General features: G+C 68.8%; 49 protein-coding genes and 1 tRNA gene (1 of these 50 cut by a window edge). 21 read left to right on the top strand and 29 right to left on the bottom strand.

The window, feature by feature from the left end; genetic code table 11:
- The first annotated feature begins 29 nt into the window (after window positions 1–29).
- Together AC1KAT_RS07375 and AC1KAT_RS07380 are read left to right on the top strand one after the other, a co-directional pair.
- Window positions 30–716 carry an RHS repeat-associated core domain-containing protein gene (locus AC1KAT_RS07375; protein ID WP_480326510.1) on the top strand — a complete coding sequence of 229 codons (687 nt, stop codon included), beginning with the start codon at window positions 30–32 and terminating at the stop codon, window positions 714–716.
- A 4-nt stretch (window positions 717–720) separates the two neighbouring features.
- Window positions 721–1161: a hypothetical protein gene (locus tag AC1KAT_RS07380; protein WP_480324344.1), complete on the top strand. Its 441-nt coding sequence runs from the start codon at window positions 721–723 to the stop codon at window positions 1159–1161.
- Window positions 1162–1346: 185 nt separating this feature from the next.
- Here the strand turns inward: AC1KAT_RS07380 and AC1KAT_RS07385 are convergent, their stop codons facing one another.
- The 7 genes from AC1KAT_RS07385 to tssJ all read right to left on the bottom strand — a co-directional run bounded on the left by AC1KAT_RS07385 (window position 1347) and on the right by tssJ (window position 11204).
- Window positions 1347–1589, bottom strand: a complete 243-nt coding sequence (locus tag AC1KAT_RS07385) for a cysteine-rich CWC family protein (protein ID WP_480324346.1) — start codon at window positions 1587–1589, stop codon at window positions 1347–1349.
- A gap of 24 nt (window positions 1590–1613) precedes the next feature.
- On the bottom strand, window positions 1614–3536 hold the full coding sequence (locus AC1KAT_RS07390) for a protein kinase domain-containing protein (protein ID WP_480324349.1): 1923 nt from the start codon (window positions 3534–3536) through the stop codon (window positions 1614–1616).
- Window positions 3537–3548: 12 nt separating this feature from the next.
- A complete protein-coding gene (tagF, locus tag AC1KAT_RS07395) occupies window positions 3549–4268 on the bottom strand; it encodes a type VI secretion system-associated protein TagF (RefSeq protein WP_480324351.1) in 720 nt (239 codons plus the stop codon).
- A gap of 16 nt (window positions 4269–4284) precedes the next feature.
- Window positions 4285–7878, bottom strand: a complete 3594-nt coding sequence (gene tssM, locus AC1KAT_RS07400) for a type VI secretion system membrane subunit TssM (RefSeq protein WP_480324353.1) — start codon at window positions 7876–7878, stop codon at window positions 4285–4287.
- 14 nt (window positions 7879–7892) lie between these two features.
- On the bottom strand, window positions 7893–9212 hold the full coding sequence (locus AC1KAT_RS07405; RefSeq protein ID WP_480324355.1) for a DotU family type VI secretion system protein: 1320 nt from the start codon (window positions 9210–9212) through the stop codon (window positions 7893–7895).
- A gap of 60 nt (window positions 9213–9272) precedes the next feature.
- Complete coding sequence (tssK, locus tag AC1KAT_RS07410; protein WP_480324357.1) at window positions 9273–10610, bottom strand: type VI secretion system baseplate subunit TssK; 1338 nt, start codon at window positions 10608–10610, stop codon at window positions 9273–9275.
- 75 nt (window positions 10611–10685) lie between these two features.
- The gene (gene tssJ / locus AC1KAT_RS07415) at window positions 10686–11204 is read right to left on the bottom strand and encodes a type VI secretion system lipoprotein TssJ (RefSeq protein WP_480324359.1); all 519 of its coding nucleotides are present in this window, start codon (window positions 11202–11204) and stop codon (window positions 10686–10688) included.
- A 226-nt stretch (window positions 11205–11430) separates the two neighbouring features.
- On the opposite strand from tssJ, the gene AC1KAT_RS07420 reads away from it, so the two are divergent.
- Window positions 11431–13200, top strand: a complete 1770-nt coding sequence (locus AC1KAT_RS07420; RefSeq protein ID WP_480324361.1) for an MltA domain-containing protein — start codon at window positions 11431–11433, stop codon at window positions 13198–13200.
- A gap of 19 nt (window positions 13201–13219) precedes the next feature.
- Here the strand turns inward: AC1KAT_RS07420 and AC1KAT_RS07425 are convergent, their stop codons facing one another.
- Entirely contained in the window at window positions 13220–15967 is a 2748-nt protein-coding gene (locus AC1KAT_RS07425; RefSeq protein WP_480324363.1) for an ATP-binding protein, read from the bottom strand.
- A 267-nt stretch (window positions 15968–16234) separates the two neighbouring features.
- On the opposite strand from AC1KAT_RS07425, the gene AC1KAT_RS07430 reads away from it, so the two are divergent.
- Genes AC1KAT_RS07430 through AC1KAT_RS07440 form a run of 3 tightly spaced genes read left to right on the top strand, consistent with a single transcriptional unit; the run spans window position 16235 to window position 18737 of the window.
- Window positions 16235–17236 (top strand): XdhC family protein, encoded by a 1002-nt coding sequence (locus AC1KAT_RS07430; RefSeq protein WP_480324365.1) that lies wholly within the window; start codon window positions 16235–16237, stop codon window positions 17234–17236.
- On the top strand, window positions 17233–18003 hold the full coding sequence (gene aat, locus AC1KAT_RS07435; RefSeq protein ID WP_480324367.1) for a leucyl/phenylalanyl-tRNA--protein transferase: 771 nt from the start codon (window positions 17233–17235) through the stop codon (window positions 18001–18003). Before AC1KAT_RS07430 ends, aat begins: the two co-directional genes overlap by 4 nt.
- Window positions 18000–18737 (top strand): arginyltransferase, encoded by a 738-nt coding sequence (locus AC1KAT_RS07440; RefSeq protein ID WP_480324370.1) that lies wholly within the window; start codon window positions 18000–18002, stop codon window positions 18735–18737. The genes aat and AC1KAT_RS07440 overlap by 4 nt, the downstream gene beginning before the upstream one ends.
- Here AC1KAT_RS07440 and AC1KAT_RS07445 read toward each other — a convergent pair.
- Genes AC1KAT_RS07445 through AC1KAT_RS07455 form a run of 3 tightly spaced genes read right to left on the bottom strand, consistent with a single transcriptional unit; the run spans window position 18723 to window position 21580 of the window.
- Window positions 18723–19844, bottom strand: a complete 1122-nt coding sequence (locus tag AC1KAT_RS07445; protein WP_480324372.1) for an NAD(P)/FAD-dependent oxidoreductase — start codon at window positions 19842–19844, stop codon at window positions 18723–18725. The genes AC1KAT_RS07440 and AC1KAT_RS07445 overlap by 15 nt on opposite strands.
- Window positions 19845–19878: 34 nt before the next feature.
- The gene (locus tag AC1KAT_RS07450; protein WP_480324374.1) at window positions 19879–20115 is read right to left on the bottom strand and encodes a thioredoxin family protein; all 237 of its coding nucleotides are present in this window, start codon (window positions 20113–20115) and stop codon (window positions 19879–19881) included.
- A 16-nt stretch (window positions 20116–20131) separates the two neighbouring features.
- Window positions 20132–21580, bottom strand: a complete 1449-nt coding sequence (locus AC1KAT_RS07455) for a permease (RefSeq protein WP_480324376.1) — start codon at window positions 21578–21580, stop codon at window positions 20132–20134.
- Window positions 21581–21820: 240 nt separating this feature from the next.
- Between AC1KAT_RS07455 and AC1KAT_RS07460 the strand changes: the two genes are divergently transcribed.
- The gene (locus tag AC1KAT_RS07460; protein ID WP_480324378.1) at window positions 21821–23455 is read left to right on the top strand and encodes a GMC oxidoreductase; all 1635 of its coding nucleotides are present in this window, start codon (window positions 21821–21823) and stop codon (window positions 23453–23455) included.
- Here the strand turns inward: AC1KAT_RS07460 and AC1KAT_RS07465 are convergent.
- The 8 genes from AC1KAT_RS07465 to AC1KAT_RS07500 form a co-directional block, all read right to left on the bottom strand.
- On the bottom strand, window positions 23446–24561 hold the full coding sequence (locus AC1KAT_RS07465) for a hypothetical protein (protein WP_480324380.1): 1116 nt from the start codon (window positions 24559–24561) through the stop codon (window positions 23446–23448). The two genes, AC1KAT_RS07460 and AC1KAT_RS07465, sit on opposite strands and share 10 nt — an antisense overlap.
- A 5-nt stretch (window positions 24562–24566) precedes the next feature.
- A complete protein-coding gene (locus AC1KAT_RS07470; RefSeq protein ID WP_480324382.1) occupies window positions 24567–24911 on the bottom strand; it encodes a metal-sulfur cluster assembly factor in 345 nt (114 codons plus the stop codon).
- Window positions 24908–25369, bottom strand: coding sequence for an Rrf2 family transcriptional regulator (locus AC1KAT_RS07475; protein WP_480324384.1), 462 nt, complete (start codon window positions 25367–25369; stop codon window positions 24908–24910). Before AC1KAT_RS07475 ends, AC1KAT_RS07470 begins: the two co-directional genes overlap by 4 nt.
- Before the next feature lie 57 nt (window positions 25370–25426).
- Window positions 25427–27694 (bottom strand): nitric-oxide reductase large subunit, encoded by a 2268-nt coding sequence (locus AC1KAT_RS07480; protein WP_480324386.1) that lies wholly within the window; start codon window positions 27692–27694, stop codon window positions 25427–25429.
- Between the two features lie 167 nt (window positions 27695–27861).
- Window positions 27862–27936 (bottom strand) — tRNA-Val (locus AC1KAT_RS07485).
- A 23-nt stretch (window positions 27937–27959) separates the two neighbouring features.
- Complete coding sequence (gene dnaQ, locus AC1KAT_RS07490; protein ID WP_480324388.1) at window positions 27960–28664, bottom strand: DNA polymerase III subunit epsilon; 705 nt, start codon at window positions 28662–28664, stop codon at window positions 27960–27962.
- The gene (gene lgt / locus AC1KAT_RS07495) at window positions 28661–29479 is read right to left on the bottom strand and encodes a prolipoprotein diacylglyceryl transferase (protein WP_480324390.1); all 819 of its coding nucleotides are present in this window, start codon (window positions 29477–29479) and stop codon (window positions 28661–28663) included. Before lgt ends, dnaQ begins: the two co-directional genes overlap by 4 nt.
- Before the next feature lie 58 nt (window positions 29480–29537).
- The gene (locus AC1KAT_RS07500) at window positions 29538–30482 is read right to left on the bottom strand and encodes a LysR family transcriptional regulator (protein ID WP_480324392.1); all 945 of its coding nucleotides are present in this window, start codon (window positions 30480–30482) and stop codon (window positions 29538–29540) included.
- Window positions 30483–30598: 116 nt separating this feature from the next.
- On the opposite strand from AC1KAT_RS07500, the gene ilvD reads away from it, so the two are divergent.
- Complete coding sequence (gene ilvD / locus AC1KAT_RS07505; protein ID WP_480324395.1) at window positions 30599–32284, top strand: dihydroxy-acid dehydratase; 1686 nt, start codon at window positions 30599–30601, stop codon at window positions 32282–32284.
- A gap of 142 nt (window positions 32285–32426) precedes the next feature.
- Here the strand turns inward: ilvD and AC1KAT_RS07510 are convergent, their stop codons facing one another.
- Window positions 32427–32681 (bottom strand): TIGR04438 family Trp-rich protein, encoded by a 255-nt coding sequence (locus tag AC1KAT_RS07510; protein ID WP_480324397.1) that lies wholly within the window; start codon window positions 32679–32681, stop codon window positions 32427–32429.
- A 127-nt stretch (window positions 32682–32808) separates the two neighbouring features.
- On the opposite strand from AC1KAT_RS07510, the gene AC1KAT_RS07515 reads away from it, so the two are divergent.
- Entirely contained in the window at window positions 32809–33120 is a 312-nt protein-coding gene (locus tag AC1KAT_RS07515; RefSeq protein ID WP_480324399.1) for a c-type cytochrome, read from the top strand.
- A 75-nt stretch (window positions 33121–33195) separates the two neighbouring features.
- Here AC1KAT_RS07515 and acs read toward each other — a convergent pair whose 3' ends face one another.
- Complete coding sequence (acs, locus tag AC1KAT_RS07520) at window positions 33196–35181, bottom strand: acetate--CoA ligase (RefSeq protein ID WP_480324401.1); 1986 nt, start codon at window positions 35179–35181, stop codon at window positions 33196–33198.
- A gap of 211 nt (window positions 35182–35392) precedes the next feature.
- Between acs and AC1KAT_RS07525 the strand changes: the two genes are divergently transcribed.
- Window positions 35393–35998 carry a TIGR00645 family protein gene (locus tag AC1KAT_RS07525; RefSeq protein WP_480324403.1) on the top strand — a complete coding sequence of 202 codons (606 nt, stop codon included), beginning with the start codon at window positions 35393–35395 and terminating at the stop codon, window positions 35996–35998.
- Between the two features lie 107 nt (window positions 35999–36105).
- Window positions 36106–37632, top strand: coding sequence for a fumarate hydratase (locus AC1KAT_RS07530; RefSeq protein WP_480324405.1), 1527 nt, complete (start codon window positions 36106–36108; stop codon window positions 37630–37632).
- A 74-nt stretch (window positions 37633–37706) separates the two neighbouring features.
- Here the strand turns inward: AC1KAT_RS07530 and AC1KAT_RS07535 are convergent, their stop codons facing one another.
- Window positions 37707–40379 (bottom strand): winged helix-turn-helix domain-containing protein, encoded by a 2673-nt coding sequence (locus tag AC1KAT_RS07535; protein WP_480324407.1) that lies wholly within the window; start codon window positions 40377–40379, stop codon window positions 37707–37709.
- A 239-nt stretch (window positions 40380–40618) separates the two neighbouring features.
- Between AC1KAT_RS07535 and AC1KAT_RS07540 the strand changes: the two genes are divergently transcribed.
- Window positions 40619–41356: a hemerythrin domain-containing protein gene (locus AC1KAT_RS07540; RefSeq protein ID WP_480324409.1), complete on the top strand. Its 738-nt coding sequence runs from the start codon at window positions 40619–40621 to the stop codon at window positions 41354–41356.
- A 30-nt stretch (window positions 41357–41386) separates the two neighbouring features.
- Window positions 41387–42301, top strand: coding sequence for a c-type cytochrome (locus AC1KAT_RS07545; protein ID WP_480324411.1), 915 nt, complete (start codon window positions 41387–41389; stop codon window positions 42299–42301).
- A 24-nt stretch (window positions 42302–42325) separates the two neighbouring features.
- Here AC1KAT_RS07545 and AC1KAT_RS07550 read toward each other — a convergent pair whose 3' ends face one another.
- Both AC1KAT_RS07550 and AC1KAT_RS07555 read right to left on the bottom strand, forming a co-directional pair.
- On the bottom strand, window positions 42326–43660 hold the full coding sequence (locus AC1KAT_RS07550) for a mechanosensitive ion channel family protein (RefSeq protein WP_480324413.1): 1335 nt from the start codon (window positions 43658–43660) through the stop codon (window positions 42326–42328).
- Window positions 43661–43786: 126 nt separating this feature from the next.
- The gene (locus AC1KAT_RS07555; RefSeq protein ID WP_480324415.1) at window positions 43787–44722 is read right to left on the bottom strand and encodes a histone deacetylase family protein; all 936 of its coding nucleotides are present in this window, start codon (window positions 44720–44722) and stop codon (window positions 43787–43789) included.
- A gap of 38 nt (window positions 44723–44760) precedes the next feature.
- On the opposite strand from AC1KAT_RS07555, the gene AC1KAT_RS07560 reads away from it, so the two are divergent.
- Both AC1KAT_RS07560 and AC1KAT_RS07565 read left to right on the top strand, forming a co-directional pair.
- Window positions 44761–45687, top strand: coding sequence for an AAA family ATPase (locus AC1KAT_RS07560; RefSeq protein WP_480324417.1), 927 nt, complete (start codon window positions 44761–44763; stop codon window positions 45685–45687).
- A gap of 152 nt (window positions 45688–45839) precedes the next feature.
- Entirely contained in the window at window positions 45840–46778 is a 939-nt protein-coding gene (locus AC1KAT_RS07565) for a recombination-associated protein RdgC (RefSeq protein WP_480324419.1), read from the top strand.
- Between the two features lie 20 nt (window positions 46779–46798).
- Here AC1KAT_RS07565 and AC1KAT_RS07570 read toward each other — a convergent pair whose 3' ends face one another.
- The 3 genes from AC1KAT_RS07570 to ppk2 all read right to left on the bottom strand — a co-directional run bounded on the left by AC1KAT_RS07570 (window position 46799) and on the right by ppk2 (window position 48497).
- Window positions 46799–47146 carry a cupin domain-containing protein gene (locus AC1KAT_RS07570; protein ID WP_480326512.1) on the bottom strand — a complete coding sequence of 116 codons (348 nt, stop codon included), beginning with the start codon at window positions 47144–47146 and terminating at the stop codon, window positions 46799–46801.
- Window positions 47147–47226: 80 nt separating this feature from the next.
- Window positions 47227–47637 (bottom strand): VOC family protein, encoded by a 411-nt coding sequence (locus tag AC1KAT_RS07575; protein ID WP_480324421.1) that lies wholly within the window; start codon window positions 47635–47637, stop codon window positions 47227–47229.
- A 20-nt stretch (window positions 47638–47657) separates the two neighbouring features.
- The gene (gene ppk2, locus AC1KAT_RS07580; RefSeq protein WP_480324423.1) at window positions 47658–48497 is read right to left on the bottom strand and encodes a polyphosphate kinase 2; all 840 of its coding nucleotides are present in this window, start codon (window positions 48495–48497) and stop codon (window positions 47658–47660) included.
- A 76-nt stretch (window positions 48498–48573) separates the two neighbouring features.
- Between ppk2 and AC1KAT_RS07585 the strand changes: the two genes are divergently transcribed.
- From AC1KAT_RS07585 to mltB, 3 genes are all read left to right on the top strand, one after another.
- Window positions 48574–49590, top strand: coding sequence for a DUF58 domain-containing protein (locus AC1KAT_RS07585; RefSeq protein ID WP_480324425.1), 1017 nt, complete (start codon window positions 48574–48576; stop codon window positions 49588–49590).
- Between the two features lie 5 nt (window positions 49591–49595).
- Window positions 49596–51656 carry a transglutaminase TgpA family protein gene (locus AC1KAT_RS07590; protein WP_480324427.1) on the top strand — a complete coding sequence of 687 codons (2061 nt, stop codon included), beginning with the start codon at window positions 49596–49598 and terminating at the stop codon, window positions 51654–51656.
- Between the two features lie 62 nt (window positions 51657–51718).
- Window positions 51719–52816 (top strand): lytic murein transglycosylase B, encoded by a 1098-nt coding sequence (mltB, locus tag AC1KAT_RS07595; protein WP_480324429.1) that lies wholly within the window; start codon window positions 51719–51721, stop codon window positions 52814–52816.
- On the opposite strand, the gene AC1KAT_RS07600 is transcribed toward mltB, so the two are convergent.
- Window positions 52791–52979 (bottom strand): hypothetical protein, encoded by a 189-nt coding sequence (locus AC1KAT_RS07600; RefSeq protein ID WP_480324431.1) that lies wholly within the window; start codon window positions 52977–52979, stop codon window positions 52791–52793. The two genes, mltB and AC1KAT_RS07600, sit on opposite strands and share 26 nt — an antisense overlap.
- Window positions 52980–53122: 143 nt before the next feature.
- Window positions 53123–53980 (bottom strand): undecaprenyl-diphosphate phosphatase, encoded by an 858-nt coding sequence (locus AC1KAT_RS07605; RefSeq protein WP_480324433.1) that lies wholly within the window; start codon window positions 53978–53980, stop codon window positions 53123–53125.
- A 221-nt stretch (window positions 53981–54201) separates the two neighbouring features.
- Here AC1KAT_RS07605 and AC1KAT_RS07610 point away from each other — a divergent pair, with 221 nt between their 5' ends.
- The 3 genes in view from AC1KAT_RS07610 to AC1KAT_RS07620 are tightly spaced (at most 16 nt apart) and all read left to right on the top strand, a layout consistent with a single transcriptional unit that may run on beyond the window.
- Entirely contained in the window at window positions 54202–54906 is a 705-nt protein-coding gene (locus AC1KAT_RS07610; RefSeq protein WP_480324435.1) for a TetR/AcrR family transcriptional regulator, read from the top strand.
- Window positions 54903–56072 (top strand): efflux RND transporter periplasmic adaptor subunit, encoded by a 1170-nt coding sequence (locus AC1KAT_RS07615; RefSeq protein ID WP_480324437.1) that lies wholly within the window; start codon window positions 54903–54905, stop codon window positions 56070–56072. Before AC1KAT_RS07610 ends, AC1KAT_RS07615 begins: the two co-directional genes overlap by 4 nt.
- Before the next feature lie 16 nt (window positions 56073–56088).
- Window positions 56089–56188, top strand: the start of a protein-coding gene (locus tag AC1KAT_RS07620) for an efflux RND transporter permease subunit (RefSeq protein ID WP_480324439.1). 3125 nt of this gene lie beyond the right edge of the window; the window shows 100 of its 3225 coding nt (coding positions 1–100); the start codon lies at window positions 56089–56091; its stop codon lies beyond the right edge, outside the window.

A 56188-nucleotide genomic window follows, 5' to 3' on the forward strand; every position in this document is an offset into this window, starting at 1 on the left:
CGGCCAGCCTCGGGGTCGTCACGCAGAACCTGAGGTTCCCGGGGCAATACTTCGATCCGGAGTCCGGGCTCCACTACAACTTCTTCCGGGACTATGACTCGTCCATTGGGCGGTATGTGCAATCTGACCCAATAGGATTGATGGGCGGAGTTAATACATACGCATACGCTGCGGCTTACCCACAAGGACTTGCAGATTCACTGGGCCTTATGACAATAATTGGTCCTTGGGGGCTTCCCGTTCCCCTGATTCGACCTCCAACGCAGATTCCACTCGCGATTCCACCCAGCGTCGCTGATGCCCGAGGCCTCCAGCCGGTCCCGCCAAGTTCGCCTGCTTTGCCCAACATATCTCTGCCCTCTCTCCCAGCAGTTAATGCCACCACCTTCGTTTTGACTATAGGTCAAATGTGTGCGGAGGCGTTTAGGCCAAGAAACCAACCAAGAAGTGACCTTCCTAGGGGTGGCGGAGGCAGATACCTTCCTGATCCGCTTGCGGAAGGACCACATTCGACCATTGGAACTCGAATGGGGAGCGATGGCCGTCCATATAGGCAAGGCGCCACCTTCGATTCGAACGGAAACTTTCGTGGCCGAACTGACGTCTCAGATCACGGTAGTCCCCAGCGACCAGGACATGTCAACCCCCATCACCACCCCGCAACTGGGCCAGCTAGTACTGGCCCGGGTGTGCCGGGCCCATTACCAATAGAATAATATTATGTTTTGGCAACTTGTCGTTGAAGATAAAAGATGTTTGTCGGGGAAGTCTGTCTGTGAATTAATCAGAACTCTGGAGGTAGATGAAGACAATTCTTGGGTAGCCTTTTCTGAGTTTGAAGGGGCGTGCCCGGGAACATCTCTTGTAAATGATGGGACGGGGGTCTTGCCGCTTCATGTCTTTTTGCAAAAGATATTTGAATGCATACAAATTGATTGGGCCACGCTCTGTTTCTCGCCAGCGTTTCCCGGAGGCTCCAAAGTAACCCTTGAGCGTCTTAAGGAGTTCATCGATGCGGGCTGTACGGTGGTGAGATGTGTCGACGGTCAGTTCTTTTATATTTACACGGGTGAGGCCGCAAAGGTAAGCTTGATAATTTCTCAGTATCAGGAGGCAGAAAGTCTGATGGTTGACCAGGGAGAGATTGAGTGGCCACAATAATGTGTACAGGGCAATGCCGGGGGCGGGGTCGCCTATTAACCGCCCTGTCAATAAGGACGACCCGATCCCTGCTGCCGTCCCGCATGCGCTTGTAGGTGTCGAGCGCGTCTCGAATTTCGCGCATGCGCTCGGGCTGGGGTCACGCTCGGGCTGGGGTCACTCGGGCTGGGGTCCTCGGGCTGGGGTCAAGTCTTGCCTTTTGCCCCCAGCGCGCGCCCCTTGGCCGAAGCTGCATCGACATCACCCGCCGCACACGTCGGGCACAAACAGGCCTTGCCCCGCAGCTCGGCCGGCACGCGCGCCAGGGCTTCAGGGCTCACCCGCGCGGTGGTGCACCAGCACGCCACATCGAAACTGCCCGCCGCCACGGGGGCGCAGCGGTTTGGTGACCCGCACAGCGGGCAGGTGGGGTTGGGCAGCGGTTGCATCGTGAAGGCCCGGCGCGCAGTGCCTTACTTCGCCGTCACTTCATCGATCGTCATGAGGCTCGCGCCGTAGCCGTCTTCGCACGCCGCGCCGGCCGCGCACACCGGCGTGCCGATGAAGGGGCTCGTGCCCGGCTGGCGTGTGGCCCACAGTTGGGCGGCCTGGGTCAGGTCGAACTCGGGGATCTCTTCGCCCACGGCTTTCAGGCCGACGCCGCTCAGGTCGCGTGGGTGGCGCGACACCATCGCCACGATGTGGTTGGTGCCGGGCGGGCCGCCGGCGGTGATCTGCCAGCTTTTCTTGGGCAGCAGGATTTCCTGGTTGGCTTCGATGCGGTTGTTCTTGTCGAGCCCGTTCGGAAACAGCAGGTAGAAGTGCGACTTGTCGGTGCCGCTCAAGAACACGTACAGGTAGCCCGCCTCGGCCGACTTCACGCGGAACTGCAGCTTCTCTTTGCCGATGACGACGGTGGACTTGTCGGCCAGCACGTTCACGCCGAGCAGCGGGTCGCTGCCGCGAATGATGTCGAGCAAGGCCGCGTTCACCGTGAAGGGCACGGCCGGCGCTGCAACAACGGGCGGTGGTTCGACCGGCGGCGGCGCGGTGGCCACGCTCGCGGGCTGCGCGGCGGCCACTGCGTTGGTCGCTGCAGCCACATCGGGCGCCGCCGTGCGCGAGCCGCCCATCACCGCCCAGCCGATGCCGATGGCTGCGACCAGCGCGAGCCCGCCCCCCACCATCAAGCCGGTGCGGCGGCCACTGCCGCCGGCCGACTCGGCCTTGGGAAACACGATCTGATCGGCCGTCACCGGCGCGGTCGCGCCGCGCGGCACCATCACCGTGACCTCGGGCTCGGCCTGTGCGCGGGGTGTCAGCGGCGGCGGCAGGTTCACTGTGCGTTGCCCGCCCGCGTGCGCCTGCGTCGGCAGGTGGCCCAGCCCGGCGAACAGCTCGCGCAGCTCGGCCATGTTTTGCGGGCGGCCTTCGGGGCGCACCGCGAGGCCCTTGTCGATGGCCGCAAGGAACTGCGCGCTGTAGCGCCCTGCCCCGGCCTGCGCGGCGGGCACGAGGTCGTCCGTCACCATGCGGCTGACCGAGGGCACCGGCGCGCGGCCGGTCACGCAGGCGTAGAGCACGGCGCTAAGCGCGTACACATCGGTCCACGCACCTTGTTTCATGGTGCTCGACTCGGCGTACTGCTCGATGGGCGCGTAGCCGGGCTTGAGGATCACCGTCAGCGCCTGCGTGGCGTCGCCGATCACGCGGCGGGCCGCGCCGAAGTCGAGCAACACCGGTCGCACGGCCTGCGCGCCGCCGACCTGCGTGGCCGAGGGCTTGAGCAAGAGGATGTTGTCGGGCGCGATGTCGCGGTGGTAGCACTGGTTGTGGTGCATCACCTCGAGCGCGTCGAGCAAGGGGTACAGCAGCGACAGCAGCCAGGCTTCGTCGGGCGGATCGCCCTGCTCGACCAGCCATTGCTTGAGCGTGGGGCCTTCGTAGAAGGGCATCACCATGTAGGCGGTGCCGTTGGCCTCCCAGAAGCGGTAGACCTTCACCAGCGAGGGCTGGTCGAAGGCGGCCAACAACTGCGCTTCGTTCACGAAGCTGCGGCGGCCGAGTTCGAAGGTCTCGCGGTGGCGCGCTGACCGCACCGAGACCTGGTGCCCCGCGCCGCGCGCGGCGAGCGACGCGGGCATGTATTCCTTCAGCGCCACCACGCGGCCGAGTTGCGTGTCGCGGGCCAGGTAGACGACGCCGAAGCCCCCTTCGCCGATCAGGCCTTCGATCACGTATTCCTGCAGCACGTGGCCGATGGGCAAGGTGTTGCCGCTGGGCTCGACGGACGGCGGCGGCACCTGCCCGCGCGGCCCCAGCACCAGGGTCGGTTCGTTGCCGCCGGCGTCGGCGTTCGGACTGGGTTGGGGAGACGGCGGCGTGTCTGAACTCATGGCGGGCGCAGCTTACCAGCGGCCTTCGAGCAGCAGCGCGAAGTGCTCGGCCGCCGGCAGGCCCGGGGCGATGCTGAAGCTGTTGTCGGGCGTGGTGGCATGGTCGGGCCACCAGAGGCTGTGGCCATGGCAGCGCTGCGCGCCGGCCAGGCCCTGCACGCCGTCGATCCACTGCGCGAGCGACGCGGCTCCGTCCATCGCCAGGCGCTCGCGCCCGGGCAGGTGTTGCGACAGCGGCCGGCGCGCCGGCACCGGCTCGGGCCAGCGCGGCGCACTGGCCAGGGCCGATTCGAAGTCATCGACGCTGGCCTGCGCGCGCAAGGTGTTGAGCGCGGCCCAGCCGAGGTGCGCGAACCACGCGCCCAGCGCCTCGATGCCCTCGTGCCCTTCGGGCGCGGCTGCCGCCTCGCGTGCGGCCACCAGTGGAAAGTAGCGGCCGACGTTGTCCACGCTGGGCATCAGCACGCCGAACCACCAGCTCGCATCGACCACGCCCGGCGCGAAGGCGAAACGCCAGATGGGCCCGGTGAGGTAGGTGTCGAGCCAGGTGCTGCCCAGTTGCTGGCGGCTGGCCTCCATGCCGTTCGACAACCAGGCGTCGCAGGCTTCGACGAAGTGCTGCGGCAGGCGGCGCTGGGCAAAGTCGCCCAGCATCGACAGCTTGCCGTACCAGCCCGGCGCCACGGTGCCCTCGCCTTCGAGCAGGCCGGCGAAAGGATCAGCGGCGTCCATCGAAAGCTCGGGTTCTTCAGAGCTTGCCGGGGCAGCCGAACTGCTCCAGCTCGGGCAGGCGGAACGGGTTGCGCACGCTGCTCGCGGTGACGTGGAAGATCGCCCGGCGGTTGTCCACGCTGAAGGTCACCTTGAACTTCTCGGGTGCGCCCGCGCCTTCGAGGGCCTGCCGGTCGAACAGGCGGAACAGCGCCCACGGCCCTTCGTTCACCAGCCCCGACGAGCCACTGGCCGACACCGGCGACAAGGCCACGCGCACCTGCGAGCTGCCGCGCGGGCCGGGCCATTGAATCGACGCCGGGATCTGCGGGCCGTGCGCGTACTTGACGATCTGGCCGTCCACGTCGAGCGTGAACTGCGTGATGCTCGCGTCCATCTCTAGCGGCTTGAAATCGAGCCGCAGGCTGGGCACGTTGCCGCCGCTTCTGAAGAAGGTGTCGCGGATCACCGAGGCGTTCTGGAACTGCACCAGCGCCGCGCTGTCACCCATCGACGCGCCATCGACCTGCTTGAAGCGCCACGGCCGGGTGGACGTGTCCACGAAGTTGGCGAGGTTCTTCTGGAAGAAGGCATCGAACAGGCCACCCGGCGCGAACACGCGGGCGAAGTCTTCCTGCGTCACGTCGCGGCTGCTGCCGCGTGCGAACGGGTAGCGCCCGGCGATGGCTTGCCGGCAGAACTCGCCGATCTCGGCGTTGACCGCATTGCCGATGTTGCTGCGCGTGATGTCGAGCGCCGCCTGCGTGCCGCTGACCGACAGCGTGTTGAGCAGCGAACGCACCGGCTCGGGCAGGCGCGCGGCCTCGGCCTTGACCTTGTTCGGCACGTCGGACGGCGGCGGCACGTTGCCGCCCTTCACCGCCGTGTCGGCCGCCGTCAGCAGCGTGTAGACCTCGTTGATCAGCGCCACCGTGTTGTTCACCGGCGGCAAGGCCTTGCCGTCGGGCGAGGTGACCATCTGGCGCAGGCCGATGAAGCGGTCGTCCACGATGCTCTCGATGCGCTGGCCGGCAGCCAGCGGCGCGGCCGGCGCGCTGTTGCCGATCAGCGAGAGCAGTTCTTGCCGCGAGCGCTGCAAGGCGCTGCGCGCGGTGGACTCGACCTTGCTCGCCACATCGGGCGCGTCACCCAGCGTGGTCTGGCGCGACATGGCCTTGAGCAGCGGCACGAGCGGCGTGTCGGGCGCGGACAGCACGCGCGCCATCTGCACCGCCTGCGCGAGGTTGGGCGTGTTGAGCATGCGTACGTCGGCGATGAACTCTTCCCAGGTGTTGGCGTAGTCGGTCAGGTACAGGCGGCGCACCTCGTCGGTGAGCTGCTGCTGCACATCGACCGCCTTCAGCGCGTTCTGCCGGTTGCTGTCGGTCACGCCCAGCACCCAGCTTTCTTCTTCGGCCAATTGGCGCGACACCCGCTCGACCTGCTTTTGAAAGCCCTTGTGGTAACCGTCGTAGGTGAACAGGCCCGGCACACCTTGCGTGAGCGGCTTGCCGCTGCCGCGCGTGAACACAAGCGCCGCCCCCGGCCCGGCGGCATTGGCCACCGTGAACTCGGGAAAGTCGGCTCCCACGCCCTGGCGCTTCAGGCGGCGGTACACGCGCTCGGTGAGCGGCGTGGCCACCAGCCGCGCCCGCGTCTGCGCGACGAGGTTTCGGTCTTCGGGCAAGGGTGACACGGCCTGGCCTTCGGCCAGCATCGCGTCGAGGTGCGATTCGAGCGCAGCGCGCTGCTCTGTGGTCACCGAGCGCGGCAGGTTCAGCTCCCAGTCGGCCAGCACGTAGAGCTTCAGCGCCTCGGGGTCGAAGCGCTCGGGGTCGTACAACATGATGTACGCCTTGAGTGCTTCGTATTGCAGCTCGGGGTTGTCGGTGCCGGTCTTCAGACGCTCTTCGATGCCGAGTGCGATGCGCGGCAGCACGGCGTCGATCAGCATGCGGCGGTAGGCCTGCTGCGAGGCCGCGTCGAGCTTGCGGCCCTGGTACAGGCCGAAGCCATGCGACAGCGGCACCGATTCGCCGATGCCGGCCCGGGCCAGGTCGCGCGTGGCTTCGAGCGCCGGCAGCAGCACCAGCACGTCGGGCGACGCGCGGTTGGGCGTGGCCTGCAGCAGCGTGCGCACTTCTTCGGCCGTCTTGCCGACCTGGGCCACGTAGGTCTCGTTCTTGAAGTAGCTCACGCCCCAGGCCGCGAGCGCGGCGACGCTCACCACGGCAATCGCGGCGTAGCCGGCCAGCGCGAGCAGGCCCCGGCGCTTTTCCCATTTGAGGTCGGTGCCGGCGAGGTTGGCTTCGGCGAAGACGACGTCTTTCAGCAGGCGCGACAGGAAGAAGCTCTTGCCGCTCGATTGCAGCGGCGGCAGCACCGTGCGTTCGAGCCGGTAGTTGCGGGCGATGCGGCCCAGCATGCGGTCGATGGGCGTGCCCTCTTGCGTGCCGCTGATGAAGTACACGCCGCGCAGCAGCGGGTGGGCCTCGAACTGCGAAGGCGAGAACACCTGGTCGAGGAAGTCTTTCAACTGCCCGCGCAGCGCTTCGAACTGCTGCGGGAAGGCGTAGATGCGCGCGCGGCGCTGCGGGTCGCGTTCGAGCTGCAGGCGGTCGATCAGGCCGTCGGTCAGGCGCTGCTCCAGCGCGTCGAACTCGGGCCCGAAGGCGGCCAGGTCGCTGTGCTGCTGCTTGTCGAGCTTGAAGGTCATGCCCCAGGGCGCGGCGCGGGTGTCCTTGTCCACCTCGCCCAGCGTTTCCATGAAGCCCGAGAGCAGGTCGCACTTGGTGACCAGCAGGTAGATCGGGAAGCGGATGCCCAGGTGCTGGTGCAGTTCTTGGATGCGCTGGCGCACGGCGGCGGCCTGCTGCGCGCGCTCGGCAGCGGTCTTGGTGAGCAGGTCGGTCACCGACACGGTGACCAGCACGCCGTTGAGCGGCTGGCGCGGGCGGCTGCGCTTGAGCAGGCCGAGGAAGCCCTCCCACGCTTTCGCATCGGTGGCCTTGCTGCTGTCTTGCGTGGTGTAGCGGCCGGCGGTGTCGATCATCACCGCCTGGTCGGTGAACCACCAGTCGCAGTTGCGCGTGCCACCCACGCCCTTGACGACGTGGTCGCCAGTCGCAGCGGCCAGCGGGAAGTTGAGCCCCGAGTTGATGAGCGCCGTGGTCTTGCCCGAGCCGGGCGCGCCGATGATCGCGTACCAGGGCAGCTCGTACAGGTAGCGCTTGCCCAGGCGCGCCGACATGCCGCTCACCGCGCCGGCCACGCCGGTCTTGGGCGTGTCGAAGCGCGCGTTCTTCAGCGTGCTCAGGGCCGCAGCGAAGCGCTCGTTCAGCGTCTTGAGTTCGGCATCGGCCGGGTCGGCGGGGCCGGCGGCGGGGGCCAGCAGTTGATCGACGACCTTGTCGTTCTTCTTGCGGGCGGCGAACCACTGCCAGGCCTTGCGCAAGGCGATCAGCAACACGATGGCGGCGATCAGCCCCCAGCGTGCGGCCGGGCTTTGCAGCGGCCGCAGCTCGCCGATGGCCACCAGCGGCCCCACGATCCAGATGACGAGGGCGAGCGCCAGCAGGCCGATGGCCAGCAGCACCCAGGCGTTGAAGACGAGTCCCAGCAGCTTCTTCATGTCAAGTCTTCTCGTCAGCTTCCTGCGGCCGTGCCGCGCGGCACGAACAGCGTGATCTCGACGCGGCGGTTCAGCGCGCGGTTGGCGGCGGTGTCGTTCGGCGCCACGGGCTCGCCGTCGGCGCGGCCTTCGGACTTGACCCGGTCGGCCGCGACGCCGTCGCTCAGCAAGATGTCGCGCACGGTCTTCGCGCGCTCTTCCGACAGGTGCCAGTTCGACGGGAACTGCGCCGTGCGGATGCGCACGTTGTCGGTGTGGCCGGTGACGACCACCTGGCCCTGCACCTGCGCCAGCGCTTCGGCAATGCGCTTCATCAGCGCCTCGCGCTCTTTGGTGAGCGACGCGCTCGCGGGCGCGAAGAGCCCGTCACCGCGGATGGTGATCACGCTGCGGTCCACCTCGTCGCCCACGGCCACGAAGCCGGCCTTGATCTCGTTGACGAGAAACTGCGCCAGGCGCGGCTTGGGCGCCATTTGTTTGACGGGCGGCGTGGGCGGCAACAGACGAAGTTCTTGGATGCGGCCGAACACCGGGTCGCTCTCGCCGCTCAGGCTGAACGACAGCGCCACGTAGATGCCCACCAGCACCAGCAGGGCCACCGCACCGGTCACCCACAGCGGCAGCCAGCTCAGGCCCGAGCGGTGGGCCACGGCCTCGCCCTTCCAGTTTTGCGCGAGCGCGGGTGCGTAGTCGCCACGCTCTTTCTTGATGATCTGCGCGAGGCGTTCGCGCACGGCTTCGAGCTGCGCGCGGCCGCCATCGACCACGCGGTAGCGGCCTTCGAAACCCAGGCACAGCGCGGCGTAGATGAGTTCGAGCAGGTCGCGGTTGGCCGAGGGGTTTTCGGCCAGCTTGGCCATCAACTGGAAGACCTTCTCGCCGCCGCCCGTTTCGTTGTGGAACATCGCCAGCAGGCTGTGCCGGCCCCACTGGCCCGACGCGCCCCAGGGCATGGTGGCCGCGACCTCGTCGAGCAGCGTGCACAGGATATAGCGCGCCGCGAGCACGCGCTCGGGGGCGATGCCCTTGGCCTTGGCGTTGGCCTCGAACTCGCGCAGGCCCTGGGCGATGGACTCGCGCAGCGCGCCCGGGTCGGCCATGGTCAGGGTCGAGCGGATCTGCGGCACCAGCGCCAGCAGCGGGTTGGCCAGCGCGACCAGCGCGTTCAGGCCGCTGTCGGGCAGGCCGATGTCGGCGGCCACGTCGGCCCCGCCCGCTTGCGGCATCGGCCGGGCGGCGGCGGGCGCAGCGGCGCGTCCACCCGGCGTGGGCATGATGAAGGTGCGGCCGGCGTCGATGGCGGCAAACGGATCGTCCGAGGGAGAGGTGCTCATCGCGGGGCCCAGAGGTGTTCAGTGCGGTGAAGCGTCAATGCCGCGTGGGTCATGCCGCGCTTACTTGCGGATCGCCCACAGTTCGAGTTCGAGCCCGGGAAAGTCGCCCGAGATGTGCATCGCCAAGCTGCCGTTCTGCTCGATGGGTTTCCACAGCTCGGCGCTGGCGCGGTCGAGCTCGAAATAGAAGTAGCCCGCGTGGTACGGCAACTGGCGCGGCGCGACCGGCAGCGAGCGCAGGCCGATGCCCGGCAGTTGCAGGTTCACGAGGTCGCGGATCTTGTCCACCGGGCCCAGCTTGGTCTGCGCGGGGAAGCGCTGGCGCAACTGCTCGCCCGGCATCTGCGCGTTGACGGCCAGCACGAAGTTGCCGCTGCGCGCGAGTTCGAGGTCGGTGACCACCGCCGTGCGCACGCCGTACTTGCGGTCCACCAGTTCGATCTGGATGGCGTTTTGTTCGAGCACCGCGGTGAGCATGCGCCGCAGTTCGTCGAACACCGGCGTGAAGGTCGCGCGCAGGTCGTCGTGCCGGTAGGCCGGAAACTCAGGTGGCCGGCGGTTGGTGCTGGCCAGCGTGGCCAGGTCGCCCGCAAGGCGCAGACAGTCGCGGTGCAGCTCGCGCGGGTGCGCGTTCGGTGTGGCCGCGTGCTGGCTGAAGATGGGCTCGTTGCGGTTGAGCGTTTGCAGCATCAGGAAGTCGGCGAGTTCGGACACCCCGCTGCTCAACTGCCCCATGCGCCCGGCCAGCGCCTGCGCGCGCTGAAGAATCAGCCCATGCAGCAGCGACGCACTGGCCGACAGCTGCGAGCTGGCGTCGATGGCCACCTGCGGCGGGATGTAGTGCCGGTCGAGCGTGACGTGCCCATCGCTGCGGCGCTCGGCCACCAGCGCCACGCCCAGCATCGCGTAGGCGTCGCTCGCGTCCTTGGCGCGCACGAGGCGAGCCTTCAAGCGGCCGGTCTGGATGGTCGTGGGCTCGTCGGCCGAATCGGTGTTGTCGCGCACGTCTTCTTCGGTGGCGTCGAAGCGGCACAACTCGGCGCCGTCGCCGGTGCCGAAATCGACCTCGTTGAGTCCCTCGCGCTGCACCGGCAGCGCCAGGTAGACCAGCTCACCCTTCACATCGACCGTCACGTCGATCGGCGCCGGCAGCGGGTCGAGCTGCGGCATGGCGAAGGGCGTGCCGTCGGGCAGCAGGCCGGTGGCGTGCGTGATCGCCAGCTTGCCCAGCGCAAGCAGGCCCTCGTCGAGTTCGAGTTCGTGAAAGCCCCAGGCGAACGGACTGACGCTGCGCACCCGCGCATCGACCAGGCGTTCGAGGTAGCGCGTCTCTTGCTGAAAGTGGTGGGGCTGCAAGAACATGCCCGAGGACCACACGACTTTGGCGCGCCAGCTCATGGTGTTTGGAAGTTGCCTAGACGTTGAAGAGAGAAACGACGACGCGGTCGCGGGTGGATTCGCGGGGCGTCGGGCTCAGGGCGACTGCCGCTTGGCCTGCACCGTGATGGCGTCGAGCGTGATGGTGATGACGTTCTTCTTGCCGGCCGCCACCGGCACGATGGCCTGCCAGCGCGCGCGCTCAAGGTCGCGGAAGCCCGCGACGACGCCGACGAACTTGGTCTCGGGCGCGAGGTTCTTGTTGATCGGCTTGCTCTCGCCGGGGCGCAGCACCAGCTCTTCGCGCGAGACCATCTCGGCGCCGAGCACGGCCTGGTCTTTCTCGAACAGCGAAACGAAGTCGGCCGACTCGAACACGGCCGACGACTTGAGTTCGTACACGCGCACGACCACGGGCGAGGGGCGCTTGCGGGCGTCGGGGTTGACGTTGGCGGTGGCCGTGACCGTGGTGGCCATCGCCGGGGGGCTGGGCTTGATGACCTTGTCAACGACCGAGCAGCCGGTGGCCAGCGCGGCCGTGAGCAACAGCGAGCCCAGCAGGGTGCGGCGCAATGCCACGCCGGCAAGGTCAGACGAACGAAGAGGAAGCGGCATGGGCAATCTGGTGGTCGAAAACACGGCAGATGGCCCAGGGGGCCTCGTGGTCGTACAGGCCATTTGGAGAATACCGGCGGGCTTTCAGCGGGCGGTGTGACCAAGGTAATCGGCCCGCGCCCTGCCCCGACACCCGCCCCCGCCCGCGCGCGGTTGACGAAGGTCAGTTGGAGGCGCCCCCGCGCTTGCATAGGCTGTGGGTCCGACCCCGCCCGAGGACGCCACCTTGCACCCGCCCCCACCCGCCCCCCGCCCGGCCCGACCGGCGTGCGCCCTGACGGCCGCGCTGGCGGCGTCGGCCCTGCTGTTGGCGGCCTGCGTTTCTGGCCCCTCGCAGAACGGCACGGCCGGTGCCGCCGGCTCGGCGCGCGAATCGGCCGGCGGCCCCACAGGCAGCCCTTCGGCGGCGCGCAAGACAGGCGCCCCCGCCGGCGCCGCCACCGGCCCGGCCGCCCGCAACCCCGCACCGGCCGAGGTGCGCACCCGCAACGCCCTCTTCCGCCGCGCGCAATTCGACGAGCTGCCCGGTTGGCAGCAAGACGACCTGCGCAACGGCTGGGGCGCTTTCCGCAACTCGTGCGAAGCCTTGCAGCGCCGCGAGACGTGGCGCGACCTCTGCGCCGCCTCGCGCACCGTGCCACCCAACGACGCGGCGGCGATTCGCAGCTTCTACGAAAGCCGCTTCGCGGTGCTGCGCATCCTCAACACCGACAACAGCCGCGAAGGCGAAGTCACCGGTTATTTCGAGCCCCTGCTCGAAGGCCAGCGCGAACGCAGCGCCGAGTTCGACGTGCCCGTGATGGGCACCCCCACCGACCTGTACACGATGGACTGGGCGCGCGTGCCAGCCGCGCAGCGCAAGGCGGTGATCCGCGTGGCGCCCAACGGCTCGCTGCTGATGCCGGTGCCAGCCCAGGCGCCGGGCAGCTATGCGATGGACATGCGCCGCTTCACGCTCGACGACCGTGACCGCCGCTTGCGCCTGCGGCTGGTCAACGACGCCACGAACGCCCGCGTCGAGCCATACCACACACGCGCCGAACTCGACGCGCTGGGGCTGCCGAACGGCATCCGTGCGCCGGTCATCGCGTGGGTCAACGACCCGCTCGCGCTCTATGCGATGCAGGTGCAGGGCTCGGGCCGCATCCGCCTGCAGGACGGCAGCATCTTGCGGGTGCAATACGCCGAGCAGAACGGCCACCCGTTCAAGCCGCTGCGCGTGGCAGCGCGACCGAAGCCAGCCGTCGTGACGCGGGGCGCGGCCCCCGGGGCCGAAGGGGCCGACGAATTCGTGCTCGATGGCGAGGCCACCGAAGCACAGGTGGACCCGTCCCCGGCCGACGAGGCCACCGTGCTGACACGCGGTGGCGCCGCGCGCCCGGCCTCGGCGACGGCGCCGCGGCCCACGTCGGACGCAATGGTCGATGCGCTGCTGTCCAACAAGCGCGCAGCCGCGCCCAAGGCCGCCGGCACCCCGGCCAAAGCCGGCGCTTCAAACACCGGGGCAACCAAGGTCAGCCCCCCCAAGGCGGCCGTGACGGCGCGGCTGGTGTCCGACCCGAGTTATGTGTTTTTCAAGCAGGTGCCCGACCGGCCGGCGACCGAGGGGCCCCAGGGCGCGCTCGGCGTATCGCTGACGCCGGGCCGTTCGGTCGCGGTCGACCCGCGGGTCACGCCGCTGGGCTATCCGATGTTTCTCAGCGCGCCGGCGCCGAGTGGCTCGTCCATCGCCATGCAGCGCCTGGTGTTCGCGCAAGACACGGGCGGGGCGATTCGCGGCGCCCTGCGGGCCGACTACTTCTGGGGCTTCGGCCACGAGGCCGGGCAGAAGGCCCGCAGCACGCGCCACCGCGGGCAGATGTGGGTGATGATGCCGCTGGCTGAAGCGGCCAAGCTGAGCGCGAGCCGCATCGTCACGCGCGGCGGCGACAGCCTCGCCTCGAACGACGCCACCTGCCTCATCGACGACGGCGAGTTCTGCGTCGAGGTCGATTGAACCGGGGCTCAGGCCCCAGTCACTCTGACGTCACCAACAGCCGGCGCACCGAGTCGAGAAAGCGCTCGAAGTCGAGCGGCTTGGTCCAGTAGTCGAAGGCGCCCAGCGCGCGCGCTTCCTGCACCTCGTCGTCGAGTGCGCTGGCCGACAGCGCGACCACGCGCAAGGACCCGGTGGCCGTGTCGCCCTGCAAGGCGCGCAGCACGGCCGGGCCGTCCATGTCGGGCAGGTGCATGTCGAGCAGCACCAGCTCGGGGTGGATGCGCCGGGCGAGTTCCAGCCCCTGGTGGCCGCTTTCGGCGTGCACCACCTTCACCAGCCGCCAGCGCGCGAGCATCTGCTCGACCACGATCGCGTTGACCGCGTTGTCTTCGATGTACAGCACGGTGCCCTGCGGTTCGGCCCCGGCCGCCAGCAGCGACTCATCCCGCTGAGGCGGGGCGTCGCTCGGTGCACCGGCGTGGGCGTCGGCCGTGGGCAAGCGCACCCGCACGGTGGTGCCCTCGCCTTCGCGGCTTTCGACCTCGATGCACCCGTCCATCAACTCGATGAGCTGCCGGGCGATGGCCATGCCGATGCCGGTGCCCTCGACGGGCCCGTGCTCGCGGCCGAGGCGGTTGAAGGGTTCGAACAGGTGGTCGAGTTGCTCGGGCGACATACCGTGGCCGGTGTCGCTCACGCGCAGGCAGATGAGCGGCTCGCCGCTTTGCGCCGACACCTGCACCCGGCCACCCGGCCGGTTGTATTTGACAGCGTTGCTCAACAGGTTGAGCAGCACCTGGCGCAAGCGCAAGGGGTCGCACCAGGCTTCGAGCGCGGGCGAGTCGAAAGGCTCGACTTCCAGCGCCACCGACGCGGCTTCGGCCTGCGTGCGCACGAGCGCCACCACCTCGGCCACGGCCGGTTCCAGCCGCACGCGCCGGGGCTGCACCTGCATCTGGCCGCTCTCGATGCGCGAGATATCGAGCACGTCGTTGATGAGCGAGAGCAAGTGCCATCCGGCTTGCCTGATCGCCTCGACCTGGGCCTGCTGCGAAGGCACGAGCGGGTGCGTGTCGTCGTTCTGCAGGATCTGCGAGAAGCCCAGCACCGCGTTCAAGGGCGTGCGCAGCTCATGGCTCATGCGCGACAGAAACTCGGTCTTGGCGCGGCTTGCGGCTTCGGCGGCGCGCTGGTCTTCGCGCGCCTGCTCGGCGGCGAGCAGCTCCGTCACATCGCTGAACACGAGCGTCATCACCATGCGCTCACCGCTGCCGCTGAGCGAAAGCGTGAGGTCCGACCAGAAGCGCTCGCCATCGGCGCGCACGATGACCATGCGGGTCGGCACCGGCGGGGGCTGACGCACGCCCTGCAGGTATTCATCGAAAGAGCGGTGGTCTTGCGCCAGCCGCTCAGGCGGCACGAACCGATCGACGCTGGTGCCGATCACGTCTTGCGCCTCGATGCGCAACATGCGGGCCGCCGCCTGGTTGAACTGCACGACGACGCGCCGGCTGTCGATTGACAGGATGGCGTCGAGCGCGCTTTCGAGAATGCCGTGCAGGCGGGATTCGTTGTCGGCCAGCGCGCGTTGCGCCTCGGCGTGGGCGGCGTCGCGGTCGATGCTGTCGAGCGCGAAGCTCAGGTCGCCCGCCATCTCGTCCATCAGGGCCAGCAGCGGGCGGTCGAAGAAGCCCGCCTCCAGAACGTACAGGGTGAGCACCGCGGCCACGGCACCGCCCCGGCGGATGGGAAAGGCCGCCACCCCGCGCACGCCCTTGGCCTGCGCATGCCGGTGGGCCGGGTCGCTGAAGGTGGTGGCATGGCACTCGTCGGCCACCGCCGAGCGCCCGCCGAGCCAGGCGCCGAGCACGGGCCCATCGGGCCCAGGCACGTCGCCGGTTTCGCTCGCCGTGGCGCCGAGGTAGTGCGCCGTGGGGCCAGCTGAGGCCAGCAGTTCCAGCCGCGCGGCGTCGGGGTCGAAACGCCAGATGCACGCGAGCGTGGCGTGGCCGGCGTCCACGCAGATGCGGCAGGTTTCGTCGTACAGCACCTGCGCATCGCGCACCCGCACGATGAGCTGGTTGGTGTGAGACAAGGCCGCGTAGAAGTCGGCTTGGCGCCGCTTGGCGTGCTGAGCCGCGGCCTGCTCGCGCGTGTAGCGCACGATGATCCAGGCGATCAGCGAAATGCCGGCCAGCAGGGCCAGCGCGACCGCGACCGCGGTGCGCAGCAAGGCGAGGTCATAGGCACGCTGGCTGGCCTCAAGTTCGCGCTGGGCCACGATGACCTGCAAGTCTTGCAGGTGGCTCAAGGCCTGGACCAGGGGCTGGGTTTCGCCGGGCAGGCTGTCGGCTGCATAGGCCGCGAGGCCGGCGCGGTCGCGGGCACGCAGCAGCGCCATGACACGCCCGCGTGCGGCTTCACTGCGCGCGAGCAGCGGGCGGGTGCGTTCGATCAGCGCCCGCTCGTCGGGCACGAGGTAGGTGGCGAGGTAGGCCGACCATTCGCGGCTGGAGGCCTCGTGCGCGACCTGCAGCTGCCGAATGGCTTGATCTGGATCAAGCAGACCATCGCGCAGTTGCTGGACCACCAGGCCCGTCTGCGCGTGCGCGTGGGCCAGGCGCTGCAGCTGACGCAAGGGCACGACGCGGTCTTCGAAGACGGTCGTCAGGGTCCGGTGGGCTTGACGGACATGGCCGATCGAATACGCGCCGATGCCCGCCAGCACCGCCGCCAACACGGCCAGCAGCAAACCCAGCCTGACGCGCACGCCGACGTCGACCATGACCCTCCCTCTGCGTTTCCTATGGGGCGCCGAGGCTGGACCAATCGCCGAGGGCTGTCAATGAAGCGTCACCCGGGTGTGGCATGGAAGCATGCATATCCCACACCGCGGCGTGCGGCGTGTCCGGCGCACAACCCCGCGCGCGCCGCTGCTCGCCGCGCGCGCTAGGATGCGCCGCAGCAAAGTCTTCCTGCAGAACCGTGCGCAGCACGACCCGAGAGTTCGATGGCTCGGAAACCGGCTCGCCCCAGACCCTTCTTGCCCGCGATGGAAAGCCTCGACCTGTACGTGTTGCAACAGGCCCGGCAATGGCGCCTCGACGCGCACGCCGTGTGGCTGGTGACGGTGGTCGAAACCTGGGGCTCCGCGCCCCGGCCGCCCGGCGCGCTGCTGGCGGTGCGCGACGACGGCGCGGTGGCCGGTTCGGTGTCGGGCGGTTGTGTCGAAGACGACCTCATTGCCCGCGTGCGCAGCGGCGAGCGGCCCGATCGGGTCACGCTGCTGAGCTATGGCGTGACGCGCGACGAGGCCGCGCGCTTCGGCCTGCCCTGCGGCGGCACGCTGCGCCTGCTGCAAGAACCGCTGCAAGACGTTGGATGGATCGATGACGTGCTCACACGCGTCGCTCGCCATGAATGCGTGTCGCGCAGGCTCGATGTGCGCGATGGCCGCCTGTCGCTGCTCACCGCCGCGCGTGGCGATGGTTTCGCCTTCGACGGCCACACGCTCACGCAGCACTTCGGCCCGCGCTGGCGGCTCTTGATCGTCGGCGCCGGGCCTTTGTCGCGCGCCTTGGCCCCCATGGCGCTCGTACTCGACTTCGAGGTGATCTGCTGCGACCCGCGCACCGAATACACCGAGGGCTGGGCCGTGCCCGGCGTGCGCCTGAGCCACGCCATGCCCGACGACCTGGCGATCGAACTCGCGCTCGACGCGCACACCGCGGTCGCGGCGCTGACCCACGACCCGAAGCTCGACGACCTGGTGCTGCTCGAAGCGCTGAAGTCGCCCGCGTTCTACGTCGGCGCGCTCGGCTCGCGCGCCAACACCGCGCGTCGCAAAGCACGCCTCGCGGGCTTCGACCTCACGCCGGATGAGATCGCACGCCTGCACGGGCCGATCGGCCTGCACCTGGGCGGGCGCACGCCGGGCGAGATCGCGGTGGCCATCCTGGCGGAGATCGTCGCGGTGCGGCATGGCGTGGACCTGGTGCAGAAGAAACCCAACCCGTCCCCCGCCCCACCCTCGATGCACGCTGCCGAACCATGATCACCTGGCTGCACCACGCGCACGACCGGCTGCCCGACACGCGGCGCGCCCTGCCGGCGGGCTCTGACGCGCCGGGACTGCTGGCGGCCGGCGGCGAGCTGACACCACAGCGCCTGACCGAGGCCTACAGCCACGGCGTGTTCCCCTGGTATGGCGAGGGCCAGCCCGTGCTGTGGTGGTCACCCGACCCGCGCATGGTGATGTTCGTGGACGAGTTCAAGCTGTCACGCTCGCTGCGCAAGACCCTCAAGCGCTTCATTCGCAGCCCCGGCTGCGAAGTGCGCATCGACAGCGACTTTCGCGCCGTCATCACCCACTGCGCCCACACGCCACGCGAGGGGCAGGACGGCACCTGGATCGTCCCCGAGATGGTCGATGCCTATTGCCGCTGGCACGCGCTGGGCGTGACACACAGCGTCGAGACCTGGGTGGACGGGCGACTGGTGGGTGGCCTCTACGGCGTGAACCTCGGGCGCATGTTCTTCGGCGAATCGATGTTCTCGCACCAGACCGACGCCTCGAAGATCGCCATGGCCGCGTTGATCGCGTTCTGCCGCGCGCACGGCATCAGCCTCATCGACTGCCAGCAGCGCACCGGCCACCTGGCCTCGCTCGGCGGGCGCGAAATACCCCGCAGCCTGTTCGAAACCCTGTTGCCCCCCAGGCTGAGGGAACCCTCGGTGGATGATTGGACCTATGATCTTTCGCTGTGGGCCCGGCTCGACGCCAGCCTGCTTTCACCGCCCGCGCAGGACACCGGCCCGTGACCCATCCCAAAGAGCTACCGCTCGCGTCCCTGCAGTTCTACGCCACGGCACCCTACCCGTGCAGCTACCTCAGCGGCCGCCTCGCGCGTTCGCAGGTCGCCACCCCCAGTCACCTCATCCACGCCGACGCCTACTCGGGCCTCGTCGCCAACGGCTTTCGCCGCAGCGGCATGTTCACGTACCGGCCGTACTGCGAAGGCTGCAAGGCCTGCGTGCCGCTGCGCATCCCGGTCAAGACCTTCGCGCCCACGCGCAGCCAGCGCCGCGCCTGGAAGGCCCACACCGACCTGCACGCGCGCGTGCTGCGCCTGTGCTTCGTGCCCGAGCATTACCAGCTCTACCTGCGCTACCAGGCCGGCCGCCACAGCGGCGGCGGCATGGACAACGACTCCATCGACCAGTACACGCAGTTCCTGCTGCAAAGCCGCGTCAACTCACGCCTGGTCGAGTTTCGTGACCCCGAAGGCGTGCTGAAGATGGTGTCGATCCTGGACATCCTCAACGACGGCCTCTCGGCGGTCTACACCTTCTACGAGCCCGAAGACGGCACGAGCTACGGCACCTACAACGTGATGTGGCAGATCGAGCAGACCAAGCTGCTCAAGCTCAAGCACCTGTACCTCGGCTACTGGATCGGCGAGAGCAACAAGATGGCCTACAAGGCGCAGTTCCGCCCGCACGAACTGCTGGTGGACGGCCGCTGGACGCTGGCCGGCGACCTACCCCAGCCCTAGCCGCTCGGCCACCTCGTCGGCCAGGGCGAGGCACGAGGTCAGCCCAGGCGACTCGATGCCCAGACAGTTCACCAGGCCCGGCACTCCGTGCTGCGCGGGGCCTTGCAACACGAAGTCGGGCGCCGCCTCGTGCGGCCCGTGGATCTTCGGCCGCATGCCGCTGTAGGCCGGCACCAGGGCGCCATCGGGCAGACCAGGCCAATAGCGGCGCACGTCGGCATAGAAGGCCTCGGCGCGCGCCGGGTCCACGCGGTAGTCGAGGGGGCTGCCGTCGTCTTCGCCCAGCCATTCGACATCGGGCCCGAAGCGGGCCTGCCCTGCCAGGTCGAGCGTGAGGTGAACGCCGAGCCAGGCGTCTTGCGGCATCGGGTACACGAGACGCGAAAACGGCGCCGGCGCAGCCAGCGCGAAGTAGCTGCCCTTGCACCGATGCGCACGCGGCACGTGGCGGGCATCGAGCCCCTGCATGCGCGACGCGAGCGGCACCGCGCCCAGCCCCGCCGCGTTGACCATCCACCGCGTGCGCAAGGCCATCGGCTCGTCGCCACCGACGTGCAGCACGTGGCCGTCTGCCGCCAGCTCGACGCGCAGCACCGGCGACGACAAGGCGACCGCAGCGCCCGCGCCTTCGAGCTCGCCTTGCAGCGCGAGCATCAGGCCATGTGCATCGACGATGCCGGTGGACGGCGACCACATCGCACCATGGCAGGCCAGCGCCGGCTCCATCGCCTGCGCCTCGGGGCCGCTCAGGCGTGCCACGTCGGTGACGCCATTGGCGCGGGCCTTCGCCAGCAGGCCGTCGAGTTGCGCGACCTGCGCCGCCGAGGTCGCCACGACCAGCTTGCCGGTGCGCCGGTACGCCACGCCGTGCGTCGCGCAAAAGTCATACAGCAACTCGCGCCCGCGCACGCACAGGCGGGCCTTCAACGAGCCCGGCGGGTAGTAGAGCCCGGCGTGGATCACCTCGCTGTTGCGCGAACTGACGCCGGTGCCGATGGCCGTGGCGGCTTCGAGCACCAGGGTTTCGAGGCCGCGCCGGGCGAGCGCACGCGCCGTCGCCAGACCCACGACACCCGCGCCGACCACCACTGCATCCACCGTGTCCATCGGCGGATTGTGGATCGGGCCTGCGCTCAGCGGCTCAGGCCTTCAGCCACTGCGCAATCTCGGCCTGCGTCGGGATGCGCCCGCTGCTGACCAGCTTGTCGTCGATCACGAGGCCGGGGGTCGAGAGCAGGTCGTAGGCCATGATGGATTTCATGTCCGTCACCTTGACGAAATCGGCGCTCACGCCGGCAGCGGTCGCGGCCTCGCGCGCCACGGCTTCGAGCTTTTTGCAGTTGGCGCAGCCCGAGCCGAGGATCTTCACGGTGGTCATGGGGTCTCCTTTCGAATCAAATCTTCAGCGCCAGCGCGTTGCGCCCACGGCGCACCCACGCGAGCACCGCGCCCAGCGCCGCAGCAAACGCCAGCAGGCCGCCCGACAGCCACGCGGCCGGCACGCCATCGACCCAGGCCCCGAAGACGAGGCCGGCGATGACGCTGAACGTGGCCACCAGCAGCACATAGGCCGCCGTGCGGGTGCGGCCCAGCACTGCCGCCACCATCAACATGCTTTGCAGGCTCAGCTCGGGGTCGGCCATCAGGTACGCGAGCAAGGGGCCACGGTGCATGCCCATGTCGAGGAAGAGGTGCGCCACCGGCACCTCGACCAGCGTCGGGAAGTACATGAACACGCCAAAGGCCACCGCCACCAGGTTGGAGGGCACCGTGTTCTCGCCCGCCAGCGCGCGAATCCACTCGGGCTGCACCCACTGCCGCACCACTCCGACGATGAACACGCCCAGCACCAGCAGCAGAAAGATCTGCTTCACGAAGCGCCATGACTCCCACATCCAACCTAGCCGTTGGTCTCGGGGCAACTGCCGCGAGTAAAACACCACGGCACCCAGCGCCAGGCCGACGGCCAGCGTGCGGCCGGTGACGACCATGGCCAAGCCCTCGGCATGCGGCCTGAACTGCATCGAGGCGATCAGCAAGGTCGCGGCGACCAGCGAGAGCGCGAGCCAGGTCCAGCGGTTCGCGCCTTCGGTGATGTCTTCCAGCCCGCGCCAGGCCGCAAGGCCGATCAGGCCCAGCAGCACGATGAGCACCGAGCCCTGCACGCTGACGCCCTCTTCGCCACGCGTGGCATCGAAGGGCACCCAGTCGAGCAGCGTGGCCTGCCACGCGGCGGCGCCGGGCAACGGCAGGTCCACCGTGAGCACGGTGCCCGTCAAGAGCGACACCTTCAGCGTGCCCGCGATCAGCACGGCCACCAGCGACAGCAGCACGCCGGCTTGCGGCTTGCCGATGCGCTCTTGCGCGGCGAAGGCCGTGTCGGCCTGCGCGTCGTGCGCCAGGTCGTCGCGCCAGAACAGCAAGGCCATCAGCAGACCGATGCCGATTCCGAACACCAGGCACAGCAGAAAGCGCGCGATGGCGAAGTCGGCCCCGAGGATGCTGCCGGTGTAGGCCAGCGCCAGCACGTTGCCCGCCGGCGCGAAGAAGAGAAACGTGACCGCCGGCCCGATGCCCGCGCCCTTCTTGTAGATGCCCGCGAAGAGCGGAACGATGGTGCACGAGCACACCGCCAGCAGCGAACCCGCCGCCGCGGCCGCCGGGTACGAGATGCGGTACGGCGTGGTGCGGCCCAGCCAGCGCGTGATGGCCGCCTTGGGAATCAAGGCCGTCATGCCACCCGCGATGGCAAACGCCGGCAGCAGGCACAGCAACACATGCGCGGCCAGGTAGGCCGCGAGGTTGCCAGCCCCCCCGGCGAGCGAGGCGATCACCACATCCATGCCATCGAACCCCTTTTGAGGCGGGCCCGAACACCGGGCCCGTCGGCGAGTATCGAAAGGCGCTCGCCCGCCCTGCTTGATGCAGGACAAGCGCGCGCACTTCGCCGCAGGCACGTTGTGACCCGCTCAACGGCCTCCGCCGCGTTGAATTCGTCACATCATTCGCGCACCCGCGGCGCGAACCGGCGACGCGGCTGGCGAAGATCGGCCCTTCGCTGACGCCCCCCCACGAGAGCCGCCTTGCAAGACACCCACGACTGCGATTACCTCGTCATCGGCTCCGGCTTCGGCGGCAGCGTCTCGGCCTGCCGGCTGGCCGAAAAAGGCCACTCGGTCGTGGTGATGGAAATGGGCCGGCGCTGGTCCCCCGCCGAGTTGCCGAAGACCAACTGGGACTTGCGCCGCTGGCTGTGGCGCCCTGGGCTCAAGCTGTTCGGCTTCTTCAACCTGCGGGTCTTTCGCCACGTGATGGTGATATGCGGCAACGCCGTCGGCGGCGGCTCGGTCACCTACGCCAACACCTTGCTGGTGCCGCCCGAGAAGGTGTGGGACGAAGGCTCGTGGGCCGGCGCGGCCGACTGGAAGGCCGAGATGCCCGCCCACTTCGCCGCGGCCGAACGCATGCTGGGCGTGACCGACAACCGCTGGCTCGGCCCCGCCGACCACCGCCTGCACGAGATGGCCACGCGCGTGGGCGTCGGCCACACCTTCCGGCCCACGCGCGTGGCGACCTGCTTCGCGGGCGAGGGCCAGGTGCCCGGCCAGGCCGTGCCCGACCCGTACTTCAACGGTGCAGGCCCCGCGCGCGGCACCTGCACCGGCTGCGGCGGCTGCATGATGGGTTGCCAGCACAACGCCAAGAACTCGCTCGACAAGAACTACCTCTGGTTCGCCGAAAAGCACGGCGCACAGATCCATGCCGAAACCCGGGTGATCGACGTGAAGCCCCTCGCCGACCCGGCCACGGGCCAGGCCGACGGCAGCGCGGGTTACCTCGTCACCACCGAACGATCGACCGCGTGGTTCGCCAGGCAGCGACGCACCTGGCGCGCACGGCACGTGGTGTTCGCGGGCTCGTCGCTCGGCACACAAGAACTGCTGCTGCGCCTGAAGCAGCGCGGCTCGCTGCCCGCGCTGTCATACGCCCTGGGGCGCGGCGTGCGCACCAACGCCGAGTCGCTGATCGGCGTGCGCTTTCCGAACAGCAAGGTGGACATGAGCCAGGGCGTGGCCATCGGCTCGTCGATCCACCTCGACGCCTACACGCACATCGAAGCCACGCGCTACCCACGCGGTTCAGACGCGATGGGCCTGGTCAGCACCTTGATGCCCGAAGGCGGCGGGCGCTGGGGCCGCATCGCGCGCTGGCTGTGGCTGGCCGTGCGCCACCCGGTGAGCTTCGCGCGCGCGGCCAACCCGCGCGGCTATGCGCACGAGTGCCTGATCTTGCTGGTGATGCAAACGCTCGACGGCACCCTGCGCATGCGCCTCAAGCGCCCGTGGTACTGGCCCTTCGGTCGCTTGCTGTGCAGCGAGGGTCAGCCGATTCCGACCTACATCCCCGAGGCCAACGCCTTCGCTCAAAAGATGGCGCGGCACTTCAGCGGCCTGCCAATGACGGGCCTGGGCGAGATCCTGTTCGACGTGCCGCTCACCGCGCACTGCATGGGCGGCTGCGCGATCGCGGCCGACCCGGCGCAGGGCGTGATCGACGCGCAGCACCGGGTCTTCAACTACAAGAACCTGCTGGTGGTCGATGGCTCGACGCTGGGCGCCAACCTGGGCGTGAACCCCAGCCTGACGATCACCGCGCTGGCCGAACGGGCGATGTCGTTCATCGCCCCCAAACACGCCCCAGCGGGCACTCAGCGCTGAACTGACCCCGCGCGTGCACGGGCGGTCGGGCCCGGCGGGTGCTTGCGCCGCCAGGCCCAGGCCGAGCCCCCCATGACGAGCGCAAACGCGACCATCGCCAGCGCATTGCCGACAGCCCCGAGCGTGAGCTGCCCCGGCATGAACAGGCGCACGGCCAGCGACACGTGCAACACGGCCAACGGTGCGTAGAACACCGGCCCGTACAGCACCTTCACGCGGGCCACGGCCGGCAAGATGACCGGCGCATGCGCCAGCATCATGCTCAGCACGAAACCCAGGCCGAGCGCATGCAGCGCGATGTCGCGCACGGCCAGGCCGGCCCCCAGCGCGACCCAGGCCACGCCCGCCACACCGAGCCACCCATAGCCCAGCAGCAGGCACACCGCCATGTAGCGGCTCAGGGCCTGCGCCTTGACCGTGCGCCGCGCGATGTCGAAGCTCAGCAGCCAGACAGCAAGCCCCGTGAGCGAGGCGCCATAGACGATCAAACCCACCGGCGAGACAACCGCGACCGCCGCGCCCAGCAGCATGCCGCCCAACAGCGCATGCAGCGCCTCGGCAGCACCGGGTCGGCGGCGCATCAGGCGCGTCATCTCCAGCCGTTCGGCCGCGATGGTCAGCAAGAGAAACGCGAACCACCATGCGATGGCGGCCTCACCCGGCGCCTGCAGCGCGTGCAAGCCGTTGCCCACGAACCAGGCACCCGCACCGACCAGCAGCAGCCAGGTGTGCGGCTCGCGCTGGCGGCGCACCACGAGCCCGTTCACCGTAATGAAGACCGCCGCCGCGCCGACCGACAGCCAGGCTGCCACGGCGGACGCGCCGGTCAAGGTCAACACGCCCGAGGCCGCGCTCAAGCCCGGGGCAATGAAGGCCCAGCGCACCTTGACCGCAACCGCGCGCTCGATGCCGATCACCGTGCCCATGAAGGCCGACACCATCAAGAAGGCGTGGGCCACCACCGCACGCGGCAGCACCTCAAGCGGCAGCCACGACGGCGCACTGACACCCGCGCGCACCAGGCCACCCAAGACGCCCGCCAGCAGCGCAGCCGCCACCAGCGCAACGAACACACCCCTCGCCACACGCGCCACGCTGAGAGGCATAGCCGCTACCAGCCCATGAAGGCCTTGGCACTGGCGCTCATGCGCTCGGTCGTCCATGGCGGTTCCCAGACCAGTTCCACATCGAGTGCATACGCGGGCGGCAGGCTGCGGTCGAGTTCGATGCGGATGTCGTCGAGGATGATGTCGGCCACCGGGCAGGCGGCCGAGGTCATCGTCACCCGCACATGCACGCGGGCCTCGGTGACCGCCACGCCATAGACCAGCCCCACATCGACGATGCTCATCGCGACCTCGGGGTCCACCACGCGGCGCAGCGCGGCTTCGATGAGCTGGCGCAAATCCTCCGGCCCTTCGTACGGGTACGAGGCCGCATTCGGTTGATCGCTCATGGGGCCTCTTTCATGCGCGCCAAGGGGTGGAAGTTCAACACCTGCACCAGCTCTTGCCGGTTGGTCGTGACCTGCGCCAGCGAATACTTGTCGAGCACCGCATAGAACGCGCCGATGGCTTCGCCCAGCACGCCCTTGAGCTGGCAGCAACCGCCGATGGTGCAACGCCCGCCGCCGCTCTCGAAGCATTCGACCGGCGTGAGCACGCCCTCGGCGTCGCGCACCACCTGCCCGACCGAGATGTCTTCGGGCCGCAGGGCCAGGCTGAGGCCCCCGCCCTTGCCGCGCACGGTGCTGATCCAGCCCTTCTTGCCGAGAAAGTGCACGACCTTGACGAGGTGGTTTTCAGACACGTCGAAGGCGCGCGTGATCTCGGCGATGGTGGCCTTTTGCGTCGGTGCGGCGGCCAGGTAGATGAGCACGCGCAGGCTGTAGTCGGTGAACGCGGTGAGCTTCATGGTGCTGCCTCAATGGGGCAAGGGAGCCGCAGCCCCCTCGCCTCTTGCTTGCGATGTTTACTTGGCGGTGACGGCCCCCACCGGCGCCACCTGCGTAGCAGGCCGGCGCAACAGGCGCAGTGCATAGAGTGCCAGATAGACACACCCCGCCGCGAACACGATGTCGCCCGGCACGCGCAGCCACACCAGCGTTTCCATCACCGGCGAGTGGATCACCTCGGCCGAGCGGGCGTACCACAGGCCCTGCGTGACGGCCCCGTAGGCCTGGTAGATGCCGGCGGGCAACAGCGACATGAAGACCATCATCGCCAGGCCTGCGTTCAGGCCCCAGTAGGCGGGCTTGAGCAGCCGATCGGCATGCAGCGAACGCTCGTAGAGGCCGCGCAGGCAGAAGAGCATCAGGCCGATCCCGAGCATGCCGTACACCCCGAAGAGCGCGGCGTGGCCGTGTGCGGCGGTCATGTTCAGGCCCTGCACGTAGTACAGCGAAGCTGGCGGGTTGATGGCGAAGCCCAGCAGGCCGGCGCCGACGGTGTTCCAGAAGCCGACGGCCACGAAACACAGGATGGGCCACTTGTAGGCCTGCAGCCAGGCGACGTGGCGCGAACGGCGGTAGGTCTGCATCGCCTCCAGGCCGATCAGCGTCAGCGGCACGACTTCGAGGGCCGAGAACACCGCGCCCACGGCGATCACCGAGGTGGGCGTGCCCGTCCAGTACAGGTGGTGCAAGGTGCCCAAGATGCCGCCGAACAGAAACACGATGGTCTCGGCCACGATGGCCCGGTTGGCGCTGGCCGCGCGGATCAAGCCGAGCTTGGTGAAGATCAGCGCGACCACGGCGGTGGCGAACACTTCGAAGAAGCCTTCGACCCACAGGTGCACCAGCCACCAGCGCCAGTACTCGATCATCGAGTAGTGGGTGTGCTGGCCCCAGGTCAGCGAGGTGGCGTAGAAGCCGCCGATGCAGGTCGCCGACAGAAAGACCATCGCGATCAGGCCGCGGATCTCAGACGCCGTGCGCAAGGCCGGCCACAGCGCGCGCCCCAGCAAGAACACCCACAGCAGCAGGCCGACGAACAGCAGCAATTGCCACACGCGGCCCATGCTGGTGAATTCGAGCCCCTGGTTGCCGAGCCAGAACGAGAAGTCCACGCCCCGGTGCTGCAGCGTGCCGAGCCAGCCGGTGAGGGTCGAGCTCAGCACCACGACGATCAGCGCCCAGAAGAGAAAGTCCACCCCGAGCTTTTGCAGCCTGGGCTCGCGCCCCCCCAGAAGCGGCGCGATGTAGAGACCGGTGGCCAGCCACGCGGTGGCGATCCAGAAGATGCCGACCTGCGTGTGGATGGTGCGGCTGGTCACGTAGGGCAGCACCTCGGCCAACGGCAGGCCGAAGAACGACTGCCCCTCAACCGCGTAGTGGGCGGTGATCACACCCATGCCCACTTGCAGCAGGATGAGCCCGACGACCGCGAAGAAGTACTTGCGCGTCGCCTTCATCGAGGGCGTGGCCTTGGCGCCGAGCAAGGGGTCGGCCTTCGGCACTTCGGCCTCTTGCTCGTCGTGGCCTCGGCCGTGCAACCACAGCATCGCGGCAATGCCCGCGAGCAGCAAGATGATGCTGACCATCGACCAGATCGCCGCCGAACTGGTCATCGTGTTGCCCACCAGCGGCTCGTGCGGCCAGTTGCTGGTGTACGAGACGCCGGGCTCGTTGGGGCGGTCCGTGGCGGCCGACCAGGCCGACCAGAAGAAGAACGCGGTCAGTGCCTGGCGGTCGCTCTTCTCGGGCAAGGCGCCCTCGGTCATCGCGTACTGCTCGCGCAGCGTCGCGAGCGACGGCTCGGTGCCGAACAGGCCCTCGTAGTGCGTAGCGACCTGGCGAATGGCTTGTGCGCGTTCGGCCGACACCTTCACGACACCGCTGGTCTCGTCGTAAGTGTTGCGGCGCATTTCCTTGCGCACCTGCGCATCGACCATCGCCTGTGCGTCGTCGCTCAGCGCCTCAGAGTCACGGCGGTGCTGCGCCGCGCGGATCTTCTGCAAGGCCACGGCCTCGCGGTGCAGCCAGTCGGCCGACCAGTCGGGCGCGACGTAGCTGCCGTGGCCCCACACGCTGCCCAGTTGCTGTCCACCCGCCGCCAGCCAGGCCTGCTGGCCGCGCTGCACCTGCTCACCGGTGAACAGCACCTCGCCGTCGGTCGTCTGCACAGACTTCGGGATCGGCGGCGCCGAAAGGTAGATCTGCCATCCGAGGTACCCGAGGGCCCCGAACGACAGGACGAAGATGAGGCCGAGCCATCGCCACAGCCGGTTGTTGGTCTTCATGGCATGTCCAGTTCAGTGGTGGATTAAAAGGTGCATTTGACGTGCACCTAATGTAGAAATCCACCGCAGGCACGGCCATGACCTGGATCAACTTTCGCGGGAACGCGCGCTGCGGAGCCAGAAAAGAGAAAAGCCCCGCAAGTCGATGACTTGCGAGGCTTCTGTCTTGGTGGGCGGTGCAGGGTTCGAACCTGCGACCCCTGCCGTGTGAAGGCAGTGCTCTACCGCTGAGCTAACCGCCCGAATTCGTTCGGGAAGCCCAAGATTATGCCACAAGCAAACGCCATTGCGTCTTGCCGCCGGAAGCTTTGTCGAGATCGGCCAACACGGCCTCGTGGGCTGAGGCTTCGTCGGCGCTGGCTTCGATCACCGGCAGCTCGAAACGGCTGAAGTCGATTGCCTCGATGACGATCTGCTCGTGGCTGGACACCGCTTCGTCGATGACGAGCGAGTTCTGGCCACGCGTCATGTTGATGTAGACCTCGGCGAGCAGGCCCGCGTCGAGCAAGGCGCCGTGCAGCGTGCGGTTCGAGTTGTCCACCTCGAGACGCTTGCACAGCGCGTCAAGCGAGTTCGACTTGCCCGGGAACATCTCGCGCGCCATCACGAGCGTGTCGGTCACCTTCGCCACGTGCTCGACGAATTTCGGCCGGCCCAGGCGACGCAGTTCTTCGTTGAAGAAGCCCACGTCGAAGCTCGCGTTGTGCGCGATGACCTCGGCACCGGCCAGGTACTCGAACAACTCGTCGGCGATGTGCGCGAAGAGCGGCTTGTCGGCCAGAAACTCGTCGGTCAGCCCGTGGATCTTGACCGCGTCTTCGTGGCTCGACCGCTCGGGGTTCAGGTAGAAGTGCAGGTTGTTGCCGGTGAGCCGGCGGTTCACCATCTCGACGCAGCCGATTTCGATGATGCGGTCGCCCGACTCGGGGCTCAGGCCCGTGGTTTCGGTGTCGAAGAAGACCTGTCTCATGCCGCTTGCACCTTGCCGTTCGCGTCGTTCTTGCCGGCCCACACCCACACGCCGATGCCGAACAGCACCATCGGCACGCACAGCCATTGCCCCATGCTCAAGCCCATCGCCAAGGGCCCGAGGAAGCTGTCGGGCTCGCGGAAGTATTCGGCGATGAACCGGAAGATGCCGTAGCCGATGAGGAACAGCGCCGAGGCACGCCCCGCGGGCCGAGGGTGCCGCGCGTACAGCCACAAGATGGCGAAGAGCAGCAACCCTTCGAGCGCGAACTGGTACAGCTGCGACGGGTGGCGCGGGTCGGGCGTGCGCGATTGCGGAAAGACCATCGCCCAGGGCAGGCTCGGGTCGGCCACACGGCCCCACAGCTCGCCGTTGATGAAATTGCCGATGCGCCCCGAGGCCAGGCCCGTGGGCACGCAGGGCGCAATCAGGTCCATCACCTGCAAGAACGGCCGCTTGCGCCGCCAGCCGAAGAAGGCCATCGCCGCGACCACCCCGAGCAAGCCGCCATGGAAGGACATGCCGCCCTTCCACACCGCGAAGATGTCGAGCGGGTTCGCCAGGTAGCTGCCCGGCTTGTAGAAGAGCACGTAGCCCAGCCGCCCGCCGATCACCACGCCCAGCACGCCAAAGAACAGCAGGTCTTCGACGTCGCGGCGCGTCCAGCCGGCTTGCGCGAATTGCGTCTGCTTGACGCGCAGCGAGCCCAGCCACAGAAAGAGGCCGAAGGCCACGAGGTAGGTCAGGCCGTACCAGTGGATGGCGAGCGGCCCGAGCTTGAGGGCGATGGGGTCGAATTGGGGGTGGACGAGCATCGGGGCAGACGGTTGGCCGAGAAAAGCCCGCGAACGATAACCGACCGTGCTCGGCGCCCTAACCCGCCGCGAGCGAGCGCTCGACGAATCGCACGAAGCGCTGCACCACCGGCCCGGCCGATTCGGGCCACACGAGGCTGGTCTCGCAGCGCGGCGCCGCCTTGGCGAGCACCGCCGGCAACTGGCGGTAGACGACGCCCGGCCGCTGCAGCAGCGTCACCGAATGCGGCACCCAGGCGATGCCGAGGTCCGACGAGACCAGGTTCACGATGGTCTGCATCTGGATCGCCTCTTGCCCGATGACGGGCGACGCGCCGTGGCGGTGATAGAAGGCCAGCACCGCGTCGTAGAGCGAGGGCGCGATGGGCCTGGGAAAGATCACCAAGGGCTGCGCCAGCACCTCGGGCAGGGCCAGCGTCTTCGATCGCGCCAGCGCCGACGACTCGGCCAGCGCCAGCACCAGCGGCTCGGTGCCGAGCGACAGGTGCTGCAGGCGCACGCTGCCGGCGACCTCGGGCGGCATGCCGGGCGCGTGCAGCATGAAGCCGGCGTCGGCCTCGGCCTGTTCGAGCGCGAGCAGTTGCACGTCGGTCGTGGCTTCGCGCAGCACGAGCGAGACGCCGGGTTCCGCGTCTCGAAAGCCGCGCAACCAGGCCGGCAAGGGGCCGAAGCCCACCGTCGAGACGAAGCCCAGCCGCAGCCGCCCCACCGCCCCGTGGCCAGCCGCCTGCGCCAGCGCCGGCAAAGCCGCCGCCTGGTGCAGCAACTGGCGCACCGGCTCGACGAGCGCCTGCCCGGCGGACGTGAGCGCTACGCGGCGCCGGCTGCGCTCGAACAGCGGCACGCCCAGGCGCGCTTCGAGCTGCTGGATGGCCATGGTCAGTGGCGGCTGCGTCATGTGCAGGCGCTCGGCCGCCTGGCCGAAGTGCAGGGTCTCGGCCAGCGCGAGAAATTGGCGCCACGCGCGCAACTCGACGACCGGAAGCGAAGGCAGGTCACTCATACGCGCAGAGTATCAATCAACACCCCTGGATATATTGGACACTCGGATTGGCTCGGGGAATACTTCGCGCTCTTTCTTTCACGCCCTTTCGTCCAGCCTTTCCGCCAGGAGCCCCCATGAGCGACATCAACCGCCGATCCAAGAACATCACCGAAGGCGTGGCCCGTGCGCCCAACCGTTCGATGTACTACGCGCTGGGCTACAAAGAAGGCGACTTCAAGAAGCCGATGATCGGCGTGGCGAACGGCCACTCGACCATCACGCCGTGCAACGCCGGTCTGCAGCGCCTGGCCGATGCAGCCGTCGAGGGCGTGAAGGCCGCCGGTGGCAACCCGCAGATCTTCGGCACGCCGACCATCAGCGACGGCATGGCCATGGGCACCGAGGGCATGAAGTACAGCCTGGTGTCGCGTGAAGTCATCGCCGACTGCATCGAGACCTGCGTGGGCGGCCAGTGGATGGACGGCGTCATCACCATCGGCGGCTGCGACAAGAACATGCCGGGCGCCATGATGGGCATGCTGCGCGCCAACGTGCCGGGCATCTTTGTCTACGGCGGCACCATCCTGCCGGGCAAGTACAAGGGCCAAGACCTCAACATCGTCAGCGTGTTCGAAGCGGTCGGCCAGTTCACCGCCGGCAACATGAGCGAAGAAGACTTCTGCCAGATCGAGCGCCGCGCCATCCCCGGCACCGGCTCGTGCGGCGGCATGTACACCGCCAACACGATGAGTTCGGCCTTCGAGGCGCTGGGCATGAGCCTGCCCTTCAGCAGCACCATGGCCAACCCGCACGAAGAGACGACCGTGGGCGCTTCCGCGGCCGCCAAGGCCCTGGTCGAAGCGGTCAAAAAGGACCTGAAGCCGCGCGACATCGTGACGCGCAAGTCCATCGAGAACGCGGTCGCCGTGATCATGGCCACGGGCGGCTCGACCAACGCGGTGCTGCACTTCCTGGCCATCGCCCACGCGGCCGAAGTCGAATGGACCATCGACGACTTCGAGCGCGTGCGCAAGAACGTGCCGGTGCTCTGCGACCTGAAGCCTTCGGGCAAGTACCTCGCGGTCGATCTGCACCAGGCCGGCGGCATTCCGCAGGTGATGAAGATGCTGCTGAAGGCCGGGCTGATCCACGGCGACTGCATGACCATCACCGGCAAGACCGTCGCCGAGAACCTGGCCGACGTGCCCGATGCGCCGCGCGCCGATCAAGACGTGATCCGCCCGATCGACAAGCCGATGTATGCCGAAGGCCACCTGGCCATCCTGAAGGGCAACCTGTCGCCTGACGGCTGCGTGGCCAAGATCACCGGCCTCAAGAACCCGACCATCACCGGGCCGGCGCGCGTGTTCGACGATGAACAATCGGCGCTCGAAGCCATCATGGCCAACAAAATCAAGGCCGGCGACGTGATGGTGCTGCGTTACCTGGGCCCCAAGGGCGGCCCGGGCATGCCCGAGATGCTGGCCCCCACCGGCGCGCTGATCGGCCAAGGCCTGGGCGAATCGGTCGGCCTCATCACCGACGGGCGTTTTTCAGGCGGCACCTGGGGCATGGTGGTCGGCCACGTGTCGCCCGAGGCCTATGCCGGCGGCAACATCGCGCTGGTGCAAGAGGGCGATTCGATCACCATCGACGCCAAGACGCTGACGCTCGACCTGCACGTCGATGAGGCCGAACTGGCCAAGCGTCGTGCCGCCTGGAAGAAGCCCGCCCCGCGCTACACGCGCGGCGTGCTGGCCAAGTTTGCGATGAACGCTTCGGGCGCGGCCACCGGCGCGGTGCTCGACAAGTTCGAGTGACCGCCCCGCGGCCCGGTCACCGGGCCTGCGACGGGCATTGAAAAAGGGCGGCCCCCCGGCCGCCCTTTGCATTTCTTTGCTCGCCTCTTTGCACGCTTGGTTGCGCGCGCAACTTTGCACGCGCTACCGTGCCCAGACTTGTTCAGCGCTTCGGGGTGCGCCGGCCTTTCGGATCCATGCCCAGCGCGTCGAGGTTCTTCTTGCGGCGCTCTTCGCGGCGGTCGTCCATCTTGTCCATCTCGCGGCGCTTGGTGTAGCCGGTCGAATCGGCCCACCACCACCAGATCACCGCCGCCCCAAAAGGCCACAGCACCGCCCACCACGACCACAGCGCCACGGGCCCGAACTCGGCGAGCTTCATCACGATGAACAGACAGCCCAGCACAATGAAATACATGACCAGTTCCTCACGGGAAGCCGCACCCGGCGGCTCGGATTTGGCGTCAACCTGCACGCCTAGAATGCGTTGTAGCCTTGGCGGGGGACTTTAATCCAGCCCGCCGTTCATCGACACGAAGGAAACCATGAAGCTCGTTTTGCCGCTGATTGTTGCCGCAACTTCCCTGCTCGCTGCCCCGACCTTCGCCAACCCGAAGCTCGCACAAGACAAGAGCTGCATGGCCTGCCATGCCGTGGACAAGAAGGTGCTGGGCCCGGCCTTCAAGGACGTGGCCGCCAAATACGCCGGTCAGAAAGACATGGCCGACAAGCTCGCCACCAAGATCCAGAAGGGCGGCGTGGGCGCCTGGGGCAACGTGCCGATGCCGGCCAACCCGCAGGTGTCGGCCGCTGAAGCCAAGCAGCTGGCCACCTGGGTGCTGGGCGGCGCGAAGTAAACCGCCCCTGCCCTTGAACGACGAAGGCCTCGCGATGCGAGGCCTTTTCTTTTGTGCGCCGGACGCCCGGTGGGGTCAGTAGGCTTGCCCCAACTGCTCGAGGATCGCCGGGTTCTCCAACGTGGACGTGTCCTGCGTCACCGCCTCGTTCTTGGCCACCGACCGCAGCAGGCGGCGCATGATCTTGCCGCTGCGGGTCTTGGGCAGGTTGTCGCCGAAGCGGATGTCTTTCGGCTTGGCGATGGGGCCGATCTCTTTGCCGACCCAGTCGCGCAACTGCTTGGCAATGGCCTTGGCCTCGTCGCCGCTCGGGCGCGGGCGCTTGAGCACGACGAAGGCGCAGATCGCCTCGCCGGTGGTGTCGTCGGGGCGGCCCACCACGGCGGCTTCGGCGACGAGTTCGGTGCATGAGACGAGGGCCGATTCGATCTCCATCGTGCCCATGCGGTGGCCGCTGACGTTGAGCACGTCGTCGATGCGGCCGGTGATGGTGAAGTAGCCCGTCTTCTCGTCGCGGATCGCGCCGTCGCCGGCCAGGTAGTACTGGCCCTTGAAGTCTTCGGGGTAGTAGCTCTTCTTGAAGCGCTCGGGGTCGCCGTAGATGGTGCGGATCATCGACGGCCACGGCTTCTTGACGACGAGGATGCCGCCCTGCCCGTTGGGCACGTCTTTGCCGGTTTCATCGACCACGGCGGCCTGGATGCCCGGGAAGGGCAGCGTGCACGAGCCCGGCACCAGCGGCGTCGCGCCGGGCAGCGGGGTGATCATGTGGCCGCCGGTTTCGGTCTGCCAGAAGGTATCGACGATGGGGCAACGGCCGCCGCCCACGTGCTGGTGGTACCACTCCCACGCGGCCGGGTTGATGGGCTCGCCGACCGAACCCAGGATGCGCAGGCTCGACAGGTCGTAGCGCTTCGGGTGCACAGCCTCGTTGCCCTCGGCCGCCTTGATGAGCGAGCGGATCGCGGTGGGCGCGGTGTAGAAGATCGACACCTTGTGGCGCTGGATCATGTCCCAGAAGCGGCCCGCGTTCGGGAAGGTGGGCACGCCCTCGAACACGACCTGCGTGGCCCCGAGCGCGAGCGGGCCGTAGGCGATGTAGGTGTGGCCCGTGACCCAGCCGATGTCGGCGGTGCACCAGAACACATCGGCCGGCTTGAGGTCGAAGGTCCACTTGGTGGTGAGCGCCGCATGCAGCAGGTAGCCACCGCTCGAATGCTGCACGCCCTTGGGCTTGCCGGTCGAGCCCGAGGTGTACAGAAGAAAGAGCGGGTGCTCGGCGCCGACCCATTCGGGCTCGCAGGTGGCGGGCTGCTGGGCCATCAACTCGTGCATCCACAGATCTCGCTTGGCGTCGAAGGCCACGTTGCCGCCGGTGCGCCGGTAGACGACGACGCTCTTGATCGTTTCGCAGCCGCCCATGCCCAGCGCCTCATCGACGATGGCCTTCAGCGGCAGCGACTTGCCGCCGCGCTGCTGCTCGTCGGCGGTAATGACCAGCACGGCGCCGGCGTCGTGGATGCGGTCGCGCAGCGACTGCGCCGAGAAGCCGCCGAACACAACCGAATGCGTGGCGCCGATGCGCGCGCAGGCCTGCATGGCCACCACGCCCTCGACCGACATCGGCATGTAGATGACGACGCGGTCGCCCTTCTTGACACCCTGCGCCTTCAGCGCGTTGGCGAGGCGGCAGGTCTTCTCAAGCAGCTCTTTGTAGGTGACGCGGGTGACGGTGGCGTCGTCGGCCTCGAAGAGGATCGCCACCTTGTCGCCCAGGCCCGCTTCGACCTGCTTGTCGAGGCAGTTGTACGAGACGTTCAGCGTGCCGTCCTCGAACCACTTGAAGAAGGGCGCGTTGCTGCTGTTGAGCGCCACCGTGAAAGGCTTCTTCCAGGTGACGAACTCGCGCGCCAGGCGTGACCAGTAGCCCTCGTAGTCGGCCTCGGCCTCGGCGCACAGGCGCTGGTAGGCCGCCATGCCCGCGACGTGCGCGCTCTCGGCCAGGGCTGCAGGCGGGGCATAGGTGTGCTCGTTGTGCGTGGCGGGGGCGTTGGAACTCATCGCGGTCTCCTTCGTGAAGGGGTCTGGAAATTTTCGCGCACCATAGGCCGGCGCTCTTACGAACGGCTTACTGCAGCACGCACGGGGGCTGCGCGACGAGACCGGCCATCCACACAGGCCTCGCCAGCCGACGCAGCGAAATGGCCGAGCGTCATTCGCGGCCCCGGGGGCGAGCCTAGAATTTCGCCCTTCTCACCCCGCTGGACACCCGATGCCTCTGCCACCCGAGCAACGCGCCGCGCGCTTGCCGCCCTTGCCTGCCTTGATCTTCGCCAGCCGCTGGCTGCAACTGCCACTCTACCTGGGCCTGATCGTGGCCCAGGTGGTCTACGTGTTTCACTTCTGGGTCGAACTGGTCCACCTGATCGAGGCGGTGTTCGGTGACACGCACGCACTCGAACTGCTGGTCAACAGCATCGGCTACAAGAGCACCGCGCCAATCACCTCGCTCAACGAGACCATCATCATGCTGGTGGTGCTGGGCCTGATCGACGTGGTGATGATCTCGAACCTGCTGATCATGGTCATCGTGGGCGGCTATGAAACCTTCGTGTCGCGCCTGGGCCTCGAAGGCCACCCCGACCAACCCGAGTGGCTCAACCACGTGAACGCGTCGGTGCTGAAGGTCAAGCTCGCCACCGCCATCATCGGCATCAGCTCGATCCACCTGCTCAAGACCTTCATCAACGCCGACAACTACACCGAGAAATTCCTGATGTGGCAGACGCTGATCCACGTCGCGTTTCTGTTCTCGGCGCTGGCCATTGCATGGGCCGACCGGGTGATGTCGGGCACGGCCCAATCAGGCAGACACTGACCCCGGGCCCGTGAGACGCGGAGTTTCACCGCGCGCCGCAAGCGCCCCTCGGTAAACTTCGCCCTTCGCGTCGATCAACCTGCGGCCGACCGCGCCGCCCCACCGCCATGCCCACCACCATCCGCCACGCAGACCTCGTCGAGAGCGTCGCCGCAGCCCTGCAGTACATCAGCTACTACCACCCGGCCGACTACATCGCGCACCTGGCGCGGGCGTACCAGACCGAGCAGAGCCCGGCCGCGAAAGACGCGATCGCGCAGATCCTCACCAACTCGAAGATGTGTGCCGAGGGCCGCCGCCCGATCTGCCAGGACACGGGCATCGTCAACGTCTTCCTGAAGATCGGCATGGACGTGCGCTTCGAGGGCTTCCCTGGCAGCATCGAAGACGCCATCAACGAAGGCGTGCGCAAGGGCTACAACGACCCCGAGAACAAGCTGCGCGCGAGCATCGTGGCTGACCCGCACTTCGAGCGCAAGAACACCACCGACAACACGCCCGCCGTCGTGCACATGAGCGTGGTGCCGGGCAACACGGTCGATGTGCAGATTGCCGCCAAGGGCGGCGGCAGCGAGAACAAGAGCAAGTTCGTGATGATGAACCCGAGCGACAGCCTGGTCGATTGGGTGCTGAAGACGGTGCCGACCATGGGCGCCGGCTGGTGCCCGCCGGGCATGCTGGGCATCGGCATCGGCGGCACGGCCGAAAAGGCGATGCTGCTGGCCAAAGAGTCGCTGATGCAGGACATTGACATGTACGAGCTGAAGCAACGCGGCCCGCAGAACAAGGTCGAAGAGCTGCGCATCGAGCTGTGCGACAAGATCAACGCGCTGGGCATCGGCGCGCAGGGCCTGGGCGGCCTGACGACCGTGCTCGACGTGAAGATCGCCACCTACCCGACGCACGCGGCCAGCAAGCCGGTCGCGATGATCCCCAACTGCGCGGCCACGCGGCACGCGCACTTCGTGCTCGACGGCTCGGGCGCGGCCTACCTCACGCCGCCGAGCCTGGACATGTGGCCCGACGTGAAGTGGGCCCCCGACTACAACAAGTCGAAGAAGGTCAACCTCGACACGCTGACGCGCGAAGAAGTGGCCAGCTGGAAGCCGGGCGACACGCTGCTGCTGAGCGGCAAGATGCTCACCGGCCGCGACGCCGCGCACAAGCGCATTCAAGACATGCTGGCCAAGGGCGAGAAGCTGCCAGTCGATTTCACCAACCGCGTCATCTACTACGTGGGCCCGGTGGACCCGGTGCGCGACGAAGTCGTTGGCCCGGCCGGCCCGACCACCGCGACGCGCATGGACAAGTTCACCGAGATGATGCTGGCGCAGACCGGCCTGATCGCGATGATCGGCAAGGCCGAACGCGGGCCGGTGGCCATCGAGGCGATCAAGAAGCACCAGAGCGCCTACCTGATGGCAGTGGGCGGCGCGGCTTACCTGGTCAGCAAGGCCATCAAGCAGTCGAAGGTCGTCGGCTTCGGCGACCTGGGCATGGAGGCGATCTACGAGTTCGAGATCAACGACATGCCGGTGACGGTGGCGGTGGACTCGAAGGGCACCTCGGTGCACGAGACCGGCCCGAAGGAATGGCAGGCGAAGATCGGGAAGATTCCGGTCAGCGCAGGCTGAGGGGCTGCGTGAATGGAAGGGGCCGCGAGGCCCCTTTCGCATTTCTGGGCACGGGCGTCGCGGCCCTTTGAAAGTCAGCCCGCCGAGCGATCCCGCCAGCGTGCCGCCGCTTGCCCGCGCGTGTCCACGCCGAGCTTGCCGAGGATGTTGGCCACGTGGCGCTTGACCGTGTGCGGGCTCAGGTCGAAGGCGCGGGCGATGAGCTTGTTGCTGTCGCCGGCGGCGATGCGTTCGAGCACTTCGCGCTCGCGTTCGCTGAGTTGATCGACCGGGTGCAACGCCGGCCGCCCGGCGCGCGGTGACATGGCGGGTTGCACCGCCCCCCCAGCCGGCCCACGCTGCAACAGGCCGGCCAGGCGCATCAGCAGCCCCTGGTCGTCCATCGACAGGCGGCCGCCCCAATCGGCGCCCGCCAAGCGGCCCAGCACGTCGGGGCCGGCGAGCAGGGCGCCGCCCACTTCGCACGACACGGCCACGGCGTCGAACCAGCGCCGCAGCGTCTTGGCCGCGCTGTCGCGGTCGCCCAGGCGCTGCTGCACATCGGCCAGCATCATCCGTGCCTGCACGGCCGGGTAGAAGAGCGAGCGGTCGATGTCGTGGGCCACCGGCTGCAAGAGCTTCAGGCCTTCTTCGAGCCGGCCTTCGACCAGCGCGACAAAGGCGCGGCTCATGGCGCGGTTGGCGGGTGCGGCCGTCCACTCGAAGGGGTTGGCCGCACGGGCCAGGGCTTCGTCGATGGCGCGCAGCGCGGGCGCGTCTTGCAGGATCCACGCGGCGCGCGCATGCACGAACAAGACCTCGGACTCGTGCACGCGCCGGTGGCTCAGCGGGCTGTGCTGGCGGATGTCGTCCACCAGCTCGCGGGCGACCGCGTGGCTGGCCTCGCCCTGGCCGCACAGCGCATGCACCAGCGTGTTGGCCAAGCGGTTCTCGGTGACCACGAGGCGCGGCATGCCGAGCCAGCGGCAGTCTTCGTCGGCGCGCGCGAGCAGGGTCTTGGCCTCGTCGAGCTGGCCTTGCGACAGCGCGAGCCAGGCGCGCATGTGCAGCACGCCGGCGCGCATCTGCGTCGGTGAATCGCCGCACACCCGCGTGGCGCCGTCGGCAAAACGTTCGAGCAGGGGCCGCATGCCGGGCAGGCCGACGAACACGCAGTGGATCGGAAACTGCAGCCACAGCACGGCGGCGGGCATGCGCTCCAGCGCGTCGAGCATGGCCTCGAACAGGGGCGCGACTTCGTCGGTGCGGGCGTCGGCGAAGGCCGTCCAGGCGCTGGTGAAGTAGACGAAGGCGGTGGCCGCGTCGTCGAGCGGCAACTGGCGCAGCCGGGCCAGCTCGTCAGACGCCTCGCGCAGCCCGCCGGCGTGGATCAGCCCCGAGCACACGTTGGCGCGCGTGAGGGCGGCGTCGCGCTCGCGGCCGCAGGCGGCGTAGCCCTCGGCGGCACGGCGCATGGACACCAGCAGCGTGTCCCAGTCGAAGCGCGGCCACGCGGCGAGCCCGCGCACCAGGTGCAGGTCGGGCCGGCGTGCGAACTCGGACTCGGGAAAGAGCGCGAGCATCTGGTCGAGCAGCGCGCCGGCGCCGATGCTCAGGTGCTCTTGCGCGCGGCTGGCGAGCAGTTGCGTGGCCTCGGCCCAAGCCCCGGCGCGCGCCAGGTAGCCCATCGCGCGGGCGAGGTCGGGCTCGTGTTCGGCGGCGCGGCTCAGCAGGCCGGGCAGCAGCTCGGGGTGGTCGCGCTGCAGGCGGTCTTCGAGAAAGTCGCGGAAGAGGTCGTGCAGGCGCAGCGTCAGCTCGTCGGCATCGACCACGCTGACGAAAAGGCCGCGCCGTTCGACCTCGCCGAGCAGTCGCGCGGCCTGCGGCATGCCGCTCACGAAGGCGCAGCGCGCGGCGCTCAGCTCGGGCAGCACGGCGCAGCGCAAGAGAAAGTCGCGCAGCTCGTCGGGCATGTCGGCCAGCACCTCGGCGGCGAGGTAGTCGAACAGGTGGCGCTGCGTGCGCGAGCCGGCATCGTGCGCCGCCCCGCCCGGCCGCACCGACAGGCTCAGTCGCAGCCCGGCGGCCCAGCCGTCGGTGCGGTCGAGCAGCTCGCGCGGCGAGGCGTGGGTGTCGTGCGCCGCGAGCAGCGACGAGACCTCGGCCTCGCTGAAGCGCAGGTCGTACTGGCGAAACTCGGCGAGGTCGCCCGCCGCGCGCAGGCGCGCCAAGGGCAGCGGGGGTTCGACGCGGCTGGCGATGGCGAGGCCCCAGTGCGCGGGCAGGCGCGGCAGCGTGAGCGCGATCAGCTCGAAGACGCGCGGGTCGTTGATGCGGTGGGCGTCGTCCAGCACGATCAGCCCGCGTTCGACTTCGGCCGCGGCCAGGGCGTTGACCAGTTCGCCGGCCACGTTCGACAGGCCGCCCTCGCCTTCGGCCAGCGTCGCCAGCGCGTCGGGGGCCACGCGCCAGGGCAGGTCGTGCGCGTCGAGCGCAGCCGTCAGGCACGACAGAAAGCGCTGCAGGCGGTCGTCTTCGTCGGCCGAGACCCAGGCCAGCGCCCAGCCGGCCGGTAGGCGCTGGATCTGCCTTGTGAGCGCCGCCGTCTTGCCGTAGCCAGCGGGCGCCAGCAGCAGCGTGAGCGGCAGGTGGGCGAGCGCGGCGCCGAGCGCGTGCTCGAGCACCGGGCGTTCGACCAGCCCGGCACGCGGTCGGGGCGGCTGGATCTTGGCGAGGGCGAACGGGGACGGCGAAACCGGCGGCGGCATCCCGCGATTTTGCCGAAGGGTCGGCGCCCCGCCGGGTGACTTTGGGCCCTCGCCGCATGCCGCGAGTCCCGCGTCGCCCGGCACCCCCGATCGGGGGACGCCCCTCCGGGTTGGCCCGCCGCCGACCGGGCCAATGGCTCTTGTGGCCGATGTGGGCCACCCGCCATCACGGAACACTGCCAACCCATGCCGCGGCCCCAGGGGCCCGCACCCTTTCCAACCCCTTTCAAGGACACCCGATGAACACCACCACGCAAGAACGCCCCGCCGCCGCCACGCCGGCCACCGACGCCCCGCGCTTCGACATGTACGTGCCCATCCACAAGGCGCTGCGCGCCTTCATGAACGACACGCTCGCCCGCGTGGGCTGGCTCGACGTGTACGACGCCGACGACATGGCGCGCACGCTCGGCCAACTCGACGCGCTGCTCACGCTGTGTGAAAAGCACATCCAGCACGAGAACGACTTCGTGCACAGCGCGATCGACGCACGCCGTGCCAACGGGGCCCAGCGCACCGCCGACGACCACGCCGAACACGGCATGGCGATCCGCGCGCTGCGGCAAGAAGTGGCCACGCTGCGCATCACCGCCCCCGGCGAACGCATGCCACTCTCGCTGCGCCTGTACCGCCACCTCGCGCTCTTCGTGGCCGAGAACTTCCAGCACATGCACATCGAAGAAACGGCCAACAACGCGGCGCTGTGGTCGCTGTACACCGACGAAGAGCTGCACGCCCTGCATGACCGCCTGCTCGCGAGCATCCCGCCCGAAGAGCATCTGCAGATCGCCCGCTGGATGGTGCCGGCGCTGAGCCCGGTCGAACGCGCGGGCATGCTCGGCGCCATCCGCGCGACCACGCCGCCCGAGGCCTTCATGGGCCTGATCGACACCATCCGCCCGCACCTCGACGCAAGCGCCTGGGAAAAGCTCGCCCGCGACCTCGGCCTGCCCGTGCGCGGCCCGAAGTTCGCCTGATCGCCTTGCCGCTTGGACCGGAACCCACCCATGAAGACATGGCTCACCCGCGCGGGCGTCGTCCTGCTCGTGCTCCTCGCGCTCGGCGCCGTGGCGCTGCTGATTGCCGCGCACCTGGGCGAACGCAAGATGCTGCGCCGCATCGACATCGACCTGCCCCCGCTGGCCACCGCCGGCCACCCCAGCACCGACAGCGCCCTGGCGCGGGGGCGCTACCTGTTCATGTCGCGCGGCTGCACCGAATGCCACGGCACCGACGGCGCGGGCCGCGAGGTTGTCAATGACGGCAAGGGCATGCTCGTGCGCGGGCCCAACATCACGGGCGGCCGCAACAGCGTGGTCACGGGCTACACCGCGCAAGACTGGCAGCGCACCGTGCGCCACGGCGTCGCGCCCACGGGCCGGCCGCTGATCATCATGCCCAGCGAAGACTACGCACGCTGGACCGATGCCGACCTCAACGCACTGATCGCCTACATGCAGCAAATGCCGGCCGTCGATGGCGAGCCACCGCGCATCCAGCTGCCGATGCCGGTGAAGGCCTTGTATGGCCTCGGGGTGATCCGCGACGCGGCCGAGAAGATCGACCACCGCCTGCCGCCCCCGGCGCCAGTGCCCGAAACGGTGAGTGCCGCCCACGGCGCCTACGTGGCGCAGTCATGCATCGGCTGCCACGGCGAGCACCTGTCGGGCGGCAAGATTCCGGGCGCACCGCCGGCGTGGCCGGCCGCCGCGAACCTGACCCCAGGTGACGGCAGCGCGATGCCCGCTTACACCAACGCCGACGCCTTCGTCGCGATGATGCGCAGCGGCAAGCGCCCCGATGGCAGCGCCGTCAGCCCGGTGATGCCCTTCCTGGCGCTGAAAGAGATGAACGACACCGACCTGCGCGCGCTGTACGTCCACCTGCAGCAGGTGCCGGCGCGTGCAGCCGGCGGGCGCTGAACCTTCAAGCGCAGGCGGCGGTGTTCAAACGCCGCTGTCGCCACCCTCGCGTGAGCCCAGGCCTTCGACCACGATGCGCTGCTGCGACGGGAACTCCACGTTCTGCGCGGTCAGCGCGTCCAGCACCGCCAGGTTGACCTGCGACTTCACCAGGTCTTGCTGGTTGTTGGGGTCGGTCAGCCAGTACTTCACCACCAGCTCCATGCCGCCCGGCACGAAGCCCGTGAGCTGGATGAAGGGCGCGGGGTCTTGCAGCACCCGCGAGATGCCCGCGAGGGCTTCTTCGAGCCGCGTCTGCAGGGCCCGCACGTCGGTGCCGTGCGCGACCTGCACGTTCAGGCTGATCTGCACACGCGACTCGGCCGTCACCAACGAAGCGTTCTCGACCACCTGAGTGATCAGCATCTCGTTGGGCACGATGGCCTCGCGCCCGCTGGTCGCGCGGATCACCGTGTAGCGCGTGCGGATGTCGGTGATGCGGCCTTCGAAGCCGTTGACCTTCACCACGTCGCCGATGCGCAGCGAACGCTCGGCGAGGATCACGAAGCCGCTGACGTAGTTGGCCGCGATCTTCTGCAAGCCGAAACCCAGGCCCACGCCGAGTGCACCGCCCAGCACGCTCAGCGCCGTGAGGTTGATGCCCACCGCCGACATGGCGAACAAGAGGCCCAGGAAGAGCAGCAGCGCCCGCACCACGTTGGCGACCATCTTGCGCACCGAGAGGTCGTTGCCCGATCCCTTGATGATCTTCTTCTCGATGGCGGCCGACACCCACAGCGCGAACATCATCACGATGGCCGCGGTGACCGTGCCTTCGATGATGGTGCGCAGCGACACCAGGTTGCCGCCGAGCTGCCACTTCACGTCGTCGAGCTCGGCCATCACGGCCGGGCCGAGGCCGGTGATCCACAGCACGACGGCGATCCACGCCAGCCACGAGACGGTGCGTTCGAGCGCCCGCGACCACGAGGCGTTGGGGAAGGCCACGGTGAGCACGCGCACGGTGAGGCGGATCACCGCCAGCGAGGTCAGGATCGGGATGGCCAGCTTGAACACCGCCACCTTCACCGCACCGGCGAGCAGGTAGCGCGCGACCCACGCGAACACCAGCGCCAGCGCCGGAAACAGCACCCCGTCGATCACGCGGCGGCCGAACAGCACCGAGACGCCATCACCGACGGGGCCGGTGCCTGCGGCCCCGTCGCCCTTCACCACCCGCCGGCCGATGGCGCACACCAGCCACGACAGCAGCAGGCAGCCCGCCAGCACCGCCGCTTCGGTGAGGGCGGCGCGGCTGGTCAGGGCGTCCAGCAGTTCAAGGAGGTCGTGTGCGATGTTGTCGGGGGTGCTGGCGGACATGTCTTCTCTCAGGACACTGCAGGAGCGGGGCTGGAACGCAAGGTGGAAACGCGAGCTGGCGGCGAACAACCCGCGATCATGCCTCGGCTGCCGCGGCCCGTTCACGCGGGGCCTGGGCCCCGTCGCTCAAGCGCCGCTCAGAACGCGCAGGTGTGCCACGACGCTGCGGCCCAGCGCGCTGAGCGCGTAGCCGCCTTCCAGGCACGAGACGATGCGCCCCTTGGCGTGCGTGGCGGCCACCTCTTTCAGGCGCAGGGTGATCCACTCGTAGTCGGCCTCGACCAGGCCGAGTTGCGCGAGGTCGTCTTCGCGGTGGGCATCGAAGCCGGCCGAGATGAACAGCATCTGCGGCTTGAACGCATGCAGGCGCGGCAGCCACATCGTTTCGACCAGTTCACGCACTGCCAGCCCGCGCGTGTAGGGCGGCACCGGCACGTTGAGCATGTTGCCGGCCTTGGGCTCTTCGCCACTGCCGGGGTAGCACGGGCTCTGGAAGAAACTGACCATCAGCATGCGGTCGTCGCCCGCGATGATGTCTTCGGTGCCGTTGCCGTGGTGCACGTCGAAATCGACGATGGCCACGCGCTTGAGGCCATGCACGTCGAGCGCGCGGCGGGCCGCGACGGCCACGTTGTTGAAGAAGCAGAAGCCCATGGCCTCGTCACGCGTGGCGTGGTGGCCGGGCGGGCGCACAGCGCAGAAGGCGTTGTCCACCTCGCCTGAGATCACCGCGTCGGTGGCGGCCACGGCCGCGCCGGCAGCGCGCTGCGCGGCACGCCAGGTGCCGGGGCTGGCATAGGTGTCGGGGTCGATGCCACGGCGCTCGCCCGAGGCTTCGACGCGCACCAACAGGTCTTTCATATTTGCCACGTACGCAGCGGTGTGGGCCAGGGTCAGCGCGGCTGCATCGACCAGCGGCGCCTCGCGCATTTCGAGTGCGGGGGCCAGGCCGCTTGAGATCAACTGGTCATGGATGGCATCGAGCCGCTGCGGGCATTCGGGGTGCCCATCGCCCATGTCGTGGCGGCGGCAATCGGGGTGGCTGAAGAAGGCGGTGGCCATGTGAAATCGCGCGCCGTGTTTGGGTTATGGTGTTTCACATGAGCCAAGCCTTGCACCAACAACTGACCCGACTCATTGATCAGATTAGCACGATCATCGTGGGCAAACGCCCGCAAATCCGCGACAGCGTGGCCTGCCTTCTGGCCGGTGGCCACCTGCTGATCGAAGACGTGCCGGGCGTTGGCAAGACCACGCTGGCCCACGCGCTCGCCGTGTCTCTGGGGCTGCGGTTTGCGCGCACCCAATTTACGGCCGACCTGATGCCAGCCGACTTGATCGGCGTCAGCGTCTACGAACGCAGCAAGGAAAGTTTCGTCTTCCACCCCGGGCCGGTGTTCGCGCAGGTGCTGCTGGCCGACGAGATCAACCGCGCCGGCCCCAAGACCCAGAGCGCGCTGCTCGAAGCGATGGAAGAACACCAGGTCACGATCGACGGTGAAACCCGGCCGCTGCCCAAGCCCTTCTTCGTGATCGCCACGCAGAACCCGACCGACCAACTGGGCACCTACCCGCTGCCCGAGTCGCAGCTCGACCGCTTTCTGATGTGCCTGACCCTCGGCTACCCCGACCGCGCCAGCGAACGTGCGCTGCTGGCCGGGGTGGACCGGCGCGAGGCCGTGCACGCGCTGCCGGCGGTGATGTCGCCCGAAGAGTTGATCGCGGCCCAGCGCGAGGTGCTGAAGGTGCACGCCTCGGAAGCGCTGCTCGACTACCTGCAGGCGCTGATCGCCGCCACCCGCAGCGGGGCCTGGTTCGTCGATGGCCTGAGCCCGCGTGCCGGCATCGCGGTGCTGCGCGCGGCCAAGGCCTTTGCCTTGCTCGACCAGCGCGATTACGTGGCGCCCGACGACATCCAGGCCATCCTGCCGCAGGCCATTGCGCACCGCCTGGTGCCGGTGGCCGGTGCCGGGCGCGGCGCCAAAGAGCAGGTGCGCGCGATGATCGAATCCATCGGCGTGGCCTGATCGCAAACCCGCCGCACCCCTTGCCGCACCCCGCGGCGGGGCCTCACGTGACGGATCGCACGAAGCCCCTCCGCAGCCCCCGGGCAATGGGCCGCGCTCCGTAGAATCCGCCCCCTTCCGCTCGACCACCACCCCACCGCTCGCCTCCCACCATGTTCAAGTCCGCCCTGCTCTTTCGCATCACCCAATGGGACCCGGCCGCGCGCGCCAGCCTCGAAGACCGCCTCTCGACGGCGCGCTTCGCCGAGTGCGGGGCCACGCAGCCCGAGTCGGCCGGCTGGGTGGAGCCGCGCGGCGAGAAGCACGCCGCGCTGGCCGAGATCGTCGGCGGCCACCTGATCCTGCGGCTGTGCGTCGAGCGCAAGGCAGTGCCGGGCTCGGTCATCAAGACGCAGCTGGAGGCACGGCTCGACAAGGTCGAGGCCGAAACCGGCCGCCGCCCCAAGGGCAAGATCGCCAAAGAGCTGAAAGAAGAGATCGTGCAGGACCTGCTGCCGCGCGCCTTTCCCAAGCGGTCGAGCATCCTGGTGTGGATCGACCCGCACGCGGGCTGGGTGGTGGTCAACGGCAGCAGCTACAAGAGCGCCGACCGCGTGATCACGCTGCTGGTCGAGGCGCTTGGCGGTGGCATCGTGCTGCGCCCGGTGAACACGCAAACGTCACCGGCCATCGCGATGGCCGAATGGCTGTCGAGCAAAGAGGCGCCGGCCGGCTTCAGCATCGACCGCGAGTGCGAGCTGAAGCAGCCCGACAGCGACAAATCGACGGTGCGCTACGCGCGCCACGTGCTCGACATCGACGAGGTCGGTGAACACATCAAGCAAGGCAAGCTGCCCACCCAACTGGCGCTCACCTGGGCCGGGCGCGTGTCGTTCGTGCTGAGTGAATCGCTCGCGTTGAAGAAGATCAAGCTGCTCGACGTGGTGCTCGAAGGCGCACCGCAAAGGGCCGACAACGGCTTCGATGCCGACGTGGCCATCACCACCGGCGAACTGAGCCAGCTCATCCCCGACCTGATGGCGGCACTCGGCGGCGAGTTGCCGCTGGACCAGCCGCTGCCCGCCCCGCAGGCCGAACCCCTCGCGGCCTGAGCGACGCCCGCTCGGCGGGTTCACGCCTTGCGCACGTAGGGCTCGACCCGGTCCTGCTCGGCCGGATGGTTGCGTGCCACCACGGCCCGCGCCGGCGCGGTGTCGCTCAGGTTGATGGCCTCGTGCGGCACACCCGGCGGCACGAAGAGAAAGTCGCCCGCTTGGCTCACGACCTCGTGTTCGAGCCTGACGCCCCAACGCGTGAGCACCCGGCCTTCGAGCACGTAGATGCCGGTTTCATGGCCCACGTGCACATGCGGCTCCGCTCGTGCGCCAGGGGGTATGACCACGAGGTGCATCGACAAGCCCGTGGCCCCGACCGTCTGACCCGAGATGCCCACGAAGTACGGCAGACGCTGGCGCGTCATGACCTCGGCCTCGGGCCGCAGGCCTTGCACCCGGGGCTGCACGCCTTCGCCACGCGGGGCGTCGCGTTCTGGATCGCGGCTCATGCCGGCGACTCCACCGGTGGCGCGGCATGGCAGACCACGCACAGCTTGTTGCCGTCCGGGTCGCGCACGTACGCCCCGAAGTAGTTCGCGTGGTACTCGGGCCGCAGGCCGGGTGGGCCCTCGCAGCGGCCACCGTGCGCCAGCGCCACGCGGTAGGCGGCCTCGACCCGCGCGTGACTGTCCGCCTGAAACGCGACCATCTGGCCGTTGCCCGGCGCGTGCGGCTGGCCGTCGTGCGGACGGCCGATCAGGAAGAGCGGCCGGGGGCCGCCGGGGGTCTGCCAGCCCGCCCAGGGCCGGGTGCGATCGACGAAGCGCGGCTCGATGCCCAGCACCGCCATCAGCGGTTCGTAGAAGGCCAGGGCCCGGTCGAAGTCACCGACACCGATGAAGACGTGCGAGAACATGGCACCCCCTTTTCCACGGGTCAAAGTTTCAAGGATGGAATCGGCTTGACCGGGCCGTTGAAGCGCTCGCTCTTCGGTTCGCCCGCCAAAGCCGGAAAGTCGAGCACCTCAGCCGGCACGTGCGTGTCGGGCAGGCGGTCGAGCAGGTGGCGGATCAGCGTGAGCCGACCCAGTCGCTGGTCGTTGAACTCGACGATGGTCCACGGCGCGTGCGGCGTGTGGGTGGCCTGCATCATCGTGTCGCGGGCCCGGCCATAGTCGTCATACTTGGCACGCGCCTGCAGGTCGATGGGCGACAGCTTCCAGCGCTTGAGCGGGTCGTCGAGACGCTCCTGGAAGCGCTTTTCCTGCTGCGCTTGGTCCACCGACAGCCAGTACTTGAAGAGCAGGATGCCGTCGTCCACCAGCAGCTTCTCGAAGGCCGGCGCCTGCTGCAAAAAGGCCTTCACCTGCGCGTCGGTCGCAAAGCCCATCACCTGTTCGACGCCCGCGCGGTTGTACCAACTGCGGTCGAACAGGACGATCTCGCCGGCCGCCGGCAGGTGCGGCACATAGCGCTGGAAGTACCACTGGCTGCGCTCGCGCTCGCTCGGTTTGGCCAGCGCCACGGTGTGGCACTGGCGCGGGCTCAGCGTGTCGGTGATCGCCGCGATGACGCCGCCCTTGCCGGCGGTGTCGCGCCCCTCGATGACCACCGCGATGCGCGCGCCGGTCTTCTGTGCCCAGCGCGCCATGGCATTCAGTTCGACCTGCAGGGGCTCCAGCGCATCGGCGTATTCGGCCTTGCCGAGTTTGCCGTTCTTGCCGTTCTTTCCAGACGGGGATCCAGACGGGGATGCGGATTTCTTGTCGTCGGCCATGGCTTGTCTTTCGTGCTGAACGTTCGTGCTGAACCTGCGTTCTCAGCGCCGCAGCATAGGCGCTTGCCGACTTACCATGCGCCCCATGCCCAGCCTGACGCTGCCCCGCCCGTCGTGGCCCCATCCGATCGCGGCGCTGCGCCGCCGCCTGCGCGCATGGTGGCAGGCTCGCCTGCCCCGCACCGACACGTTGCTGCTCACGCAACGCAACGTGTACATCCTGCCCACGCGGGCGGGGTGGATGTTCGGCGCGACGCTGCTGGTGCTGCTGGTCGCGTCGATCAACTACCAGCTGAGCCTCGGCTACGTGCTGACCTTTCTGCTGGCCGGCAGCGGCGCGGTGTCGATGCATCTCACGCACGGCACGCTGCGGGGCCTCACGCTGCACCTGCGTCCGCCCACGGGGGTGTTCGCGGGTGACGCAGCGCCGCTTGACGTCAGCCTCAGCGGCACCGGCCGCGCGCGCTTCGGCATCGGCCTGCGCGTCGAAGCCGGGCCTGACGCCCAGCTCGCGTGGACCGACGTGCCGGCCGGCGGCCAGGCCACGGCGCAGGTGAGCTTCGTGCCCGAGCGGCGCGGCCGCCACGAGGTGCCGATGCTGAGCGTCGAGACACGCTTTCCGCTCGGCCTCTTTCGGGCCTGGGCCGTGTGGCGGCCGGCGGCGCTGGTGCTGGTCTACCCGCAACCCGAACGCCCCGCGGCCCCGCTGCCCGCCGCACAAGGCGTGGCCGGCGGCCCGACACCCCAGCGCAGCGCGCAGGGCGGCGAGACCGAAGGCGTGCGCGGCTACCGGCGCGGCGACCCCTTGAAACTCGTGCTCTGGAAGAAAGCCGCGCGCAGCCTCGAAGCCGGCGGCGACCTCGTCAGCCGCGACACCACCAGCTCGGTGCAGCAAGAGCTGTGGCTCGACTGGCACCAGTGCGGCGCCGCGCTCGCCCCCGAAGACCGGCTCTCGCGCCTGACCGCCTGGGTGCTGGCCGCCGACCGTGCCGGCATCGACAGCGGCCTGCGCCTGCCCGGGGTCGAACTGCGGCCCGAGCAGGGCGACGCGCACCGGCTGCGCTGCCTCGAAACCCTGGCGCTGTGGGCGTGACGACGATGAAGGCCGCGACAACCTCTCCCGCCACCGCCCAGACCCCGTGGCTGCCCCGCTGGCCGGGCTGGCGCCACCTGCCGCGCGACGCGCGCGACACGCTGTTTCTGCTGGGTGTGATCGGTTGGACCGTGCTGCCGCATGTGGGCAACCTGCCGCTGTGGTGCACGGCGCTGACGGCGGGCGTGCTGCTGTGGCGCGCACGGCTCGCGGTGGCCAATGCGCCGCTGCCGGGCCGCTGGGCGCTGGCGGCGGTGCTCGCGGTGGCCTTGCTGCTCACGGCGTGGTCGTACAAGACGCTGCTGGGCAAGGCCCCCGGCGTGACGCTCGCCGTGGTGCTGATGGCGCTGAAGACGCTGGAGTTGCGCGCGCGGCGCGACGCCTTCGTGGTGTTCTTCCTCGGCTTCTTCCTGATCCTCACGCACTTTCTGTACTCGCAGTCGCTGCTGGTCGCCGCCGCGATGCTGGTGTCGGTGTGGGGCCTGTTGACGGCGCTGGTGCTGGCGCACATGCCGGTCGGCCAACCCAGCCTGAAGCTCGCCAGCGGCCTGGCCGTGCGCACCGCGCTGCTGGGGGCGCCGTTGATGGCGCTGCTGTTCGTGCTCTTTCCGCGCATGGGGCCGCTGTGGGGCGTGCCGTCGGACGCGATGGCCGGCACCGGGCTGTCGAACAGCATGCGCTTCGGCTCGGTGTCCGAGATTGCGCTCGACGACAGCGTGGCCATGCGCATCCGCTTTCTCGACGGCGTGCCGCCACCGCAGGCGCGCTATTTCCGCGGGCCGGTGCTGTCGTACTTCGACGGGCGTGAGTGGCAACCGGGCATCGGGCAGATGGGCCCCTTGGAAGACGTGCGCCCGCTCGGCCGGCCGATGCGCTACGAGGTCACCCTGGAGCCCCAGCGCATCGGCACCCTGCCCTTGCTGGAGCTGACCACCGCCGTGCCCGAGCAAGAGGGGCTGCGCCTGCGGCAACGCGCCGACTTGGTCTGGTCGGCGCAGCGGCCCGTCATCGAGCGCCTGCGTTTCACGGCGACAGCGCACCTCGCGTTCGAGCACGGCCCGCTCACCTTGCCGACCCAGGCCTTTCGTGAGTACCTCAGCCTGCCGCCAGGCCACGCACCGCGCGCCCGCGCCTGGGCCCAGGCATTGAAAGCCGAACCGCGCCTGGCCGGGGCCGACGCGACCCAGCTCGCGCAAGAACTGATGCGCCAGGTGCGCCATGCCGGCTTCAGCTACACCCTGTCGCCGGGCCTCTATGGTGAAGCCGACCCGCGCACCGCCATCGACGAGTTCTGGCTCGATCGCAAAGAGGGCTTCTGCGAACACTTCGCCACCGCCTTCGTGGTGCTGATGCGCTCGATGAACGTGCCGGCGCGCATCGTCACCGGCTACCAGGGCACCGACCCCGAGCCGGTGGACGGCTTCTACGTCGTGCGCAACAGCTCGGCCCACGCCTGGGCCGAGTACTGGCAAGAAGGCCGGGGCTGGCTGCGCGCCGACCCGACGGCCGCCGTGGCGCCCGACCGCATCGACCGCAGCCGCAACCTGGTGCCGCCACGCGGGGTGATTGCCGGGGCCATCGACAACGTCAACCCGCAACTGCTGGCCTCGATGCGCGAGGCCTGGGAGTCGGTCAACAACCGCTGGAACCAGTGGGTGCTCAACTACTCGCGCGGCCAGCAGCTCGACCTGCTGAAGTCGCTGGGCTACCAGTCCCCCAGCTGGGAAGACGTCGCGCTCTTGCTGGTGACCGTCTTGAGCACGCTGGCCCTGGCCGGCGCGAGCTGGGCCTGGTGGGACCGCCACCGCCAAGACCCCTGGCAGCGCCAGGCGCAGGCGGTGCGACGCGGCCTGCGCGCGCTCGGAATGGCGGCCGAAGCCCACAGCCCGCCGCGCCAGTTGGCCGCCCAGGTGCGCGAGCGTTTCGGCGCCCGGGGCGAAGCGCTCGCCGGCCTGCTCGACGCCCTCGACCGCCAGCGTTATGGCCGCGACGCAGCCACGCGGCCGTCGCGCTTGTGGTGGCGTTCGGCGCGCAGTGAGCTGCGAGCCCTCAAGGCCTCGCGTTGAGCCGCCAACCGCCGAACAGGGACGACGCGCCCAGGGGCTTGAACGACCTCGATAATCGTCCGATGCCTTCGCTTCGCCGACTCCCCCTCTCGCTGGCCCTGCTGGCCACGCTCACCGCCGTCCCGTTGCTGCTCGACACCTCGCTCGCTCAGGCCCAGAAGCGAGGACAGGTCCAGATCCGCGACGACAACGCGCCCGAGGTCATCACCTATGGCCGGCGCGACGACGTGATGCGCTTCGGCGCCGAACTGGCCGCGCGCCGCGGGCTCGACGAAGCCTGGGTACAGGGCAAGCTGGCCGAAGCGCGCTACGTGCCGGCAGCGGCCAAGTTCATCATGCCGCCGCCTTCGGGCACGGCCAAGAACTGGGCCGCGTACCGCGCGCGCTTCGTCGAGCCGCTGCGCATCCGCACCGGGCTCGCGTTCTGGCGCGACAACGAAAAATGGCTCGCCCGCGCGCAAGAGATGTACGGCGTGCCACCCGAGATCGTGGTCGCGCTGATCGGCGTCGAGTCGATCTACGGCCAGCAGATGGGCAACTTCCGCGTGATCGACGCACTGGCCACGCTGTCGTTCGACTTTCCGACCGGCCGCAAGGACCGCAGCGGTTTCTTCCGCGACGAGCTGGAGCAGTTGTTCGTGCTCGCGCACAGCGAGCGCATCGACCCGGTCAGCCTGAAGGGCAGCTACGCCGGGGCGATGGGCATGCCGCAGTTCATGCCCAGCAGCGCCAACAAGTACGCGGTCGATTTCGACGGCGATGGCCACATCGACCTGCACCGCAACACGGCCGACGTGATCGGCAGCGTCGCGCACTACCTGGCCGAGTTCGGCTGGCAGCGCGGCATGCCCACGCGCTACGAGGTGACCGCGCCGATGGAGGTGAGCGACCGCGCCGTGCTGCTGGCACCCGACATCCTGCCCAGCTTCACCGCCACGCAGTTCGCCGAGCGCGGCGCGGAGCTGTCGGACGCCGGCAAGCGCCACGAGGGCAAGCTCGCGCTGGTCGAGCTGCAAAACGGCGACGCGGCCCCGAGCTACGTGGCCGGCACGCAGAACTTCTACGCCATCACCCGCTACAACTGGTCGAGCTACTACGCGCTGGCGATCATCGAACTGGGCGAATCCATCGCGCTCATTCGAGACCGCACGGGGCCCTGAACAAGGCCGCCTGCCACTCGTTGGGCAGCAGGTGCGCGGGCACGTCTTCGACGATCTCGAGCCCGCGCCGCAAGTCCCAGGTCGAGTCGTGCCAGCTCATCGGCAGGCTGCCTCGTTCGTTGGCCGGCCGGCGCGGCGCGAACAGGTCGTGCTCGGTGTTCATCCACTCTCTCCCGTGTGTTGTCGTGACGGGATCGAAGTGTGGGAATGCGGGCCGCTGGGCCCCATCCCGCCGAGGGTGGGCAAGCCGGCCCCTGGAGGGGGCCCGTCTGGATGGGGGATGCGCGCGGTGGGTCGCTGCGCCGGTCAATCGGCCCAGGTCACCACGCCGCTGTAGGCCGTGAGCAGCACCACCACGCCGAACACGATGCGGTACCACGCGAACACCGTGAAGTCGTGCGTGGACACGTAGCGGATCAACCAGCGGATGCACACCAGCGCACTGGCGAACGCGAACACGATGCCGATCAGGAACAGCGGCAGGTCGCTCCACTGCAGCAACTCGCGCTGCTTGTAGACCGAGTACGCGCCGGCGCCCATCAGCGTCGGGATGCCCAGGTAGAAGCTGAACTCGGCCGCGGCCTTGCGCGAAAAGCCCAGCACCACCGAGCCGATGATGGTTGCGCCCGAGCGGCTGGTGCCCGGGATCAGCGCGAGGCACTGCAGCAGGCCCACCTTCAGCGCGTCGGCCATGCCCATGTCATCGACCGTCTCGACGCGGGCCACGCGGCCGCCTTCGAGGTCGCGCTCGCCGTACAGGCGCTTGTGGCGCCACTCGACCCACAGAATGATCAAGCCGCCGACGATGAAGGCCACCGCCACCGGCACCGGCTTGAAAAGGTATTGCTTGACCCAGCCACCGAAGGCGAGGCCCAGAAACGCGGCCGGCAGGAAGGCGATGAACACGTTGCGTGCAAAACGCTGCGCGACCGGGTCATGCGTGATGCCGACGACCGTCTGCTTCAGGCGCTGGCGGTATTCCCAGATCACCGACAGCATCGCGCCGGTCTGGATGGCGATCTCGAAGACCTTCGCCGTCGGGCCGGTGAAATTGAGCAGCGAGCCGGCAAGAATCAGGTGGCCCGTGCTTGAGATCGGCAGGAACTCGGTCAAGCCCTCGACGATGCCCATGATCGCCGCCTTGACCCACAAGGTGATGTCCAAACCGACTCCTCTGCACTGCGCCTCAAAAGAAGCCGCGGATCATAGCGGCGGCCTATGGCCGGTCGGCGCGCAAGGCCGAAACGCGTCATGAAGCCTCGCCCCTTGCGGACCCGCCGGCAAACGATCCCCGCAGGCACTTCTTGCGCCAGCACAAGCGCCACGGCTTGACCCCTGCACGAGCTCGCGGCTACATTACTGACCAGTCAGTCAGTATCGTCCCCATGACCCCAGCTGTTCCGCCGTCCACTGCCCCTTCTCCTGCCCGCCAGCGCCGCAAGGAAGCCCGCCCGCAAGAACTGCTCGACGCCGCGCTCGCGCTCTTTGTCGAGAAGGGGTTCGCCGCCACGCGCTCGGAAGAGGTCGCCGCCCGCGCCGGGGTGTCCAAAGGGACGCTCTATCTCTATTACCCCAGCAAGGAAGAACTGCTGAAGGCGGTGATCCGCGAGAACCTCTCGCAGCTCATCGCCGAAGGCTCGGGCATCGCCGAAAGCTTCGAGGGGCGCACCGCCGACCTGCTGGCGCTGCTGATGAACACCTGGTGGCAGCGCGTGGGCAACACGCCCGCGTCGGGCATCCACAAGATCATGATGTCGGAGGTGCGCAACTTCCCCGAGCTGGCCGAGTTCTACGACTGCGAAGTCATCCAACCGGCGGAGCGCCTGCTGTCGAACATGCTGCAGCGGGGCATCGAGCGCGGCGAGTTCCGCCCCATGCCTTTGCGCGAGGTCACACTCGTGCTCTTTGCGCCGATGATCTTCATGGCCCTGCACAAACACTCGATCGGCGCCTGCACGGCGCACCAAACCATCGACTGCGACGCGGTGATCGCCGCGCACATCGACCTCGTGCTCAACGGCCTGGTGATGCGGCCCGAGTCTGAACTGGTGCGTCCCGCCCCGCCCTGCAACGGGGGGGCGTGCGCATGAAGTTGCGGTCCACCCTGAAATGGCTGCTGCCCCTCGTCGTGCTGGGGCTCATCGGCGGCCTCGCCGCGCGCACGCTGCACGCCCGCAAGCAGCAGCAACAAGCCGCCATGGCGGCCGGCAAGACGCCGACGGCGCTCGAACTCGCCGCGACCGACGTGGCCGTCGCCCGCCCCGCCGAGCTGGCGCTGACGCTCGACATCTCGGGCGGCCTGAAGGCCGTCAACAGCGCGCTCGTGAAGGCCCGCGTGGCCGGCGAGTTGCGCGCGCTCACCGTGCGCGAAGGCGACACGGTGAAGGCCGGCCAGCTGATCGGCCAGATCGACACGACCGAACTCGAATGGCGCCTGCGCCAAGCCGAACAGACCGCCGCCGCGTCGCGCGCGCAGCTGGACATCGCCAAGCGCACCCTCGAAAACAACCGCGCACTGGTGGCGCAGGGCTTCATCTCGCCGACGGGCCTGGAGACCTCAATCGCCAACGAGGCCTCGGCCCGCTCGAACTACGGCGCCGCGCAGGCGGCCGTCGAGCTGGCGCGCAAGTCGATGGGCGACGCCCGCCTGGTGGCGCCCATTGCCGGCCTCGTGTCGCAGCGGCTGGTGCAGCCCGGCGAGCGGGTGTCGATCGATGCACGCATCGTCGAGGTGGTCGATCTGTCGAAGCTCGAACTCGAAGCCGCCGTCACGCCCGAAGATGTGGTCGATGTGCGTGTCGGGCAGACGGCACGCGTCAGCGTCGATGGCATGGCCGAGCCGGTGACGGCCCGCGTCGCACGCATCAACCCCAGCACGCAGGCCGGCACGCGCGCGGTCCTGGTGTACCTGGCCATCGAGCCGCATGCCGGGCTGCGCCAGGGCCTCTTCGCACGCGGCCGTATCGAGGTCGAACGCGCGCGGGCGCTGGTCGTGCCGCAAGACGCGGTGCGCGTCGATGACGCCCGGCCCTACGTGCTGGCCGTGGCCGACGGCAAGATCACCCGCCACACCGTGACGCTGGGCCGCCGCGGGCAGGCCGTGTTGGGCAGCGCGCCCGAGCCCGTGGTCGAGGTGCGCGAGGGCCTGGCCGAGGGCACGCACGTCTTGCGTGGCAGCGTGGGCGCAGTGCGTGAAGGCACGCCCGCACGCCTGACCGTGGTGGCCACGGCCGCCAGCGCTTCGGCCTCGCGCTGACCCGGGGCCGCCTCGCATGTGGTTCACCCGCGTCTCGATTGGCAACCCGGTCTTTGCCACGATGGTCATGCTGGCCTTCGTGGTGCTGGGTCTCTTCAGCTACCAGCGGCTGGCGA

This window comes from Piscinibacter sp. PDB5-1, assembly GCF_056676035.1.

Excerpts from the sequence above, each read along its gene's own strand:
- AC1KAT_RS07465 (WP_480324380.1), bottom strand. The coding sequence starts at position 24,561 with ATGCCTCTCAGCGTGGCGCGTGTGGCGAGGGGTGTGTTCGTTGCGCTG.
- lgt (WP_480324390.1), bottom strand. The coding sequence starts at position 29,479 with ATGCTCGTCCACCCCCAATTCGACCCCATCGCCCTCAAGCTCGGGCCG.
- AC1KAT_RS07480 (WP_480324386.1), bottom strand. The coding sequence starts at position 27,694 with ATGAAGACCAACAACCGGCTGTGGCGATGGCTCGGCCTCATCTTCGTC.
- AC1KAT_RS07535 (WP_480324407.1), bottom strand. The coding sequence starts at position 40,379 with ATGCCGCCGCCGGTTTCGCCGTCCCCGTTCGCCCTCGCCAAGATCCAG.
- mltB (WP_480324429.1), top strand. The coding sequence starts at position 51,719 with ATGCCTTCGCTTCGCCGACTCCCCCTCTCGCTGGCCCTGCTGGCCACG.
- AC1KAT_RS07545 (WP_480324411.1), top strand. The coding sequence starts at position 41,387 with ATGAAGACATGGCTCACCCGCGCGGGCGTCGTCCTGCTCGTGCTCCTC.
- AC1KAT_RS07600 (WP_480324431.1), bottom strand. The coding sequence starts at position 52,979 with ATGAACACCGAGCACGACCTGTTCGCGCCGCGCCGGCCGGCCAACGAA.
- AC1KAT_RS07455 (WP_480324376.1), bottom strand. The coding sequence starts at position 21,580 with ATGGATGTGGTGATCGCCTCGCTCGCCGGGGGGGCTGGCAACCTCGCG.
- AC1KAT_RS07575 (WP_480324421.1), bottom strand. The coding sequence starts at position 47,637 with ATGTTCTCGCACGTCTTCATCGGTGTCGGTGACTTCGACCGGGCCCTG.
- AC1KAT_RS07515 (WP_480324399.1), top strand. The coding sequence starts at position 32,809 with ATGAAGCTCGTTTTGCCGCTGATTGTTGCCGCAACTTCCCTGCTCGCT.
- AC1KAT_RS07570 (WP_480326512.1), bottom strand. The coding sequence starts at position 47,146 with ATGACGCGCCAGCGTCTGCCGTACTTCGTGGGCATCTCGGGTCAGACG.
- AC1KAT_RS07585 (WP_480324425.1), top strand. The coding sequence starts at position 48,574 with ATGCGCCCCATGCCCAGCCTGACGCTGCCCCGCCCGTCGTGGCCCCAT.
- AC1KAT_RS07555 (WP_480324415.1), bottom strand. The coding sequence starts at position 44,722 with ATGGCCACCGCCTTCTTCAGCCACCCCGATTGCCGCCGCCACGACATG.
- AC1KAT_RS07475 (WP_480324384.1), bottom strand. The coding sequence starts at position 25,369 with ATGAAGCTCACCGCGTTCACCGACTACAGCCTGCGCGTGCTCATCTAC.
- AC1KAT_RS07560 (WP_480324417.1), top strand. The coding sequence starts at position 44,761 with ATGAGCCAAGCCTTGCACCAACAACTGACCCGACTCATTGATCAGATT.
- AC1KAT_RS07470 (WP_480324382.1), bottom strand. The coding sequence starts at position 24,911 with ATGAGCGATCAACCGAATGCGGCCTCGTACCCGTACGAAGGGCCGGAG.
- dnaQ (WP_480324388.1), bottom strand. The coding sequence starts at position 28,664 with ATGAGACAGGTCTTCTTCGACACCGAAACCACGGGCCTGAGCCCCGAG.
- ilvD (WP_480324395.1), top strand. The coding sequence starts at position 30,599 with ATGAGCGACATCAACCGCCGATCCAAGAACATCACCGAAGGCGTGGCC.
- AC1KAT_RS07380 (WP_480324344.1), top strand. The coding sequence starts at position 721 with ATGTTTTGGCAACTTGTCGTTGAAGATAAAAGATGTTTGTCGGGGAAG.
- AC1KAT_RS07615 (WP_480324437.1), top strand. The coding sequence starts at position 54,903 with ATGAAGTTGCGGTCCACCCTGAAATGGCTGCTGCCCCTCGTCGTGCTG.
- aat (WP_480324367.1), top strand. The coding sequence starts at position 17,233 with ATGATCACCTGGCTGCACCACGCGCACGACCGGCTGCCCGACACGCGG.
- AC1KAT_RS07425 (WP_480324363.1), bottom strand. The coding sequence starts at position 15,967 with ATGGTCGACGTCGGCGTGCGCGTCAGGCTGGGTTTGCTGCTGGCCGTG.
- AC1KAT_RS07530 (WP_480324405.1), top strand. The coding sequence starts at position 36,106 with ATGCCCACCACCATCCGCCACGCAGACCTCGTCGAGAGCGTCGCCGCA.
- AC1KAT_RS07430 (WP_480324365.1), top strand. The coding sequence starts at position 16,235 with ATGGAAAGCCTCGACCTGTACGTGTTGCAACAGGCCCGGCAATGGCGC.
- tssM (WP_480324353.1), bottom strand. The coding sequence starts at position 7,878 with ATGAAGAAGCTGCTGGGACTCGTCTTCAACGCCTGGGTGCTGCTGGCC.
- AC1KAT_RS07525 (WP_480324403.1), top strand. The coding sequence starts at position 35,393 with ATGCCTCTGCCACCCGAGCAACGCGCCGCGCGCTTGCCGCCCTTGCCT.
- AC1KAT_RS07385 (WP_480324346.1), bottom strand. The coding sequence starts at position 1,589 with ATGCAACCGCTGCCCAACCCCACCTGCCCGCTGTGCGGGTCACCAAAC.
- acs (WP_480324401.1), bottom strand. The coding sequence starts at position 35,181 with ATGAGTTCCAACGCCCCCGCCACGCACAACGAGCACACCTATGCCCCG.
- AC1KAT_RS07550 (WP_480324413.1), bottom strand. The coding sequence starts at position 43,660 with ATGTCCGCCAGCACCCCCGACAACATCGCACACGACCTCCTTGAACTG.
- AC1KAT_RS07390 (WP_480324349.1), bottom strand. The coding sequence starts at position 3,536 with ATGAGTTCAGACACGCCGCCGTCTCCCCAACCCAGTCCGAACGCCGAC.
- ppk2 (WP_480324423.1), bottom strand. The coding sequence starts at position 48,497 with ATGGCCGACGACAAGAAATCCGCATCCCCGTCTGGATCCCCGTCTGGA.
- tagF (WP_480324351.1), bottom strand. The coding sequence starts at position 4,268 with ATGGACGCCGCTGATCCTTTCGCCGGCCTGCTCGAAGGCGAGGGCACC.
- tssK (WP_480324357.1), bottom strand. The coding sequence starts at position 10,610 with ATGAGCTGGCGCGCCAAAGTCGTGTGGTCCTCGGGCATGTTCTTGCAG.
- AC1KAT_RS07500 (WP_480324392.1), bottom strand. The coding sequence starts at position 30,482 with ATGAGTGACCTGCCTTCGCTTCCGGTCGTCGAGTTGCGCGCGTGGCGC.
- AC1KAT_RS07450 (WP_480324374.1), bottom strand. The coding sequence starts at position 20,115 with ATGACCACCGTGAAGATCCTCGGCTCGGGCTGCGCCAACTGCAAAAAG.
- AC1KAT_RS07540 (WP_480324409.1), top strand. The coding sequence starts at position 40,619 with ATGAACACCACCACGCAAGAACGCCCCGCCGCCGCCACGCCGGCCACC.
- AC1KAT_RS07445 (WP_480324372.1), bottom strand. The coding sequence starts at position 19,844 with ATGGACACGGTGGATGCAGTGGTGGTCGGCGCGGGTGTCGTGGGTCTG.
- AC1KAT_RS07510 (WP_480324397.1), bottom strand. The coding sequence starts at position 32,681 with ATGTATTTCATTGTGCTGGGCTGTCTGTTCATCGTGATGAAGCTCGCC.
- AC1KAT_RS07610 (WP_480324435.1), top strand. The coding sequence starts at position 54,202 with ATGACCCCAGCTGTTCCGCCGTCCACTGCCCCTTCTCCTGCCCGCCAG.
- AC1KAT_RS07405 (WP_480324355.1), bottom strand. The coding sequence starts at position 9,212 with ATGAGCACCTCTCCCTCGGACGATCCGTTTGCCGCCATCGACGCCGGC.
- tssJ (WP_480324359.1), bottom strand. The coding sequence starts at position 11,204 with ATGCCGCTTCCTCTTCGTTCGTCTGACCTTGCCGGCGTGGCATTGCGC.
- AC1KAT_RS07590 (WP_480324427.1), top strand. The coding sequence starts at position 49,596 with ATGAAGGCCGCGACAACCTCTCCCGCCACCGCCCAGACCCCGTGGCTG.
- AC1KAT_RS07565 (WP_480324419.1), top strand. The coding sequence starts at position 45,840 with ATGTTCAAGTCCGCCCTGCTCTTTCGCATCACCCAATGGGACCCGGCC.